At 65.8% G+C, this 54,836-nt stretch carries 54 protein-coding genes and 7 pseudogenes (2 of these 61 only partly in view); 30 read left to right on the top strand and 31 right to left on the bottom strand.

Features of this window, described 5'->3' with window-relative positions:
- On the bottom strand, positions 1-490 hold the 5' end (the start) of the coding sequence (locus NATPE_RS12170; protein ID WP_006181776.1) for an Mrp/NBP35 family ATP-binding protein. Its footprint begins 587 nt before the window's first position; 490 of the gene's 1,077 nt are visible here — the first part of the coding sequence; its start codon is at positions 488-490; the stop codon falls past the left edge of the window.
- A gap of 177 nt (positions 491-667) precedes the next feature.
- Positions 668-991, bottom strand: a complete 324-nt coding sequence (locus NATPE_RS12165) for a hypothetical protein (protein WP_006181775.1) — start codon at positions 989-991, stop codon at positions 668-670.
- Positions 992-1,084: 93 nt separating this feature from the next.
- Between NATPE_RS12165 and NATPE_RS12160 the strand changes: the two genes are divergently transcribed.
- The 3 genes from NATPE_RS12160 to NATPE_RS12150 all read left to right on the top strand — a co-directional run bounded on the left by NATPE_RS12160 (position 1,085) and on the right by NATPE_RS12150 (position 3,725).
- The gene (locus NATPE_RS12160; RefSeq protein WP_006181774.1) at positions 1,085-1,408 is read left to right on the top strand and encodes a DUF5783 family protein; all 324 of its coding nucleotides are present in this window, start codon (positions 1,085-1,087) and stop codon (positions 1,406-1,408) included.
- 67 nt (positions 1,409-1,475) lie between these two features.
- Positions 1,476-2,327: a translation initiation factor eIF-2B gene (locus tag NATPE_RS12155; RefSeq protein WP_006181773.1), complete on the top strand. Its 852-nt coding sequence runs from the start codon at positions 1,476-1,478 to the stop codon at positions 2,325-2,327.
- 105 nt (positions 2,328-2,432) lie between these two features.
- Positions 2,433-3,725: a TIGR00341 family protein gene (locus NATPE_RS12150; RefSeq protein WP_006181772.1), complete on the top strand. Its 1,293-nt coding sequence runs from the start codon at positions 2,433-2,435 to the stop codon at positions 3,723-3,725.
- Between the two features lie 5 nt (positions 3,726-3,730).
- On the opposite strand, the gene NATPE_RS12145 is transcribed toward NATPE_RS12150, so the two are convergent.
- The gene (locus NATPE_RS12145; RefSeq protein ID WP_006181771.1) at positions 3,731-4,426 is read right to left on the bottom strand and encodes a ThuA domain-containing protein; all 696 of its coding nucleotides are present in this window, start codon (positions 4,424-4,426) and stop codon (positions 3,731-3,733) included.
- A gap of 277 nt (positions 4,427-4,703) precedes the next feature.
- Here NATPE_RS12145 and NATPE_RS12140 point away from each other — a divergent pair, with 277 nt between their 5' ends.
- Positions 4,704-5,828 (top strand): Gfo/Idh/MocA family protein, encoded by a 1,125-nt coding sequence (locus NATPE_RS12140; protein ID WP_006181770.1) that lies wholly within the window; start codon positions 4,704-4,706, stop codon positions 5,826-5,828.
- A 188-nt stretch (positions 5,829-6,016) separates the two neighbouring features.
- Here NATPE_RS12140 and psmB read toward each other — a convergent pair whose 3' ends face one another.
- The 4 genes from psmB to NATPE_RS22715 all read right to left on the bottom strand — a co-directional run bounded on the left by psmB (position 6,017) and on the right by NATPE_RS22715 (position 8,054).
- Positions 6,017-6,748, bottom strand: a complete 732-nt coding sequence (gene psmB, locus NATPE_RS12135) for an archaeal proteasome endopeptidase complex subunit beta (protein WP_006181769.1) — start codon at positions 6,746-6,748, stop codon at positions 6,017-6,019.
- A gap of 177 nt (positions 6,749-6,925) precedes the next feature.
- Positions 6,926-7,318: an HVO_A0114 family putative DNA-binding protein gene (locus NATPE_RS12130; RefSeq protein ID WP_006181767.1), complete on the bottom strand. Its 393-nt coding sequence runs from the start codon at positions 7,316-7,318 to the stop codon at positions 6,926-6,928.
- A gap of 20 nt (positions 7,319-7,338) precedes the next feature.
- Positions 7,339-7,635: a toxin-antitoxin system TumE family protein gene (locus NATPE_RS12125; protein WP_006181766.1), complete on the bottom strand. Its 297-nt coding sequence runs from the start codon at positions 7,633-7,635 to the stop codon at positions 7,339-7,341.
- 248 nt (positions 7,636-7,883) lie between these two features.
- Positions 7,884-8,054, bottom strand: coding sequence for a hypothetical protein (locus NATPE_RS22715; RefSeq protein ID WP_006181765.1), 171 nt, complete (start codon positions 8,052-8,054; stop codon positions 7,884-7,886).
- A 362-nt stretch (positions 8,055-8,416) separates the two neighbouring features.
- Here NATPE_RS22715 and NATPE_RS12120 point away from each other — a divergent pair, with 362 nt between their 5' ends.
- The 4 genes from NATPE_RS12120 to NATPE_RS12105 all read left to right on the top strand — a co-directional run bounded on the left by NATPE_RS12120 (position 8,417) and on the right by NATPE_RS12105 (position 10,713).
- The gene (locus tag NATPE_RS12120) at positions 8,417-8,773 is read left to right on the top strand and encodes a DUF555 domain-containing protein (RefSeq protein WP_006181764.1); all 357 of its coding nucleotides are present in this window, start codon (positions 8,417-8,419) and stop codon (positions 8,771-8,773) included.
- A gap of 63 nt (positions 8,774-8,836) precedes the next feature.
- The gene (locus NATPE_RS12115) at positions 8,837-9,376 is read left to right on the top strand and encodes a CBS domain-containing protein (RefSeq protein WP_006181763.1); all 540 of its coding nucleotides are present in this window, start codon (positions 8,837-8,839) and stop codon (positions 9,374-9,376) included.
- A 139-nt stretch (positions 9,377-9,515) separates the two neighbouring features.
- Entirely contained in the window at positions 9,516-9,758 is a 243-nt protein-coding gene (locus NATPE_RS12110; protein ID WP_006181762.1) for a hypothetical protein, read from the top strand.
- A gap of 58 nt (positions 9,759-9,816) precedes the next feature.
- Complete coding sequence (locus tag NATPE_RS12105; RefSeq protein ID WP_006181761.1) at positions 9,817-10,713, top strand: universal stress protein; 897 nt, start codon at positions 9,817-9,819, stop codon at positions 10,711-10,713.
- A 59-nt stretch (positions 10,714-10,772) separates the two neighbouring features.
- Here NATPE_RS12105 and NATPE_RS12100 read toward each other — a convergent pair whose 3' ends face one another.
- Entirely contained in the window at positions 10,773-11,429 is a 657-nt protein-coding gene (locus NATPE_RS12100) for a helix-turn-helix domain-containing protein (protein WP_006181760.1), read from the bottom strand.
- 135 nt (positions 11,430-11,564) lie between these two features.
- On the opposite strand from NATPE_RS12100, the gene NATPE_RS12095 reads away from it, so the two are divergent.
- Positions 11,565-11,789, top strand: coding sequence for a YgaP family membrane protein (locus tag NATPE_RS12095; protein ID WP_006181759.1), 225 nt, complete (start codon positions 11,565-11,567; stop codon positions 11,787-11,789).
- A gap of 48 nt (positions 11,790-11,837) precedes the next feature.
- Here NATPE_RS12095 and NATPE_RS12090 read toward each other — a convergent pair whose 3' ends face one another.
- The 5 genes and pseudogenes from NATPE_RS12090 to NATPE_RS12070 form a co-directional block, all read right to left on the bottom strand.
- Positions 11,838-12,812, bottom strand: a complete 975-nt coding sequence (locus tag NATPE_RS12090; RefSeq protein ID WP_006181758.1) for an aldo/keto reductase — start codon at positions 12,810-12,812, stop codon at positions 11,838-11,840.
- Positions 12,813-12,904: 92 nt separating this feature from the next.
- Positions 12,905-14,776, bottom strand: coding sequence for a formate/nitrite transporter family protein (locus NATPE_RS12085; RefSeq protein WP_006181757.1), 1,872 nt, complete (start codon positions 14,774-14,776; stop codon positions 12,905-12,907).
- A gap of 81 nt (positions 14,777-14,857) precedes the next feature.
- Positions 14,858-15,757: pseudogene (locus NATPE_RS12080) on the bottom strand (ABC transporter permease); the annotation flags it as partial.
- 5 nt (positions 15,758-15,762) lie between these two features.
- Positions 15,763-17,019, bottom strand: a pseudogene (locus NATPE_RS12075) (ABC transporter permease); the annotation flags it as partial.
- A complete protein-coding gene (locus tag NATPE_RS12070; protein ID WP_006181753.1) occupies positions 17,016-17,933 on the bottom strand; it encodes an ABC transporter ATP-binding protein in 918 nt (305 codons plus the stop codon). The pseudogene NATPE_RS12075 and the gene NATPE_RS12070, both read right to left, overlap by 4 nt.
- A gap of 119 nt (positions 17,934-18,052) precedes the next feature.
- Here NATPE_RS12070 and NATPE_RS12065 point away from each other — a divergent pair, with 119 nt between their 5' ends.
- On the top strand, positions 18,053-18,472 hold the full coding sequence (locus NATPE_RS12065) for an SRPBCC family protein (RefSeq protein ID WP_006181752.1): 420 nt from the start codon (positions 18,053-18,055) through the stop codon (positions 18,470-18,472).
- A 41-nt stretch (positions 18,473-18,513) separates the two neighbouring features.
- On the opposite strand, the gene NATPE_RS12060 is transcribed toward NATPE_RS12065, so the two are convergent.
- A complete protein-coding gene (locus NATPE_RS12060; protein WP_015299082.1) occupies positions 18,514-19,143 on the bottom strand; it encodes a flavin reductase family protein in 630 nt (209 codons plus the stop codon).
- 123 nt (positions 19,144-19,266) lie between these two features.
- Between NATPE_RS12060 and NATPE_RS12055 the strand changes: the two genes are divergently transcribed.
- Positions 19,267-19,617, top strand: coding sequence for a winged helix-turn-helix transcriptional regulator (locus tag NATPE_RS12055; protein WP_006181750.1), 351 nt, complete (start codon positions 19,267-19,269; stop codon positions 19,615-19,617).
- A 40-nt stretch (positions 19,618-19,657) separates the two neighbouring features.
- Here NATPE_RS12055 and NATPE_RS12050 read toward each other — a convergent pair whose 3' ends face one another.
- Positions 19,658-20,104: a UPF0179 family protein gene (locus NATPE_RS12050; RefSeq protein ID WP_006181749.1), complete on the bottom strand. Its 447-nt coding sequence runs from the start codon at positions 20,102-20,104 to the stop codon at positions 19,658-19,660.
- A gap of 79 nt (positions 20,105-20,183) precedes the next feature.
- Positions 20,184-20,615, bottom strand: a complete 432-nt coding sequence (locus NATPE_RS12045) for a DUF5820 family protein (RefSeq protein WP_006181748.1) — start codon at positions 20,613-20,615, stop codon at positions 20,184-20,186.
- Positions 20,616-21,200: 585 nt separating this feature from the next.
- On the opposite strand from NATPE_RS12045, the gene NATPE_RS12035 reads away from it, so the two are divergent.
- The 8 genes and pseudogenes from NATPE_RS12035 (at position 21,201) to NATPE_RS12010 (ending at position 31,688) form a co-directional block, all read left to right on the top strand.
- Positions 21,201-23,273, top strand: a complete 2,073-nt coding sequence (locus tag NATPE_RS12035) for a PrkA family serine protein kinase (RefSeq protein ID WP_006181746.1) — start codon at positions 21,201-21,203, stop codon at positions 23,271-23,273.
- 1 nt (position 23,274) lies between these two features.
- Positions 23,275-25,566: a PrkA family serine protein kinase gene (locus tag NATPE_RS12030; protein ID WP_006181745.1), complete on the top strand. Its 2,292-nt coding sequence runs from the start codon at positions 23,275-23,277 to the stop codon at positions 25,564-25,566.
- Positions 25,557-26,885, top strand: a complete 1,329-nt coding sequence (locus NATPE_RS12025) for a YeaH/YhbH family protein (RefSeq protein ID WP_006648917.1) — start codon at positions 25,557-25,559, stop codon at positions 26,883-26,885. Before NATPE_RS12030 ends, NATPE_RS12025 begins: the two co-directional genes overlap by 10 nt.
- Positions 26,878-27,786: pseudogene (locus NATPE_RS23490) on the top strand (SpoVR family protein); the annotation flags it as partial. The gene NATPE_RS12025 and the pseudogene NATPE_RS23490, both read left to right, overlap by 8 nt.
- Positions 27,769-28,782, top strand: a pseudogene (locus NATPE_RS23485) (LAGLIDADG family homing endonuclease); the annotation flags it as partial. The pseudogenes NATPE_RS23490 and NATPE_RS23485, both read left to right, overlap by 18 nt.
- Positions 28,783-28,836: 54 nt before the next feature.
- Positions 28,837-30,090, top strand: a pseudogene (locus NATPE_RS23480) (SpoVR family protein); the annotation flags it as partial.
- 135 nt (positions 30,091-30,225) lie between these two features.
- A complete protein-coding gene (locus NATPE_RS12015) occupies positions 30,226-31,248 on the top strand; it encodes a HEAT repeat domain-containing protein (protein WP_006181741.1) in 1,023 nt (340 codons plus the stop codon).
- A gap of 50 nt (positions 31,249-31,298) precedes the next feature.
- Positions 31,299-31,688, top strand: coding sequence for a secondary thiamine-phosphate synthase enzyme YjbQ (locus tag NATPE_RS12010; protein WP_015299081.1), 390 nt, complete (start codon positions 31,299-31,301; stop codon positions 31,686-31,688).
- A 30-nt stretch (positions 31,689-31,718) separates the two neighbouring features.
- Here the strand turns inward: NATPE_RS12010 and NATPE_RS12005 are convergent, their stop codons facing one another.
- Complete coding sequence (locus NATPE_RS12005; RefSeq protein ID WP_006181739.1) at positions 31,719-32,384, bottom strand: glycerophosphodiester phosphodiesterase; 666 nt, start codon at positions 32,382-32,384, stop codon at positions 31,719-31,721.
- A gap of 182 nt (positions 32,385-32,566) precedes the next feature.
- Between NATPE_RS12005 and NATPE_RS12000 the strand changes: the two genes are divergently transcribed.
- Together NATPE_RS12000 and NATPE_RS11995 are read left to right on the top strand one after the other, a co-directional pair.
- Complete coding sequence (locus NATPE_RS12000; RefSeq protein ID WP_006181738.1) at positions 32,567-33,010, top strand: response regulator; 444 nt, start codon at positions 32,567-32,569, stop codon at positions 33,008-33,010.
- A 259-nt stretch (positions 33,011-33,269) separates the two neighbouring features.
- Complete coding sequence (locus NATPE_RS11995) at positions 33,270-34,004, top strand: SDR family oxidoreductase (protein ID WP_006181737.1); 735 nt, start codon at positions 33,270-33,272, stop codon at positions 34,002-34,004.
- Positions 34,005-34,215: 211 nt separating this feature from the next.
- Here NATPE_RS11995 and NATPE_RS11990 read toward each other — a convergent pair.
- Positions 34,216-35,271, bottom strand: a pseudogene (locus NATPE_RS11990) (sodium-dependent transporter); the annotation flags it as partial.
- 74 nt (positions 35,272-35,345) lie between these two features.
- Here NATPE_RS11990 and NATPE_RS11985 point away from each other — a divergent pair.
- Positions 35,346-36,680 (top strand): IS4-like element ISH32 family transposase, encoded by a 1,335-nt coding sequence (locus NATPE_RS11985; RefSeq protein WP_012289608.1) that lies wholly within the window; start codon positions 35,346-35,348, stop codon positions 36,678-36,680.
- Positions 36,681-36,897: 217 nt separating this feature from the next.
- On the opposite strand, the pseudogene NATPE_RS11980 reads toward NATPE_RS11985, so the two are convergent.
- Positions 36,898-37,203, bottom strand: a pseudogene (locus tag NATPE_RS11980) (sodium-dependent transporter); the annotation flags it as partial.
- Positions 37,204-37,552: 349 nt separating this feature from the next.
- Between NATPE_RS11980 and NATPE_RS11975 the strand changes: the two are divergent.
- The gene (locus NATPE_RS11975) at positions 37,553-39,097 is read left to right on the top strand and encodes an acyl-CoA carboxylase subunit beta (protein WP_006181734.1); all 1,545 of its coding nucleotides are present in this window, start codon (positions 37,553-37,555) and stop codon (positions 39,095-39,097) included.
- A gap of 1 nt (position 39,098) precedes the next feature.
- The gene (locus NATPE_RS11970; RefSeq protein WP_006181733.1) at positions 39,099-39,452 is read left to right on the top strand and encodes a hypothetical protein; all 354 of its coding nucleotides are present in this window, start codon (positions 39,099-39,101) and stop codon (positions 39,450-39,452) included.
- Between the two features lie 73 nt (positions 39,453-39,525).
- Here the strand turns inward: NATPE_RS11970 and NATPE_RS11965 are convergent, their stop codons facing one another.
- Positions 39,526-40,680, bottom strand: a complete 1,155-nt coding sequence (locus tag NATPE_RS11965) for an SPFH domain-containing protein (protein WP_006181732.1) — start codon at positions 40,678-40,680, stop codon at positions 39,526-39,528.
- Positions 40,681-40,869: 189 nt separating this feature from the next.
- Between NATPE_RS11965 and NATPE_RS11960 the strand changes: the two genes are divergently transcribed.
- Positions 40,870-42,711, top strand: coding sequence for an acetyl-CoA carboxylase biotin carboxylase subunit (locus NATPE_RS11960; RefSeq protein WP_006181731.1), 1,842 nt, complete (start codon positions 40,870-40,872; stop codon positions 42,709-42,711).
- A 416-nt stretch (positions 42,712-43,127) separates the two neighbouring features.
- Here NATPE_RS11960 and NATPE_RS11955 read toward each other — a convergent pair whose 3' ends face one another.
- Positions 43,128-44,267 (bottom strand): TIGR04053 family radical SAM/SPASM domain-containing protein, encoded by a 1,140-nt coding sequence (locus NATPE_RS11955; protein ID WP_006181730.1) that lies wholly within the window; start codon positions 44,265-44,267, stop codon positions 43,128-43,130.
- Positions 44,268-44,414: 147 nt separating this feature from the next.
- Here NATPE_RS11955 and NATPE_RS11950 point away from each other — a divergent pair, with 147 nt between their 5' ends.
- Together NATPE_RS11950 and NATPE_RS11945 are read left to right on the top strand one after the other, a co-directional pair.
- On the top strand, positions 44,415-44,768 hold the full coding sequence (locus NATPE_RS11950; RefSeq protein ID WP_006181729.1) for an Htur_1727 family rSAM-partnered candidate RiPP: 354 nt from the start codon (positions 44,415-44,417) through the stop codon (positions 44,766-44,768).
- Positions 44,765-45,988: a TIGR04347 family pseudo-SAM/SPASM protein gene (locus NATPE_RS11945; RefSeq protein ID WP_006181728.1), complete on the top strand. Its 1,224-nt coding sequence runs from the start codon at positions 44,765-44,767 to the stop codon at positions 45,986-45,988. Before NATPE_RS11950 ends, NATPE_RS11945 begins: the two co-directional genes overlap by 4 nt.
- Here NATPE_RS11945 and NATPE_RS23570 read toward each other — a convergent pair.
- From NATPE_RS23570 to NATPE_RS11935, 3 genes are all read right to left on the bottom strand, one after another.
- Complete coding sequence (locus NATPE_RS23570; protein WP_449406623.1) at positions 45,916-46,167, bottom strand: DUF7577 domain-containing protein; 252 nt, start codon at positions 46,165-46,167, stop codon at positions 45,916-45,918. The genes NATPE_RS11945 and NATPE_RS23570 overlap by 73 nt on opposite strands.
- A gap of 70 nt (positions 46,168-46,237) precedes the next feature.
- Complete coding sequence (locus tag NATPE_RS11940; protein ID WP_006181727.1) at positions 46,238-46,543, bottom strand: CGCGG family putative rSAM-modified RiPP protein; 306 nt, start codon at positions 46,541-46,543, stop codon at positions 46,238-46,240.
- 95 nt (positions 46,544-46,638) lie between these two features.
- Positions 46,639-47,064, bottom strand: a complete 426-nt coding sequence (locus NATPE_RS11935; RefSeq protein WP_006181726.1) for a MoaD/ThiS family protein — start codon at positions 47,062-47,064, stop codon at positions 46,639-46,641.
- A gap of 88 nt (positions 47,065-47,152) precedes the next feature.
- Here NATPE_RS11935 and NATPE_RS11930 point away from each other — a divergent pair, with 88 nt between their 5' ends.
- Complete coding sequence (locus NATPE_RS11930) at positions 47,153-48,532, top strand: hypothetical protein (protein ID WP_015299078.1); 1,380 nt, start codon at positions 47,153-47,155, stop codon at positions 48,530-48,532.
- Positions 48,533-48,567: 35 nt separating this feature from the next.
- On the opposite strand, the gene NATPE_RS11925 is transcribed toward NATPE_RS11930, so the two are convergent.
- The gene (locus tag NATPE_RS11925) at positions 48,568-49,170 is read right to left on the bottom strand and encodes a hypothetical protein (protein WP_006181724.1); all 603 of its coding nucleotides are present in this window, start codon (positions 49,168-49,170) and stop codon (positions 48,568-48,570) included.
- Positions 49,171-49,264: 94 nt separating this feature from the next.
- Between NATPE_RS11925 and NATPE_RS11920 the strand changes: the two genes are divergently transcribed.
- The gene (locus NATPE_RS11920; protein ID WP_006181723.1) at positions 49,265-50,536 is read left to right on the top strand and encodes a cation:proton antiporter; all 1,272 of its coding nucleotides are present in this window, start codon (positions 49,265-49,267) and stop codon (positions 50,534-50,536) included.
- An 84-nt stretch (positions 50,537-50,620) separates the two neighbouring features.
- Here the strand turns inward: NATPE_RS11920 and NATPE_RS11915 are convergent, their stop codons facing one another.
- The 4 genes from NATPE_RS11915 to NATPE_RS11900 all read right to left on the bottom strand — a co-directional run bounded on the left by NATPE_RS11915 (position 50,621) and on the right by NATPE_RS11900 (position 53,668).
- On the bottom strand, positions 50,621-50,986 hold the full coding sequence (locus NATPE_RS11915) for a DUF7344 domain-containing protein (protein WP_006181722.1): 366 nt from the start codon (positions 50,984-50,986) through the stop codon (positions 50,621-50,623).
- Positions 50,987-51,045: 59 nt separating this feature from the next.
- A complete protein-coding gene (locus NATPE_RS11910) occupies positions 51,046-51,714 on the bottom strand; it encodes a helix-turn-helix domain-containing protein (protein ID WP_006181721.1) in 669 nt (222 codons plus the stop codon).
- Between the two features lie 100 nt (positions 51,715-51,814).
- The gene (locus NATPE_RS11905; protein WP_006181720.1) at positions 51,815-53,035 is read right to left on the bottom strand and encodes a hypothetical protein; all 1,221 of its coding nucleotides are present in this window, start codon (positions 53,033-53,035) and stop codon (positions 51,815-51,817) included.
- A gap of 6 nt (positions 53,036-53,041) precedes the next feature.
- Complete coding sequence (locus tag NATPE_RS11900) at positions 53,042-53,668, bottom strand: hypothetical protein (protein ID WP_006181719.1); 627 nt, start codon at positions 53,666-53,668, stop codon at positions 53,042-53,044.
- Between the two features lie 251 nt (positions 53,669-53,919).
- Here NATPE_RS11900 and NATPE_RS11895 point away from each other — a divergent pair, with 251 nt between their 5' ends.
- A complete protein-coding gene (locus tag NATPE_RS11895; RefSeq protein WP_006181718.1) occupies positions 53,920-54,213 on the top strand; it encodes a HalOD1 output domain-containing protein in 294 nt (97 codons plus the stop codon).
- A gap of 4 nt (positions 54,214-54,217) precedes the next feature.
- Here NATPE_RS11895 and NATPE_RS11890 read toward each other — a convergent pair whose 3' ends face one another.
- Positions 54,218-54,616, bottom strand: a complete 399-nt coding sequence (locus tag NATPE_RS11890; RefSeq protein WP_006181717.1) for an acyl-CoA thioesterase — start codon at positions 54,614-54,616, stop codon at positions 54,218-54,220.
- A gap of 84 nt (positions 54,617-54,700) precedes the next feature.
- On the bottom strand, positions 54,701-54,836 hold the final stretch of the coding sequence (locus NATPE_RS11885) for a ribonuclease H-like domain-containing protein (protein ID WP_006181716.1). Its footprint extends 617 nt past the window's final position; 136 of the gene's 753 nt are visible here — the last part of the coding sequence; the start codon falls outside the window, past its right edge — the gene reads right to left on this strand; it ends in the stop codon at positions 54,701-54,703.

Raw genomic sequence — 54,836 nt, 5'->3', positions numbered from 1 at the left:
TCACGCCGTACTTCTCGGGCGGGACCAGCGTCTCGTCCTCGGTGGCCATCGGCGGCTCGTCGGCGTCGACCATCCGCGGCACGTTCGGTCCGTAGACGTCGGCGTCGAAGAGGCCAACTCGAGCGCCGAGTTGCGAGAGTCCGGCCGCGAGGTTGACCGCGACGGTCGACTTGCCGACGCCACCTTTCCCGGAGGCGACGGCGATGACGTTTTTGACGTTCGGCAGCACCTGGTCCTCGCTCGTGAGGTCGTCACGGTCCGGGACGCTGGCGGTCAGGTCCGGCTCGAGGTCCTCGGCGGTCAGGGTCTCGCGTACCTCGGCGGCGATGTCGCTCTCGCTCGGGGAGTAGGGAGCGCCGAGTGCGAGATCGATCGCGACCTCGTCGCCGTCGACCGTGATGTCGTTAACCAGTCCAAGCGACACGATATCGTCGCCGAGTTCCGGATCCTCGACCGTCCGGAGGCGGTCGCGAACGGCGGCTTCGTCCATGTCAGTACCTACTGCCGGGCGTCGAAAAGGGTTGTGTTCCCACCTTTTTACAGGTGGTTCTCGATCGCGTCGCTCACTCGAACCACTGCAAAAATCTGGACCAAAAAGGCCGCTCGCTCCCGCTGGTCGCTCGCGGGTGCATCGCTTGCACTCCAACTGCCACGGACATCAGCGGTTCTACGCGTTGAAATCGAACCGCGGCCCACCGTAGGTCGGCGGCTCGGGCTCGAGTTCGACCCCCTGCTCGTAGCGGACGAAATTGAGGTAGAACGGGCGGCCACAGCCCTCGACCGGCTCGCCCTCGAGGTCGGTGACGGGGCCGTCCTCGCCACAGACGAATTCGATCCCGTCGGCCGATTCGCGGTCGGGATCGTCCGGGCTCGCGTACTCCCAGCCCGGCTGGCGGACTTTGGTGACCGACCGGTCGGCCAGATCCGGCGGCCGCTCGAGGCTGACCATGGCGTTACAGTGGGGACAGGTGTAGCGGACGGTGACGGTCATGGGGCGGGCTAGGGGCTGCGGCAACCTATACCGTTCGCCGGTGGCCGATGTCGGTTCCGAACGGTTTCCCCGCTCGCGCTCTGATGTTCTGCTATGACCGAGTTCGACACCGAGAAGTTCGAGGAAAAGTACGTCTACTACTTCGAGGAACTCGAGACGGCCTACTCAGAGGCCTACCAACAGCTCCACGGCCGGTACGATTCGACGATCCTCAAAGCGATCGATCGACAGGTGTTGAGCGAGAGCGAACCGTTCTACCAGGGAGACGGTAAATTCCGCGTCGAACTCCCCGAGAACCCGCGGGAGCGAGTGGGTTCGGTTTCCGAACACGAGCAGTTCGACACCGTCCTCGAGACACTCGTCGATCGGATCGAAGCCGAGCTGCGGAAGCAGTTCGAGTTCGACGAGACCGAGTGACGGCAGGGCGAGCATCCATCTGAGAGTACCCGGAACACCTTTGCCGCTCACGGAAAACCGTGTAGGTATGATCGACGAGACGGCCGAGGAGATCCGGGAGATGCAGACCCACAGTTCCTCGGTGGTTGCGGTCCGTGCCGCCCAGGCCCTAGCAGAGTTGACCGAGCGCGAATTCGCCACCGTCGAGGAGTACGTCCGCGCCCTCGAGCGCAACGGCTCCGTGCTGCGGGGGGCAAACCCCTCCCACGCCTCCCTGCAAAACGCCGTTCGGGACGTCGTCGACGCCGTGACCGACGCCGACCCGGACGACGTCGCGGCGGCCCAGCGCCTCACCAGCGAGCGGATCGACGCGGTCGTCTCGCGGATCGAGTCCGGCAAGCAACTGGCCGCCGAAAACGCCGTCGACGTCCTCGAAGACGGCACGACGCTTTTGGTCCACGACTACTCCTCGACGGTCCAGGCGGCCCTCGAGCAAGCGACCGACGCGGGCAAGACCGTCGAGGTGTACGTCACCGAGGCCCGGCCCCGGTATCTCGGCCGCAAGACCGCACGGGAACTGGCCGCCATGGACGGCGTCGACGCGACGCTGATCACCGACGGCGCACACGGGATCTACCTCGAGGAGTGTGACCGGGTCGTCGTCGGCATGGACTGTATCGTCGACGAGACGCTGTATAACCGGGTCGGGACCTTCCCGATCGCGTCGACGGCCGACCGGCTCGACGTGCCGGTTACCGTCCTCGGGGCGTCCTCGAAGATCGTCGCCGAGGGGTTCGTTTTCGAGAACGAACACCGGCCCGGCAGCGAGGTAATGGCCGAACCAGCCGACGGGTTCGCCGTCGAGAACCCCGCCTACGATGCCACTCCGGTGGACCTGCTCGAGAGCGTCGTCACTGACGAGGGTCGCCAGGAGTTGTGAGCCGCCTCGACCTGCGCTATCCGTAGCTCGGATCGAACCGTCAACACGGTCGACAGTCGTCGCCGCATGACGACAGCCTATACCACTCTTTGACGTACTGTCCGTATGCGTCTCGTACAGGTATTCGTCCCCCGAGGCGAGCTGGACCTCGTCCTCGAGACGGCGGACGAAGCCGGTGTCGATTACAGCGTCTCCCGGGATACGGACCGCGGCGAGTTCGAGGCCGTCGTCTCGATTCCGCTTTCGCCGTCAGGTGTCGAACCACTGCTGTCCGATCTCCGAGACGCGGGCCTCGACGAACGGTCGTACACGGTCGTCACGGCGGCCGAGGCGATCGTCTCGAGTCGAACCGACGCCGTCTCCGGGTCGGCTTCCGGGACGCGGATCTCCCGGGAAGAACTCCGGGCACGAGCGGCCGACCTCGCGCCCGCGGCGTCGACGTACTTCAGCCTGCTCGTCGTGAGTACGGCGATCGCGACGGCGGGACTGTTGCTGGACTCGGCGGCGACGATCATCGGCGCAATGGTCGTCGCCCCGCTGATGGGGCCCGCACTCGCGGCGAGCGTCGGCGTGATCGTCGACGACGAGTCGCTCGCGACGCGCGGCGTCGTCCTGCAGGGGGCCGGGCTGGTCGTCGCGATCGCGACGGCGGCGCTGATCGGGTGGGCGCTCAGGGGGACGGTGTTGCTTCCGCCGGGGCTCGACATTACGACGGTGCCCCAGATCCACGAGCGGATCACGCCGGATGTCCTCGCGTTGTTTCTCGCGCTGGGCTCGGGCGTGGCCGCCGTCGTCAGCCTCACTCGGAACGTCGGATCGGTCCTCGTCGGCGTTGCGATCGCCGTCGCGCTCGTTCCTCCCGCCGCCACTGCGGGGCTCGGAATCGCCTGGGGGAACCCGGAAGTCGTCGTCACCGCCGGAACGCTCGTTCTCGTGAACATGCTCTCGATCAACCTCACGGCGCTGTTGCTGCTGTGGGCGTCCGGCTACCGACCGAACCGGGCCGCGAACATCGAGCGCGTCTACGGTCGTCTTCGCTCCCGAATCGTCGTCCTCCTCGTGGCGATCGTCGTTCTCTCCGTCGTCCTCGGCGGCGTCACGTACGGGACGTACCGTACTGCCGCGGTCGAACACGATGCGAAGACCGAACTCGAGGCGATGAGCGACGAGGAGTGGGCTAGCGAAGCCGGACTGACTTTCCGGGAGAGCGACGTCGACTACGAACTCATCGACGTCTACACCGGCGATCGGCCCGTCATCACCGTTCTCGTCGAACGACCGCCTGGCGAGCAGTTCCCGGGCGATTTCGCCGACGACGTCCGCGACCGGCTGGAGGCGGCGGTCGGCGTCGATCTCGAGGTCGTCGTCGAACTGGTCGATACGCAGCGAAGCGGCTGACAGGCCTACTCGCGCTCCCCGAACGTCCGCGGCGAGCCTTCGGTCGGGGCCGCCCATGCGACGGCGTTGCGTAGGACGCGCTGAACCGCCTCGTTCTCGTAGATCGGATACGTCTCGTGGCCCGGTCGGAAGTAGAAGATCCGCCCGCTCCCGCGCCGGTAACAGCAGCCGCTGCGAAACACCTCCCCGCCGGCGAACCAGCTGACGAACACCAGCCGGTCGGGTTCGGGGACGTCGAACGGCTCGCCGTACATCTCCGTCTCGGGGAGGGCGATCGATTCCGCGAGGCCGTCGGCGATCGGGTGGCCGGGATCGACGACCCAGAGCCGCTCCGTCTCGCCGTCCTCCCGGTACTGTAAGCTACACGAAGTTCCCATGAGCCGTGTGAACGGCTTCGAGTAGTGAGCCGAGTGCAGCGGAACGAACCCCATCCCCTCGAGGACCTGGTCCCGGACCCGCTCGGCGACGCCGTCCGCGACTTCATCGTGGGCCTCGTGGCCCCACCACAGGAGGACGTCCGTCGTCTCGAGGACGTCCGCGGTGAGCCCGTGGTCGGGGTCGTCGAGCGTCGCGGTCCGGACATCGTGGTCGACGGCGAGGGCCTCGGCGATCGTCTCGTGGATGCCGTCGGGGTAGACCGCCGCGGCGTCGCTGTCCTCCCGTTCGTGGCGGTACTCGTTCCAGACGGTGACTGCGACCATGACCGGGCGGTCAGGGCTCGAGTCCTTAGCACGCTCGGTCAGTGCGCTGACTGGTCATCCGAAAGATATTATTTATTCACCGAATGGGGAAATTCACGCAAAAATAGTATAGTAAAACTCGAAGTGCAAAACGTCCACACGCATTAATCGGTCATAACCCTTATTTTGGTCGCCGACCGCTTCTGCCTATGGAACGGGATCGAACACAAGCGACATCGAAACGGCACCTTTCTCACTGCGAGCCGTTCGGCGATGCGACGGGATCGGGGGTCGGACGATGATCGGCGGCGGAATCGGGGTTGGCGTCGTCGGTCTCGGCGGGATGGGGACCCTCCACGCGCGCAGCGTCCGCGACCTCGGTGCTGAGGTCGTCGCCGGCGCGGACCTCGTCCCCGAGCAGCGCGACCGCTTCGCCGAGGAGTTCGGCGCGCGGACCTACGAGACCCACGACGACCTCCTCGAGGACGACGCGGTCGACGCCGTCATCGTGACGACGCCCAACCGGTTTCACGAACCCATCGCCGTCTCGGCCCTCGAGGCCAGCTGCGACGTCCTCGTCGAGAAACCGCTCGCACACACCCTCGAGAGCGCGGAACGGATCGCCGAGACGGCAGCCCGCGCGGACGGGATCTGTATGGTCGGCTTTCACAACCGCCACGCCGCATCGATGGCCATGTTCGACGAACAACACGCCCGCGGCCGGTTCGGCGATCTGACCCACGTCGAGGCCGACTACGTCCGCCGGCGTGGCGTCCCCGGTCCCGGCTCGTGGTTTACCGATTCCGAACTCGCCGGCGGCGGTGCCCTCCTCGATATCGGCGTTCACGCGCTCGATCTGGCGCTCTACGCGCTCGATTTCCCCGAGATCGCCGAGGTCAGCGGCGTCACCCGGACCACGTTCGGGACCAGCGAGGAGTACGCCGACCCCGAGGGCTTCGGCGACAACTGGGACGCCGAGGCCGAGACCTACGAGGTCGACGACTCCGTCAGCGCCTTCATCCGGACCGACGACGGGCGAACCATCTCGCTCGAGGCCGCGTGGGCGACCAACCGCGAGGAGAGCATGGACTTCAAAGTCCGCGGCACGGCGGCGGGAGCCCAGTTCGACATCGGCGACACGAACCTGCGGATCTTCGAGTCCGGTACCGCCGGCTCCGACCACTACACCGACGTGGAGATGACCGGCGACACCGCGATGACCGGCTACGCCGAACAGGACGAGCAGTTCCTCGAGGCCGTCGCCGCCGGGACGACGCCGGAGTCGAACACGGTCGAGGAGGCCCTGACCGTCCAGCGGGTCATCGACGCGATCTATCGCTCGAGCGAGTCCGGACGGTCGGTGACGCTTGCGGAGTCGACGCTGACGGACGCTAAGATCGAGCGGGCAACGCGCCTGGAGTGATCGGTTCGATCGTTCTGCGGTCCGATTTCGGCGGGTAGAATCGTCCGTCAGTCGGACGCTTGTTTCGAGAGGCGACGGCAGCCGCGTCGCGAAACGACGCCGGTCTTCGAACGGCCCGCGAGACGAGTCGCTCGAGAGCTAACGCTCCGCGCCGGTAAAAACAGGAAAACCGCCCGTTTCGCCCGCGATTACAGAACGTCGTCGAAGTCGTGGTGACCGTGGATGTCGACGCCCTCGTCGGTGATCTCACAGAGGAAGACGCCGTTGCCGGAGCCGGTGTCGCGCTCGACGGCGGACTTGATGCCGCGGGCAGCGACGGTCTTGGCTTCCTCGGTGGACATGTCCGGTTCGTAGGCCTGCTCTAAGTGCCCGTAGGCGAGTTGCATCCCGCTCCCGGTGACGGTGTAGTCGTCTTCCATGACGCCGCCGGCGGGGTCGATGCTGTAGACGTGACTGCCTTCGTCGTCGACGCCGCCCAGGATCGGGTGGATGGCGAAGAACGGGCCGCCGCGAGCGAAGTTGCCCGCAAGCGTCGCCAGCGCCTCGATGCTCATGTTCTCGCCGCGGCGGGCCTCGTAGAGGTTGACCTCGGCCCGAAGCGTCGAGATAAAGGACTGGGCACCGCCGACGGAGCCGACCAGGGTTAACGCGCCGGTCGGGTGGATCTGTTCGACCTTCTGGACGTTCTTGTTCGAGACGAATCGCCCGCCGAGGCTGGCGCGCATGTCCGTCGCGATGACGACGCCGTCGGCGGTCGAGATACCGATGGTCGTCGTTCCCGTCTTGTTGACGTTCTCGAGGTCGGCCTGCGTGAGATCGTTCTCGGGGAGGGAGCCGACCTCGGGCTCGTAGGGGTTCGGATCGTCGGCCAGCTGCTCGACCGTCCGGGAGAAATCGGAGTCGTTCGTGGGCGTATGCATTGACCGACATCTACGGCCGGGACGATATAAAACACCGGCGGTCACAACCGTCGTTTCCGCTTCCGACGACGGGTCGAGCCGACGCGTGTCGGACGCCGGCGACGGGCTCCGCTCGAAGACGGACGTCATGATCGTCGCGGTCGTCTACGACAGCTGGAACTGTCAGATCGACGTGCGTCACGCCGGCGCGATATCGGGCGAGTGCTGGCCGATCGGGATGTCGACATCGATCTCGTCGTACCAGACGACCGGCCGCTTTGCGCGCCCGTTCTCCTCGAGGTCGACGAGGCCGTAGTCGGCGAGTTCGGTGACGTTGTCGGTCACCTCCGGCGGGTGACGGTCGACGATCCGGGCGAGTTCACGGATGCTCTCGGGTTCGTGATCGGCGATCGCCTCGAGCAGTTCGAGGTTCGTCGGTCGGAAGATCCGGCCGAACGTCTCGAGATCCTCGACAGAGAGCGTCGACGGCTTCGGGTCGACACTCTCGCCGGCATCGAGTGCTGCAAGCGTATCCTCGAGGTCGCTACGATCGGACGACGAGTTGATTCGGACGTGGAGTGTTCGGGTCATGGGTTTAGGGGTTAGGTCGGTCACCAGTCGGTTCGCTTGTCGAACGGAAGTGCTGCACGCCAGGCTCGATACAGCGTCTGTAGTCCCGGGTAGTCGGTCTCGAATACCCGTGATCCGAGATGCAGTTCGTGGACGCCGTGGTGGTTGTCGAACCGGATGATCGGGTCGTCAGCACCGGCGTCATCGTAGTGGAAGGCATATTTGATGCCGTCCGGGAACTGCTCCGACTCAGGGACCGCGAGTATGCGGACGCGGGCGACAGTACCGTCCGCGTAGGCTTCGACCTCGTCGCGAACGACAGTAACGTCCTCGCTCATCCCTGTATGTTAGTATGGATCCTTACACAATAAGTGTTAGGTTGGGAACTAACACAGCCTTGGCCCTCCGAGCCGACGACGTTCACCGCCCCGTGAACTTCGGAATTGTAAGTTAGTTCAAAAGGGGTAGCGCCCGTCACCTCTATAGTCGAGGCTGCTCTCCTCGACACGCGAGCGGCCAGTCAGGGGCCGATACCGACTGTTCTGCGTCGGAGGGTCCGCGAAAACGAGCGACTCGAGTCGGGTCCTTAGCGTTGCGTCGATTCGTAGGCCCCCTCGACGGTCTCGATGAGGCGGTGGATCGGGAGGGTGAGGCCGGCCTGGCGGGCGGCGATCGCGAGCGGCATCGCGACGATGCCGATCACGATACAGAGCTGGTACAGTGCGAACAACGTCGCATGGTACGCGCGGGATATCATCAGCGTTCGTCCGTCCCCAGACGGAGCCCATATATAAGCCTTTGTGAAAATAGGAAACCATAACGATAGTAAATCGTCGATCGGGTCGACGCAGGCTTGCGATTCAACTACATTTTCTACGCGTCCAACTCGAGGCGTACTCGGATCGATCTACGGGTATGTCGGGGGGAATCGATCGGGGGATTTCCCGTAACTTATGCGAATAATGCGATTCACGTGCGCACGTCCGGCCGAAGCCAAGCGGCAGCCGTCGACGCTCGCCCTCGCCCCGGGTGAGTCGCCCGCCGACCCCCTCCGAACGGCCGCGGATACCGACGCCGACGAACCGCAAGACAGGAAACCCCCCGGAACGACCACCACGTATGGGCAATTATCTCGTCGCGATGGAAGCGGCATGGCTCGTTCGTGACGTCGAGCAGATCGACGACGCGATCGGCGTCGCCGTCAGCGAAGCCGGGAAGCGACTCAACAGCGAAGACATGGACTACGTCGAGGTCGAGGTCGGCGCGACGGGCTGTCCCGCCTGTGGCGAACCCTTCGACTCGGCCTTTATCGCGGCCGACACCGCCTTGGTCGGACTCGCACTCGAGATGGAAGTGTTCAACGCCGACGGCGAGGAACACGCCTCCCGAATCGCGAAAAGCGAGGTCGGCGGCGCGCTGCGGGACGTGCCGCTGTCGGTCGTCGATATCGCCGAAGTCCCCGACGACGACGAGTAGCGACTCGCGACGCTGTGCCGAGGGACCCAAAGCTCTTTCTATAACCCGCAGTTATTGTTCCGTATGGAGCTTCCGACGCCCGCCGATCTGCGCCAACGTCGTACCGACCTCGGACTCACTCAGAGCGAACTCGCCGAGACGGCCGACGTCTCCCAGCCGCTGATCGCCCGCATCGAGGGCGGCGACGTCGACCCACGGCTGTCGACGCTCCGACGGATCGTCAACGCCTTGGAGACGGCCGAACACGACGTCATCCGCGCCGCGGACCTGATGAACGAGGCAGTCGTCAGCGTCTCGCCCGACGACCCGGTCAGTGAGGCCGCCCAGCGAATGGAGGAGGAGGCCTACTCCCAGCTGGCGGTCATTCAGGACGGGATTCCGGTCGGTTCGATCAGTCAGAGCGACCTCGTCCACCTCGATTCCGAGGATCGCGACGAACCGATCGAGGAACACATGAGCGAGAGCTTCCCGACCGTCTCGAAAGACGCCACGTTGGACGAGATCAGTAATCTGCTCGAGCATTACAAGGCCGTGATGATCACCGAGGCCGGCGAGACCGTCGGGATCATCACCGAGGCCGACGTCGCCGCTCGCCTCTCCTGACCACCTCGAGTCCATCTCGAGTTCCGTCCGATTGTAGTAAACACCGGTCTTCGGGACCTTCAGTCCCCGTCACGACTCCAGCCGGCTCGGAATCGACGTATTTCCTTTCCAGTCGGGTCCAGTACATCCACGTAGGAAGATGGATCACTACGATCGACTGCTCGTCGGCATGTTCGCGTCCCTGCTCCTCGGGGCCGTCCTCGGGCTGTATCTGGCCATCGACGTTCGGTACGGTCTCCTCGCGGGCGCGCTGCTGTCGACCGGGTTCCTCTGGGACGCGATCGTTCGTCGCCCGCCGGTACCGACGGCAGAGCCCAGATACACGGCGGCGATCGTCCTCTGGCACGGCGCCGTACTCGCCGCGCTCGTCGCCGGCGTGTAGTCCCGGCCCGCAGGATCGACGGGACCGATTTAAGCGACGCGGCCGCGTTTGCTGATTCATGTACGATTCCGTTCTCGTTCCGACCGACGGCAGCGATCACGCGGCTCGAGTCGCCGGTCACGCGCTGGGGCTCGCGCGGTGGTTCGACGCGACGGTCCACGTCGTCAGCGTCGTCGACGTGAGCGCTGCGGGCGGCGTCTTCGACGCCGGCGGCGTCAGCCCGGCGTTCGTCGAGCGCCTCGAGGACGAAGCGGCGGCCGCGATCGAACGAATCGAGACGATGACCGACACCGATCGGGTTCGGTCGGCGGTCCTGAAGGGCAGCCCGGCAGCGACGATCCTCGAGTACGCCGACGAGAACGACGTCGACCTCATCGCGATGGGGACTCACGGCCGAACCGGCGTGAACCGCTATCTCACCGGCAGCGTCACCGAACGCGTCGTCCGTCAGTCGGACGTGCCGGTGATGACCGCCCGCGTGACCGAGCGAAGCGAGTGGGCCGGGGGCTACGACGAGATACTGTTGCCGACCGACGGCAGCGAGCCGGCCGCCGCTGCGGTCGACCACGCGCTCGCGATCGCGACGCGGGCGGACGCGACGGTCCACGTCGTCAGCGTCGTCGACGTCAGCACCGTCGCGGGCAGGCCGACCATTGTGGCTCCCAACGATATCCTCGCCCAGTTCGAGTCCGACGCGGAAACCGCGGTCGAAACGGTCGCCGCGACGGTGCGGGATGCGGGACTCGACGTCGAGACACACGTTCGAAAGGACATCCCGTCGCAGGGCCTCCTCGAGTACGTCGATGACCACGACATCGACCTCGTCACGATGGGGACCCACGGTCGGACCGGCTTCGATCGGGTCCTCCTGGGGAGTACGACGGAACGGTTCGTCAGACGCGCGCCCGTCCCGGTCCTCGCGGTTCACCCCACTGCCGGTTCGGAACCGAACTGACCACGCCGCTAGCGCCCCGTTCAGACGGCCGGCGGCGACCGCGCCGGCCGTTTTCGTCCTCACGTTCCGAACAGGGACGCCATCACCGTCGACTCGGCCTTCTGGAGGTGTTCAGCCGCCGTCGCGGTCGCGCAGTCGAGTTCGTCGGCGACGGCTTCGGTCGTCACATCCCGCGGAACGTCGTAATAGCCCAGTTCGAGGGCCGTTTCGACCGCTTCACGCTGCCGGGGTGGTAGTCGGCCGACGACGCTGTCGGCGGCGACTCGCTTTCCGCCGACCTGCACGAGGGTCACGCCGACGCCCTCGGGGACGCCGTCGACCGCGGTCTGGATGTCGGTCTCCGTCCCGACGATGGTGAACGTGTTCGTCCCGTCGTCGTTGCACTCGATCGGCGGTACCGTCATGAGGCTCCCGCGAGTGAAGTTCTCGAACAGCGCCCGCGCGGCGACCGAGACCTCTCCCTCGAGAAAGCAGTAGCACGCCCGAGCCGTGATCGGCAGCACCTCGTAGTCCGAGACCATCGGACTCTCCGCGAGTTCGCCTTCAAAGCGCCGGTACTCGCCCTCGAGCCGGAACAGGAACCCCGTCGGCGGGGACGAGACGTTCCAGTTGATGATCAGGGTCCGCTCGAGGTAGTTCGCGCCGCCCGCGAGGCGTTCGTATATCGGCGGCGCGTACGCCCCTCGCGGATTGAGCGTGATACGAACGCGTTTCATGAGTCAGCCTTCGAACAAGACGCTGAAAACGATTGCCCCAGGGGCCACGATCGAACGCAGCGCCGGCCCGCAGGGATAAACGGGGCCGATATTTTCGGCCGAACCGATACGTCCTCGCAGCCCCTCCGCTCGTGTATGCAGCGAAACGTCGGCGGATTGGATCGAATCGTCAGGGCCGTCCTGGGTAGCTGGGTGCTTGCGGTTGCCGTCGCCGCGCTGGTCGCCGGCCGCCGCGCGACCGCGGCAGTACTGGCCGTCGGGGCGGCGGGCCTGCTGTTCAACGCGACGGCCCGCTTCTGTGGCGGCAACTACCTGTTAGGTATCGATACGACCGACGACGGCTCCTGTTCGCGGGAGTGATGGGGCACCCGAACCCGTCATCGGCGCGCCGTGTCGCACGGCACTCGCTTACTGGTGGCCGGACACCGGCACCGGCTCGTAGGGCTCCTCGAGGTAGGCCATGTCGGACTCCGAGAGGTCGATCTCGAGGGCTTCGACCGCCTGCTCCAGATGTTCGACGCTGGTGGTACCGACGATCGGTGCGTCAACCCAGTCCTTGTGGAGCAGCCACGCGAGGGCGATCTGGGCCATCGTCGCGCCCTTGTCGGCGGCGACCTCGGCGACCCGCTCGTTGATCTCTCGACCGCCGCCTTCGCGGTAGGGGTGTTCGTACAGGTACTCCTCGGTCTCGCCGCGGGCCGTTGCATCGATCTCCTCGTGGGGGCGGGTGAGATAGCCCCGAGCCATCGGCGACCACGGGATGACACCGACGTCTTCCTTGTCACACAGCGGTAGGGTCTCCCGCTCTTCCTCGCGGTAGACGAGGTTGTAGTGGTTCTGCATCGTCTGAAACCGCTCGAGGCCGAGCCGGTCGCTCGTCCCCAGCGACTCGGCGAACTGGTGGGCCCACATCGAGGAGGCACCGATGTAGCGGACGTGGCCCCGACGGACGGCATCGTCGAGCGCCCGCAGGGTCGTCTCGACGGGCGTGTCGTAATCCCAGCGGTGGGGCTGATAGAGGTCGATCGTCTCCATCCCGAGCCGGTCGCGGCTGGCTGCCAGTTCCTGTTCGATGGCCTTCCGCGAGAGCCCGCCCGAGTTCGGGTCGTCCTCGCGCATCCGGAAGAACCCCTTCGTGGCGACGACCGCCTCGTCGCGGCGGCCCTCGAGGGCCTCGCCGAGGATCCGCTCGGACTCGCCCCGGGAGTACATGTTCGCGGTGTCGAGGAAGTTGATCCCCAGATCGAGCGCCCGGTCGATGATCTCTTTGCTCGCGTCGTCCTCTAAGACCCACTCGCGCCAGTCGCTCGAGCCGAAGCTCATACAGCCCAGACAGATGCGGCTGACCTGCATGCCGGTCGACCCGAGGGTGGTGTATTCCATACCGGCGCTACGAGAACCGGCCGGAAAACGGTACGTGGTGCGTCAAACGATACCACATCACGAGGAAGCGGCGAGCGCGGCGTCGCCGTCAGCTACCAGTGCCCGAACAGCCGCTGGATGACGGTGCGGTCGCTTGGCCGTTCGGCCAACAGGACCGAGCTGTCGACCTCGTTGACGACGTCCATGTGCAGCGAGTCGCTCATCAGCCGCGAGATCACGCCCTCCTCGGTCGCACCGATGAGGATGAGCGTGTTGTCCCGGGACCGGCGACAGATCTCTCGCTCGACGTTGCCGGAGTCGTCGACGACGAGTTCGGCGTCCTCGAGGTCGCGTTCGGCGGCCCACTCGGCGAGGAACTGCTCGCCGCGCTCCCGGTCGTCGGGGCTGGCGACGACGTGTTGCAGCGTGATCTCGGCGTCCGAGTGGTCCCGGAGCGTACGCGCGACTTCGGCACTTAGATCCGAGTCCGGGCCGCCGGCGGTCGGGAGCAGAATCCGGGAGGTGTCCAGCTCTCGGTCCTTGAGAATGAGGAAGTCACAGGGCAGGTTGCTGGTCAGTTCGTTCATCCGGCCCTCGGCACGGCCCTGGCCCCAGGGCCGGTCGTCGCCCCAGCCGAGTACCACGAGATCGGCCCGTTCCCGCTCCGCGGTGTCGAAGACGTCCTCGAACGAGCGATGCGAGACGACCGTCGACGTCTCGAAGTCGACGTCGTAGGAGGCTGCGCGCTGCCGGACGGTCTCCATCCGATCTTCGGACTCGGAGACGATCCGTTCGGTCTGTCCCGCACCGTACCGCATTGACGACCGGCCGGGCATCTGAACGATGTGGACGGCATGAACCGTCGCGTTCTCGTGGCCGCTGGCGAGCCGGCAGGCCAGATCGACGATCGTCGACTCCGTGCGGGGGTTGGCGATCGGGACGAGGACCCGGTAATCGCCGTTCTCGCTCGCGTGGGCCTCCGCGGTGTCGATCAGCGGCACGTACGAGCGGCCGGCATAGCTGCCGAACAGCCACTCCCGAATCGAGAGTTGGCGGTCGGCCCCTTCGAACCGGGCCGACTCGAGGCGGTGTTCGCTGGTCTGGAAGTAGTTGACGACGGTGACGAGGACGATCCCGCCGATGGTGTTCCCGAGCAGGACCGGCAGGACGAACCCGTAGAGTCCGGTCAGGACGGCGAGTTCGCCGGCCAGGACCAGATAGACCATCTCGGTAAAGGAGACGACGACGTGGAACAGGTCGCCCAGCGGGATCGCGAGGAAGGCCATGTAGACGACGACCAGCCGCGAGATGGTGTCGCGAGAGGCATAGACGATCCAGACGACGCCGGCGACGATCAGGCCCGCGAAGGCCGCCTTGGAAAACAGCGTCCACCACGACGTCTCGACGCCGTGTCGTGCGAGGTCCATCGCCGCGGCCGCCGAGTCGTCGTCGAAGACGCCGCCGTAGGAGAGCGCGAGCGCGCCGAGCGCGCCGCCGGCGAAGTTGCCTGCGAGGACGATCGACCAGTGACGAAGCAGTGCGGGAATACTGGCCAACCGCTCCAAGGTGAGCGCGACCGGCGGCAGCGTGTTCTCGGTGTAGAGCTGGTAGCCGCCGATGATGATGTAGATGAACCCGAGGGGATAGAGGAGTTTGCTCAGTATGGGATGACCGTCGGTCGAGGCGGTCAGCGTCGCGTACAGCAGGAACGTGATCGTGATGGCGAAACCGGCCGCGAGGCCGCTGAAGAACAGTTCCCGACCCCCCGAGGTCACCTCCTCGTCGGCGGCCGCGACGATCCGCTGGAAGATCTCGTCCGAGGAAAACCGGTCGCGCACGACCGCGCCGACCGCCGGGGCCCCGCTTCTGGATCGTTCGACCGCTTCGCGGACCTGTTCTTGCTCCGTCGAGTCGTCGGTCCTGTAGCCCCCGCCGGGCGGCTCTCGGTTCGTCCGTTGCCGGTCGGGAGGATCCGAATCGCTCATTACCGCATACGCATTCGGGAAGCGACTAATCGTTTCGGATCTCCCCCGGTTCCGCCGGACGGCGCCGGCGACCGATCCCCGTCAGAGCGACTCCGGCTCGAGGCGGTCGATCCCGCGTTGCAGCGCGAGGAACGCGGCGATCGCGAGCAGGCAGTAGCCGGCGAGCAGCCCCCACGTGGTCGTCGTCGGGTTGCCGATCGCGAACTTCGCGACGGTGTTTGCGGGGTGTTCCGGCAGGACCGTCGCGACGACCAGCGCGCCGACGGTGGCCATGGAGTAGAGCAACTGCGCCTGCCGCCTGTCGGGGGCCCACAGCGCGACCGCGACGCCGCCGGTCACCACGAGCAGGGACAGCGCGGCGACCAGTGCGACGAGCGCGACCGGGCCGGCGATCGCCGTCCCGTTGACGGCGAGCAGCGCCAGCCAGGCGATCGCCTGGACCGGTGCCAGCGCCGCGATCGCCAGCAGCTTCGCGTCGACCACCTCGGCGAGCGACAGCGGCGCGACCCGGAGCAGCTCGAGGGTCCCCCGCTGGCGCTCTTCGATCAGCGAGTCGACGGCGATCGAGCCGCTGATGAACACCGGGAGGAAGCAAAGCAGCGGCACGAGGATCGTGTAGGTAAAGCCCACGTACGGACTGGCCTCGATCTCGCTCGGGACGGGGACCGGCGAGCGCTCGAGCCGCCCGGCGTCGGCGTTTCGCTGGCGCTCGACGCGTTCGACCTGCTGGAGGGTGTCCCGCAGCTGGACCACGAGCAGGGTCGTCCGGATCCCCTCCTCCGGAGCCGTCACCCTGACGCTGAGCCGACCGTCGTCGGTCCGGTTGGCATCGAGGACGGTCGAGACGGAGCCGGCATCGAACGCCTCGTAGGCCGCTCCGCGATCGTCGAATTGCCGGGCAGTGACGCCGTCGCGTTCGTTCGCGACCGACAGCAGGGTCTCGGTGTCGTCGCCGGTGACCGCGACGTCCAGCTCGTAGCCGTCGACGGCCCCGTCGAGAACAGGTACTCGCCGAGCCGAACCGACTCGTCCTGTAAGTCCATCACGATCAGCGTCAGCGGCGAGATCAGCGCGATCGGGTTCACGTCAGTGAAGATCGCCGGAATGAACGTGTACGTCGTCAGAAAGACGCTGATCGTGACCGTCACGAACGTGAGTTCCTTGAACGAGCGGGCGAACATCGCGCCGGTGAATGACGCTGCCAGGAAAAGCAGGGCGATCGGTACCGCGGCGGCGACCGCGAGCGGGCTCCCGCCGATACCGACCGCGATCGCGATGACGATCCCGACGAGTCCGAGCAGGTACGGGAGCGTCTTCCCCGCGACGATCTCGCGGCTCGAGGCCGGCGACACCAGCAGGAGTTCGCCGCGGCGGTTGAGCCGCTCGTCCATGATCGTACTCCCGTAGGCCTGAATCACGAAGTTCATCGGCACGACAAACAGAAAGGCCAACACGAGCGAGTCGAAGGGGAACGGCGGCGCGATCGAGCCGGGCGTGCCTGGCGCGCTCGAGGCCCCCGAGCCGCCGCCGACGTTCGGCACCTGCAGGCGGTCGTCGCCGCCGTCGTCCCCGCCCCCGCCGCCACCGGTCGCGGGTTCGTCACCGTCGCTGCCGGTCCCGCCGTCGGCGGTTCCGTCTCCGCCGTCGCTCGATTCGTCCGCGGTTCCGTCCCCATCGTCACTCGTCCCGTCGGCGGTCGTCCCCCCGAGGTCGCGGTCCTGATACTCGAGCGAGACGAGGACCGGGTAGGCCGCCGCCTGGTCCGACTCCCGATCCATCAGGTTCGCGTTGTACGTCTCCACTGCGCTCCGGAACTCGTCGTAGGCCGCCGCGCCGTTCGGGCCATCGTGGGCGATCCGCCCGTCGCGGGTCACCACGACGTCGATGTTTGCGTCATCCCGAAGCGCGATGGTGTCGGCGTTCCCGCTACCGGATTCGGCCACTACGTCTTCCAGTGGAACCGGGCGAAACTGCTCTGCTTCGACCGCGACGTCGTGGTACTGACTCTCCTCGGCGACCCCGACGACGTAGATCTCGCGCTCGAGGCCGAGCCCCTCGTCGGCGACGGAGAAACCGGCGGTCCCGGCCGCGAGGACCAACACCACGAGCGCGACCGCCGTCTTCCGGTCGACGGTCCCCGCGCTGGCGGTGACCTCCCAGCGGGCGATCCGGCTCGTGCGCGCGATGGACTCGCGGAACCGTCCGAGTCGGTCGGCGAGCGCACTGAGTCGGCCGTCGCTCACGCCTCCGTCTCCTCCGGTTCGCTGGCCACCTCGAGGAAGATCTCCTCGAGGCTGGGGGTCTTCGTCTGGATGTCGGTCACGCGGCCGCCGCCGGCCTCGACGGCCTCTCGAACGGCCTCGACGGCGGCCATGTCGGCGACGACGTGGCGGTACTGCCCGTTCTCCTCGGTGACCTCAAGCGGCGAGTCGGCGGCTGCCGGCCCGTCGCTGCCGTCGGTCGTCGCGTAGACGTGGTACTCGGTGCCGCCGTGGGCCTCGCGGATCGCCTCGAGCGTGCCGCGGGCGACGATCCGGCCGTCGTTCATGATGATGAGCCGGTCGCAGATACTCTCGACGTGAAAGAGGTTGTGCGCGCTGAAGACGATCGTCTTCCCCTCGTCGCTCAGCTCGCGGGTGAACTCGATAATGTAGTTGGTCGTCAGCGGGTCCAGCCCCGATGCCGGTTCGTCGAAGATCAACACGTCGGGGTCGTTGACCAGCGCCCGCGCGATCGCGACCTTCCGTTGCATCCCCTTGGACATGTTGCCGATCCGGCGCTCCCGGTGTTCGAGATCGAGGCGGTCCAGCGAGTCGTGGATCCGCTCGGTGGCCACGTCCGCGGGCACGTCGTAGAGGTCAGCGAAGAACTCGAGGTAGCTTACCGCGGTCATCTCCTCGTAGAGCGGGGATTCCTCGGGGAGGAAGCCGAGTCGGCGCTGCATCTCACGCTCACCCGGGGTGTGGCCGGCGACGACGGCGGTCCCGGCGGTGGGCTCGATCAGCCCGGCCAGCATCTTCAGCGTCGTCGTCTTGCCCGCACCGTTGGGGCCGACGACGCCGAAGACCTCGCCGCGTTCGATCTCGAAGGAGCTGCCCTCGACGGCGGTGAAGCCGCCGTACTCCTTCCGGAGGTCGTCCACTTCGAGTATCGCCATTCGATAGTCCGACGGAGGGAGCCACCCCAGTAAAGTCTAGTGGCTGACGACAGTCGGGTTCGGGACCAGATCGGCGAACCGCCCAAACCCCCATTGTCGAGGACGACGTAGGGCCACTGATGACTCGAGTTCGGACCGCGACGACCCCGGACGGCCGCCGCCTCGAGGTGTCGCACGTCCTCTCGGTTCCCGCGGCCGAGGCCTGGGACCTCCTGGTCGACACGACCCGCTGGCCGGAGTGGTCGCCGCTGATCAACGGCGTCGAGGCGACCGACCGGCGGCTTCGTCCCGACACGCGGGGACGGATCCGCGTGCCGGGCGCGTGGATCCCGTTCCGGATCACGTCGTGTACGGAACGGCGCTGGACCTGGCGCGTGACCGGGATCCCCGCAGCCGGCCACCGCGTCGACGACCTCGGCGAACGGCGGTGCCGGATTGCGTTCGAACTCCCCGTCCACGCCGCGGGTTCGGTCCCCGTCTATCTGCGGGCGCTGGAGAACCTCGAGACGCTGCTCGAGAGCGACCTGCCGGCGGAGTAGCGCCGGCCGCGACCCGCGTTCGCGACGGAGATGGTCGGGAGCTACGGCGGTCGCTCGAGCGAGAACCGATCCCCGGTTCGGGCGTACCGGCTCCCCGCGAGTCGACCGAGAGCGTCGATCTCGTCGACGTCGATCTTCCCGTCAGTCGTCACCGACTCCTTGATGTGGACGTGTTCGACTTCACCCAGCACGAGCGTCGACCCGCCGACGTCGACGAGGTCGTGGAGCGTACACTCGAAGGCGACCGTCGCGTCCGCTACGCGCGGCGGCGCGACCGCGGTTGAGGCGGCCCGCTCGAGACCGGCGTGGTCGAACTCGCTCTCGTCGGCCGACAGCGTGGCGCTGGTCTCGTTCATCGCTTCGGCGAGGTCCGCAGTGACGAGGTTGACGACGAACTCGCCGGTGTCGCGGGCGTTTCGCGGCGTGTCCTTGAGCCCGTCGGCCCCGTCGACCGGCGCGAACAGCAGGACCGGTGGGTCGACCGATGCCACGGTGAAGAAACTGTACGGCGCGAGGTTGTCGACGCCGTCCTCGCTCGTGGTACTCACCCACGCGATCGGCCGGGGGACGACCGCGCTCGAGAGGATCCGATAGAGCGAGCCGTCGTGGTCGGCGGCATCGATTTCGAGGGCGTCGGCCCCGTCCGTTCCGGCCGTTCCGCCGTCGGTCATCGCCGTCTCACCCGTCGGGTCGGCGTCGGCGCTGCCGGTCGCCGCGCACAATCTACTAACACGATGATACCCGGTTCGTATGCGAACTACTAAAACGGTTCGCGACGTAGGCGGCGGTACTCAATGGCATCCCAACGGCCCGAACCCCGCGAACAGGACGACAGTGCCTGTCCCGTGATCGCCTCCCTCGAGCAGATCGGCTCCAAGTGGCGACTGGCGGTCCTCCACGAGCTACTGGACGGCGAACAGCGCTTCAACGAACTCAAGCGCTCGACGGGCGCGAACGCCCGCACCCTCTCGCGGGTCCTCGACGACTTAGGCGAGATGGGCTTCGTCGAACGACGTATCGAGGAGGACGCCCCCGTCGCCACCTTCTACAGCCTCACCGACAAGGGCGAGTCCCTCGAGCCGGTTTTCGGCGAGATCGAGTGCTGGGCGGGCAGTTGGCTCGAGGAGAGCGCGCTCGAGGCGTAGCTCCGGACGGCGAGAACAGTGCCGGGGGTTTTCGATGTGATTACTCGTCGGTCTCGAGTTCGACCAGCTCGAGCGACCGATCGAGGTGACAGACCTCGTGTGGCGGCTCGCCGACGATCTCGGCGATGCGGTACTCCTCGTCGAAGGCGACGCCGTCGGGCTCGCAGTACTCGTGGCTCGGACATTCAACGTAGGGGCAGGGGCCGGGGAGGCTGGTCTTGCTGCCGGCGAAGGCACCCTTCGACGTGATGTTCGCGCGCACGGAGACCGGCTCGACCTCGACGGCCCGGACCCCGCCGTCGTGCATGGCACACTCGAGGGTTTGGGCGTTCTCGCGGATCGACGTGACCTGATACTTCGTGCCCGGCGAGAGATTGAGACACTGACTCCGGTACGGACAGCCGGCACAGGCGTCGGCTTCGCCCTCGTAGATGAACTCGGTCCCCGGTTCGGCCAGCCGGGACCCGACGAGCGTAACGGTCGACATGGGAACGGATACTCGCCACTGGCGGTTAAGGGTCACGTCACAGCGGCCGCGACGGTCCAGTCGATCACCGCTTCGGGAGTCAGTCCTCGCGGCCGTCGCCGGTGAGGTCGTCGAGTCGCTCGAAGTACGCCTCGCGGGGAACCTGATACAGGTCGCGGTAGTCGATCTCGCCGTCGTCGAACCGCCGAGCGAGTGCGATCGTTTCCTCGAGGGCGGCCTCCCGGGTCGGATATCGGAGCGTCTCGTTCAGCGAGACATCGGGCTCGAGATAGAGCGTGACGAACCAGTCCGCGGTGTCGGCGGTGTCGCCGGGGTGAACGCCGGGCCGTCGGGTTCGCTTGCCGTGGGTGAGATACAGCGTCGGCAGACAGGGAGCGGGAAAGTCCGCGGCGTCGAAGACGTCCGGTCGGTACGCGAGGACGAGCCGGCCGTCCTCGCCCCGACTCCAGACCTGCCAGGCCTCGGGGAGCCGCGAGTCGATACCCCCGTCGTCAGCGGTCGAGTCCGACATAGCCTCCGATAGATGCCCCGCGCCTAAATCCCCCTCGTCACGGTGGCCAGAGGGACGGGGGTAGTCCAGTGACTCGCCGCGACCACGAACTGGCGCGCGCGAGCCCACGCTGCCTGTGCAGGCTGGCAACTTATACCGTAGTCGCCCGAATGTGGGGTGTGATACCTAGGCCCAATATATGTTTCTAGCAGAATTCGTGTGGAAATAGTTTCTGACAAATACCTTTTGGGGCTAAGGTTAAGTAGCTGGATTACTCACTCATTAAATACTATCGGTATCCGATCGCCGGACCGATCCACTCCGCGCCCGTCCCCGGCGCACCGTTGCTCGACTCCCCACACGGTGTTGCGCAACGGAGAGTGGTGAAAGGTGACATATGACACGCTACCACGCCGCCCACGAACGGGTCACGCTCCCCGAGAGTGCCCTCGAGGAGCCCGACGAGTTCGACGCTCACGTCGGGTACAGCGAGGCGACGGATTCCGACGGTTCGGCCGCGAGACGCCTCGGCTGGTCGAAGACGTCCGCTTTCACTCCGTGCGATCACGGACGACCGCAAACGGGGGGAACCCACTCAACGATACCATGACCGGTGACATCGAGACACTCGAGCAGCTCAGTACCGATTACAAAGAGTCGATGCCCGCGGACCTGCGGGAGACCAAGTCCTTCGACTGGTACCTCGAGGAAGTATACGAGGACCCGAAGGTGGCCCGCAACGCCCACCAGCGCGTCGCGGACATGTTCGACTACTACGGCACCACCTACGACGAAACCGAGGGGATGGTCGAGTATCAACTCGCCAGCGAGGACCCGCTCGGTGACGGCGAGAACACCTTCTACGGGAAGGTGATCCACCAGTCGATCCACGAGTTCGTCAACAAGGTCAAATCGGGCGCTCGCCGGCTCGGGCCGGAACGGCGGATCAAGCTCCTGCTGGGGCCGGTCGGCTCCGGGAAGTCCCACTTCGACAAACAGGTCCGGCAGTACTTCGAGGACTACACGCTCCGCGAGGACGGCCGGATGTACACCTTCCGGTGGACGAACCTCTGTGACGTCATCCAGGACCAGGACCCGGCCGACGACACCGTCCGGTCCCCGATGAACCAGGACCCGCTCGTCCTCCTCCCCCTCGAGCAGCGCCAGCGGGTCATCGACGACCTCAACGAGAACCTCGATGCGCCCTACACCATCCAGAACGAGCAGGCGCTGGATCCGGAAAGCGAGTTCTACATGGACAAGCTGCTGGCCTATTACGAGGACGACCTCCAGCAGGTCCTCGAGAACCACGTCGAAATCGTCCGGTTCGTCGCCGACGAGAACAAGCGACAGGGCCTCGAGACCTTCGAGCCCAAGGACAAGAAGAACCAGGACGAGACCGAACTCACCGGCGACGTCAACTACTCGAAGATCGCCATCTACGGCGAGTCCGACCCGCGGGCGTTCGACTACTCCGGCGCGTTCTGTAACGCGAACCGGGGGATCTTCTCCGGCGAGGAACTGCTCAAACTCCAGCGGGAGTTCCTCTACGACTTCCTCCATGCGACTCAGGAGCAGACGATCAAGCCCAAGAACAACCCCCGGATCGACATCGACCAGGTGATCGTCGGCCGGACGAACATGCCCGAGTACAAGGACAAGAAGGGCGACGAGAAGATGGAGGCCTTCAACGACCGCACCAAGCGGATCGACTTCCCCTACGTCCTCTCCTACGAGGACGAGGCCAGCATCTACGAGAAGATGCTCAACAACGCCGACGTCCCCGACATCAACGTCGAGCCACACACCTTAGAGATGGCGGGGCTGTTCGGCGTCTTGACCCGCATCGAGGAGCCCGACACCGAGACCGTCGGGCTGCTCTCGAAGGCCAAAGCCTACAACGGCGAGATCGACGAGGGCGACGACATCGACACGAAAAAGCTCCGCGAGGAAGCCGAGGCGAAAGCCGAGATCGGCGAGGGCATGGTCGGGGTCTCACCGCGCTTTATCGGCGACGAGATCGCCGAGGCGATCATGGACTCCAAACACCGCCAGCGCGGGTTCCTCTCGCCGCTAACGGTCTTTAACTTCTTCGAGGAGAACCTCGAACACCACGGCTCCATCCCGGAGGACAACTTCGAGCAGTACTACCGTTACCTCGAGACGGTCCGCGAGGAATACAAGGAACGCGCCATCGAGGACGTCCGCCACGCCCTGGCCTACGACATTGACGAGATCCAGCGCCAGGGCGAGAAGTACATGGACCACGTGATGGCCTACATCGACGACGACACCATCGAGGACGAGTTGACGGGCCGCGAGCAAGAGCCCGACGAGACGTTCCTGCGCTCGGTCGAGGAGAAACTCGATATTCCCGAAGATCGGAAAGAAGACTTCCGACAGGAAGTCTCGAACTGGGTCTCCCGCCGCGCCCGCGAGGGCGAGGCGTTCAACCCGCAGGACAACGAACGCCTACGCCGCGCCCTGGAACGCAAGCTCTGGGAGGACAAGAAACACAACATCAACTTCTCCGCGCTGGTGTCGGCCAACGACTTCGACGACGACGAACGCTCCGCGTGGATCGACGCGCTGATCGAACAGGGCTACTCCGAGGGCGGCGCGAAGGAAGTACTCGAGTTCGCCGGCGCGGAGGTCGCCAAGACCGAGATGGAAGACTAACATGACCGGACACGACTACGTCACCGAGGCCGACCGCGCCCTCGAGGAGACCTACGAGGAGCCGATGAGCCTCGCGGCGTACGTCGATCGGCTCTTCGAGAACCCGTCGATCGCCTCCCACGCCTCGAAATATTTGCTCGAGGCGATCGAGGCCGCCGGCACCCGCACGGTCGTCGAAGAGGGCGAGGAGAAGGAGCGCTACCGCTTCTTCGACGATCCGCACAACGACGGCGAACACGCCATCTTGGGCAACACCGAGGTGCTGAACGGGTTCGTCGACGACCTGCGCTCGATCGCCGCGGGCCGGGCGAAAGACGAGAAGATCATCTGGTTCGAGGGTCCGACGGCGACGGGCAAGTCCGAACTCAAGCGGTGTCTGGTCAACGGGCTGCGCGAGTACTCGAAGACGCCCGAGGGCCGCCGGTACACCGTCGAGTGGAACATCTCGACCGCCGAGGGCGGCGAGCGCGGACTGAGCTACGGCGACGACGGCGGCACGAGCGCCGCCGACGAACAGAACTGGTACGAGAGCCCGGTCCAGGCCCATCCCCTGTCGGTGTTCCCCGACGCCGTCCGCGAGGACCTGCTCGCCGAGTTGAACGACGAACTCGACGATCACGTCCCGATTCAGGTCGACGCGGCGCTGGACCCCTTCTCGCGGGAGGCCTACGACTTCCTCGAGGAGCGCTATCGCCGACGGGGCGAGGACGACCTGTTCTCGGCGATCACCGACGACGACCACCTTCGCGTGAAAAACTACGTCGTCGACGTCGGACAGGGCGTCGGCGTCCTCCACTCCGAGGACGACGGCCGGCCCAAGGAACGGCTCGTCGGCTCGTGGATGCACGGGATGCTTCAGGAACTGGACTCGCGGGGCCGGAAGAACCCGCAGGCCTTTAGCTACGACGGCGTCCTGTCGCAGGGCAACGGCGTCCTCACTATCGTCGAGGACGCGGCCCAGCATGCCGATCTCCTCCAGAAGCTGCTGAACGTCCCCGACGAGCAGTCGGTGAAACTGGACAAGGGGATCGGGATGGACGTCGACAGCCAGATGCTGATCATCTCCAACCCCGATCTCGAGGCCCAGCTCAACCAGCACTCCGATCGAAACGGAATGGACCCGCTGAAGGCGCTGAAACGGCGCTTGGACAAACACCGTTTCGGCTACCTGACGAACCTGAGCCTCGAGACGGAGCTGATCCGGCGGGAACTGACCAACGAGACGGCGGTCTGGGAGGCCGAGAGCTACGACGAACTCGCCGACCGGATCCGCGCGCCAGTGGGAGTGACGATCAAGGACCGCGACGGCGAGACGCGGGTCCAGGAGTTCGCGCCCCACGCGATCGAGGCGGCCGCGCTGTATGCCGTCGTCACGCGACTGGACGAGGAAACCCTCCCGAACGGGCTCGATCTCGTCGACAAGGCACTGATCTACGATCAGGGCTACCTGCAGGAGGGCGACAGCCGCCGCGAGAAAGCGGAGTTCGACTTCGACGACGACGGGAACGACGGCGATCACGGCATCCCGGTGACGTACACGCGGGACACGCTCGCGGAACTGCTCCAGACCGACCGCGACCGCCACCACGCCGACCTCCCGGTCGAGGACGTCGTCATGCCCCGCGACGTTCTCAACGCGATGGTCGAGGGGTTGGTCGACGCGCCGGTGTTCTCGACGGGCGAGCGTTCCGAGTTCGAGAACCGCGTCGTCCCCGTGAAAAACTACGTCTACGACCAGCAGGAGAGCGACGTTATCGAGGCAATCATGTACGACAAGCGCGTCGACGAGGAGACCGTCGCCGAGTACGTCGAACACGTCTACGCGTGGGAGACCGAAGAGCCGCTGTACAACGACCGCGGTGAGCGGGTCGAGCCCGATCCGCTGAAGATGAAGCTGTTCGAGATCGAACACCTCGGCCGGTTCTCCGAGAGCGAGTACGACGGGAATCAGCCCCGCGAGAGCGTCCGGAACTTCCGCCGCGAGAAGGTCATCACGTCGTTGAACCGCCACGCGTGGGAACACCGCGACGAGGACTTCTCGGTCGAGGACGTCGATCTCACCGCGATCCCGGTGATCAAGACCGTCCTCGAGAGCCACGACTGGGACGACGTCGAGCGGACCTTCGAGGACTTCGATCCGCGACAGTGGAGCGATCCGCCGAGTGACACCCAGACCGCGGCGGTCAAGGAAGAGACGATCGAGACCATGGTCGACCTCTTCGGCTACTCGGCGGCGTCGGCCGAGCTAACCAGTAGACACGTCATGGGCCAGGTGAGTTACAGATGGGACTGAGAGACGACCTCGAGCGGTTCCGTGAGGTCGGCGAGGAACGGCGCGAGGATCTCGCCGACTTCATCCAGTACGGCGACCTCGCGGGGAGCGGCCCCGGCGAGATCAACATCCCGGTCAAGATCGTCTCGCTACCGGAGTTCGAGTACGATCAGCGCGATCAGGGTGGGGTCGGCCAAGGAGAGGACGGCACGCCGGACGCGGGCCAGCCGGTCGGCCAGCCACAGCCCCAGCCGGGCGACGACGACGGCGAAGACGGCGAGCCCGGCGAGGAGGGCGGCGACCACGAGTACTACGAGATGGACCCCGAGGAGTTCGCCGAGGAACTCGACGAGGAACTCGGGCTCGACCTCGACCCGAAGGGCAAGAAAGTCGTCGAGGAAAAGGAGGGACCGTTTACCGACCTCACCCGGACCGGCCCCAACAGCACGCTCGACTTCGAGCGGATGTTCAAGGAGGGACTCAAGCGCAAGCTCGCGATGGACTTCGACGAGGAGTTCCTGCGGGAACTCTGCAAGGTCGAGGGGATTTCGCCCCGCGAGGTCTTCGAGTGGGCCCGCGGCGAGAACCTCCCGGTGTCGATGGCCTGGATCGAAGAGGCCTACAAGGACATCCCGGACGAGGAGCGCGGGACATGGGACTCCATCGAGGCGGTCGAGGAAAACGTCGAGCGAGAGAGCGTCCAGCAAAAGATCCGCCGCGAGGGGATCCAACACGTCCCCTTCCGCCGCGAGGACGAGCGCTACCGCCACCCCGAGATCATCGAGGAAAAGGAGAAGAACGTCGTGGTCGTCAACATCCGCGACGTCTCCGGCTCGATGCGCGAGAAGAAACGCGAACTCGTCGAGCGGACCTTCACCCCGCTGGACTGGTACCTGCAGGGCAAGTACGACAACGCCGAGTTCGTCTACATCGCCCACGACGCCGACGCCTGGGCGGTCGAGCGCGACGAATTCTTCGGCATCCGCAGCGGCGGTGGGACGAAGATCTCGAGCGCGTACGAACTCGCCCAGCAGCTCTTAGAGGAGTATCCCTGGAGTGACTGGAACCGTTACGTCTTCGCGGCCGGAGACTCGGAAAACTCCTCGAACGACACCGAAGAACGCGTGATCCCGCTGATGGAGGAGATCCCGGCGAACCTCCACGCTTACGTGGAGACCCAGCCCAGCGGCAACGCGATCAACGCCACCCACGCCGAGGAACTCGAGCGCCACTTCGGGACCGACGCCGACGACGTGGCGGTGGCCTACGTCAACGACCAGTCGGACGTGACCGACGCGATCTACGACATCCTCTCGACGGAGGGCGAATCAGATGAGTAAACGCAACTCCAACGCGGACCGCTTCCGCAAACAGGCGATCGCGGGCGAACTCGAGGAGCCGGTCGAAGAGGCCCGCAATCTGGCCGAGACGCTCGGCCTCGAGCCCTACCCGGTTAAGTACTGGATCATCGACTACGACGAGATGAACGAACTCATCGCCTACGGCGGGTTCCAGTCTCGGTATCCCCACTGGCGGTGGGGCATGCAGTACGACAAGCAACAGAAACAGGGCCAGTACGGCGGCGGGAAGGCCTTCGAGATCGTCAACAACGACAACCCCGCCCACGCCTTCCTGCAGGAGTCGAACACGGTGGCCGACCAGAAGGCGGTCATCACGCACGTCGAGGCCCACTCGGACTTCTTCGCGAACAACGACTGGTTCGGCATGTTCACGGGCGGCCAGGCCGACGAGGATCAGGTCAACGCCGCCGCCATGCTCGAGCGCCACGCCAGAGCCATCGACGAGTACATGTCCGATCCCGACATCGACCGCGCCGAGGTCGAGAAGTGGATCGACCACTGTCTGAGCCTCGAGGACAACATCGACCAGCATCAGGTCTTCACCCGTCGGCTCGACGTCGACGGTCCCGCGGGCGAGATCGACGAGGATCTCGCCGAGAAGTTGGACGAACTCGACCTCTCCGACGAGATCAAAGGCGAGGTCTTCGACGCGGAGTGGGTCGAGAAACTCGAGGGCGAGGAGATCACCGGGAGCTTCCCGGAGGAGCCACAGAAGGACCTGCTGGCGTTCGTCCGCGAACACGGCAAGCAGTACGACGAGGCGGCCGGCCGCGGCGTCGAGATGGAAGAGTGGCAACGCGACATCCTCGATATGATGCGCGCGGAGGCCTACTACTTCGCCGCCCAGAAGATGACGAAGGTGATGAACGAGGGGTGGGCCTGTGTCGATCCGGACACGCCAATATTCACTGCCGACGGACTTGTCCCGATGCGTGAAGTGGTCGATAACCACATGACCGTCTCCGACGGAGAAACGCCCCGAGCGGTCTACGATTCGAACGTCATTCACGATCACGACACCGTGACGATCGAGACCCGTCGCGGCTTCGAACTGACCGGGTCGAACAATCACCGGATTCGGCTTCCGGACGGCTCGTGGTCGCGCCTTGACGATCTGTCGGTCGGCGACGAAATCGAAGTCTCGGGCGGGAACGAAACGTGGCCATCGACGTACGTTGATCTCGAGTGGCAGCCGCCCGAAAACGTCACGCTGAACGATGTCGCCGAGGAAGCTGGTGTTTCGGTCTGGACGGTCATGCGGTACCGACGAGTCGGCCGGGCACGAAAGGCCGAAGCCGTAGAGAACGCCTTGGGGGAGTACCAGGGGGGAGATCGAGGGCTGGCCCAGCGAGACCCGATCGCCGTTCCCGACACGATCGACGAGCAGTTCGGTCGGTTCTTGGGATTGCTCGTGGGTGACGGCCACATCTCTTCGGCTGCCGGGCACGTCGGGTTTACCAACGGGGAAAAACGCCACGCCGAGGAGTTCGCCGGGCTCGTCGACGAACTCTTCGGGATCGATCCAACTGTCGAGCAGCAAGGGAACCGATGGCGAGTATACGCGTATTCCCGTAATATGGTCGATTTACTGCAAGAAGAGATCGGCCTTCCGGACGGCAAGGCAGCGGACAGAAAGTCGGTTCCGGAACCGATCCGTCGCTCCCCACGAAGCGTCGTCGCCGAGTTCATCCGCGGGCTGTTCGACGCGGATGGCTACGCGGGCGATCAGGGTGCGATCCTGACCACGTCGAGCGAGGAACTGAGCGAAACAGTCCTGTTGCTCCTGACGAACTTCGATATCCTCGGTCGACGCCGGGAACAGACGGACGGGTGCTACCACATCCATCTCACTGGCAAATCGGCCCGCACGTTCGCCGACGAAATCGGGTTCGGGTACTCAGAGAAGGCCGATGCGCTTCGCGCGTATCTCGACGATCTCGCGTGGTTTGAGGAAGAAGAATGGAGTGATGAAGTTGTCTCGATAGAGGAGTCGACCGGGACTGTGTACGATATTTCGGTCGAAGAAACGCACCGATACGCGGGTGCTGGAGTTATCAACCACAACTCCTACTGGGAATCGACGATGATGACCGACGAGGCCTTCGCCGGTGACGACGAGTTCCTCAACTACGCCGACCACATGGCGAAAGTCCTGGCCTCGGGCGGGCTCAACCCCTACAGCCTCGGGATGGAACTCTGGGAGTACGTCGAGAACACCACCAACCGGCGGGAGGTCCTCGAGGCCCTGCTGCGCGTCGAGGGCGTCTCCTGGCGCAACCTCACCGACGTCGTCGACTTCGACGATGTCCTCGAGACGCTCGGGCCACCGGAAGCGATCGAGAATATTACCCCGGATACGCTCGAGCAACTCGATGACGTGCCCGACGAGTGGGTCGATCACGAGGCGCTCGAGCGGGCCCGCGAGGGCGAGATAGACGTCGAGAAGTACCCCTGGAAAGCCCTGACCTACGAGGGGCTTGCCCGCCGGCACTACTCGCTGGTCAAGCGCCAGCATCGGGGCTTCCTCAAGCGAGTCAGCCAGAACGACCTCGAGCGGATCGGCCGCTACCTCTTCGACGACGCACGGTACGAGTCGGTCGACGAAGCACTCGAGAACGTCGATTACACGGCCGGCTGGGACCGGCTGTTCGACGTCCGGGAGAGCCACAACGACGTGACCTTCCTCGACGAGTTCCTGACTCAGGAGTTCATTACGGAGAACAACTACTTCACCTACGAACACTCGCAAGCGACCGGCCAGTTCCACGTCGCCAGCGACGCCGCCGAAGACGTCAAGAAGAAACTGCTCTTGCAGTTTACCAACTTCGGGAAGCCGACCATCGCCGTCTACGACGGCAACTACAACAACGCCAACGAACTGTTGCTTGGTCACCAGTACAACGGCGTCATGCTCGATCTCGGGCAGGCCAAGGAGACGCTGAAGCGGATCTTCGAGCTGTGGGGCCGCCCGGTGAACCTGCTGACGATCGTCAAGGAAGTCGACGAACACGACATCGAGGTCGCAAAGCGGCGCAACCGCGAGCCCGACGCCGAAGAGCAGGGCAAACTGATCCGATACGACGGCCAGACGATGACGACCGAGGACGTCCCTTGGGAAGAGGTCGAACACCTCGCGGCCGACGACGTGGACTACGACACGAAGCCCGACGAGTGGCTGGCCTGAGCCGGTCCGCCGTCGGACGGCGTCGAACGGCCGCGCTCGAGCCGGCACCGGCCCCTGAGAGAGGTCCCGCCCGGCGACCGGGCGATCGCGTTGGCCAGAAGGCTTTTGCTGGTTTTGTTCGATTGGCGAGACACGATGGATGGGGATGGGGGCGAGGCCGTCGAGCCCCGGGGCCGGGGAGCCACCGGGATCGACCTGCCAGCAGTCCTGACGCGACTCGATGGGGAGCCGAGCGAACAACGAGCGGCGGTAAACCGGATTCGGACCGCGATCGACGAGCGGGACGGGGCGGCCGGCTGTGCCCCGACAGTCCCGAAACTCCGGTCGCTGCTCGAGCGGCCCGAGATCGACTTCCGGGAGACGGTCGCCGCCTGTCTCGCCGATCTGGCGGCCGAGGCACCGACCGACGTCGCGCCGTCGACCGGGTCGATCGTCGCCGTCGCCCGCGACGACCCCGATCGGCCGATGACCGGCGAGTTGCTTCGGTGTCTCGCGGCCGTCGCTGCCGAGCGACCCGACGTCGTCGTCGATCATACCGTGGCGATCGCCGACGTCCTCGAGCAGCGGTCGGGCTACGATACGGACGGCCTCGACGCGCTGGCGCACGTTTCTCGGGTCGATCCGACGGCACTCGAGCCGGCGGTATCCGTGTTGAAAGCGGCGCTGTCGGCTGCTCCGGCAGAGAACGGGCGGCCCGCACTGCGCGCGCTCGGGCGACTAGCGCGGTCGGAGGGGGATCTCGGCTCGCTCGCGTTCGTTTCCCACGCCGCGGCGCTCGTCGATCACGAAAACCCGGCCGTCCGACACGAGGCGATCGGCTGTCTCGGCGACGTGGCCCACCACGACCCAGCGGCGGTCGAATCGGTCACTGCGGAGTTGGGGACTGCGCTCTCCTGTGACGATCCCGATACCCGGGCCGCAGCCGCGGTGACGATCGCCCGCATCGCCGCCGGCACCGAAACCGCGGTCGACCCGGTCCGCCGCCAGTTGCTCTCGTTGCTCGCCGACGACCACGCACACGTTCGGGCGAACGCCTGCGTCGCGCTCGGACACGGCGGCGTCGAAGCTGCCGAACCGCGACTCGCCGACCTCGCGAATCGGGACCCGGCACCGAACGTCCGCGACCGCGCGTCGTGGGCCGCTGGTCGGTTGTCGTAGTCCGTGCCGGAACCGAAACCGAGCCCTTTCTCGCCGCCGTAGGCCAGCCCATGACGTTCACCGTCGAGACGGACGAGCGACTGACGACCGTCGACGTGACCGAGTCGATCGCCGCGGCGGTTCCGGACGACTGCGAGTCGGGTACCTGTACGGCCTTCGTCGAACACACGACGGCCGCGCTCGTCGTCCAGGAGAACGAGCCACGGCTCCGGGGCGACCTCGAGTCGTTCCTACGGGACCTCGTACCCGATTCGGGGCACGCACACGACGAACTGGACGGCAATGCGGACTCTCATCTGCGGGCCACACTACTGGGCCCCGACGTAACGGTCCCGGTCGCGGACGGCGAGCCGGCGCTGGGGACCTGGCAGTCGGTGTTGCTCGTCGAGTGCGACGGGCCGCGAACGCGGACCGTCTCGGTGACGACGACCGAGGCGTAGCCGAGACGGTCGGCGGTCGGTCCCCGCCAGCTACACATCGAGCGGCCGATCGGCCGAGACGTAGTCGACGCCCCGCCGCTCGAGCAGCCGCGCCGTCGCTGCCCGCTCGACCGTCCAGGCATGGACCTCGAGATCGACCGCCGTCGCCCGTGAGACGATCCCGGTTGCCAGGCACCGAACGCGGTTTGCGCCGAGGACGGCACAGTCGAGTTCGATCGCCGTCGTCACCGGCGTCTCGAGGCGGTGGCTGGCCAGCAGGCCGATCGGTTGGTTCGAATCACGCTCGCGGATCGTCCGCAGTTCGCCGGCCAGAAAGGAAGTGACGACGACCCGGTTGGGGAGGTCGGCTCGGTCGAGGATCGCGAGAACGTCGGCGGCGAGGCCGCGCTCTTTCAGTTCGATGTGGACTTCGACTGTCGGCGGGACGACCGCGAGCATGGCGGCGAGCGTCGGGATCCCCTCGCCGGTCCCGTGGACGGACCGGTCGGCGAGGGCCGCAAGCGACAGCGCCGCGACGGTGCCGGTCCCGTCGGTAACTCGGTCGATCGTCTCGTCGTGAACGACGACGAGTTCCCCGGTCCCACAGCGGCGCACGTCGAACTCGACGGCGTCAGCGCGGTCTGCCGCAGCGCGGACCGCGCCGATCGTGTTCTCGGGCGCGACCGCGGCGAACCCTCGGTGGGCGATACAGCGCATAGCGGTCGATCGTCGCCCAGCGGCTTCAGTCGGTCGGCGGGTCGCAGCCGTCGGATCCGCGGAAAGTCATCGGGACCGATCCAAAGCACTTAGCAAGTATTGTTAAAGGAACTGCCTGACTAGATGGGGACGACTGTTGCACCGGGCAGGACACCGACTGCCCGATCAGTTCTGATCCACGCATGAGAGGTCGATGTGACGACGCGGTCGATGTCCTCCTCGTCGCGGACGACGAGACGAGCAGTCGTATCGAAGCCGAGTTCGACGAGATCGCCGTCGAAACGTCGGTTCAGGTCGTGTCCGACGGGACCGAGGCGCTTCGGATCCTCACCGACGCGGCGACCGACTCGTCGGCCGGCCCCGATCTCGTCTTGCTGGACCGGGACCTGTCGCGAACCGACGGCCTCGAGTTGCTCGAGGCACTCGCCGACGAGGCGGTACTGGGACGGCGTCCCGTCCTCGTGCTGGCCCGACCGGGGGATTCGGAGGCGGTCCGCGAGAGCTACCGACTTGGCGCGAACGCCTCCCTCGAGAAGCCGACGGACGCCGAGGGGTACACCGAACTGGTCGAAGCGGTCGCGGAGTTCTGGTTCAGACGCGCGGCCCTGCCGGTGGGAGACGGCTAATACTGTTGACGGAACGACGTGACGATCGGTCGCTTCACTGCGGCCGTCGCTGGTATGGACGGCGGCGAATTCTCGATCGGCTTCGTATCGGCTGCTATCCGACAGTAGCACGCGTGGTGTGAAATGGACTGGTGTCCGTCGTACTCGGTACAACCGCGACCGTCCTGTGGCTGTCCCGGTCCGGCGTTACACGGCCCGTATGAGTCGACGCCGCTCGCAGCCCCGCCTTTGATGCGACAGGGACACACACCACACCCGTATGTCACCCGATACCGACTTCGAGGTCGACTTCGAGGGGACTGTCGCAGTGATCACCGGCGCGAGCGGCGCGCTCGGCAGCGCCGCCGTCGATCGCTTCCGCGAGGCCGGCGCGACCGTCTGTGCGGTCGACGTGATCGCACCCGACGACGAGGACAGCCTGCTCGAGCGCGACCCCGCCGACGAGTCCGCCCTCGCCTTCTACGAGGCGGACCTGACCGACGAAGACGAGGTCGCGGGACTGATGGACACGATCGTCGACGACCACGGTCGGATCGATCACCTGCTGAATATCGCCGGCACGTGGCGCGGCGGCGACCACATCGAGGAGACCGACCTCGCGGAGTTCGACATGCTCGTCGACGTCAACCTGAAGACGGCCTTCCTCGCCGCGAAACACGCCCTGCCACACCTGCAGGAAACCGAGGGAGCGATCGTCGGGATCAGCGCCCGCTCCTCGCTTGAGGGCGGCGAGGGCGACGGCCCCTACCGAATCACGAAGGCCGGCATCCGGCTGCTGACGGAGACGTTGGCCGAGGAGAACCGCGGGACGGTGCGGGCCAACTGCGTCATGCCGAGCGTCATCGACACCCCGATGAACCGCGACATGATGCCCGACGCCGATCACGACGCGTGGGTCGATCCGCTCGAGATCGCCGACGTGATGGCGTTTCTCTGTAGCGACGCCGCGGCGGTGACGAGCGGCGCTGCGGTCCCGGTGTACGGCGAGGCCTGATCTCGGCCGCACCCATCGTTTTCGGCGCCGGTCTTCGAGTCGCTGTTCGAGACGACATCGACGACTGCGATCGGCAGTCTCCGGGAGCGACAATACGACAGTGCGGTACGTGCCCTGGCGGCCGTAACGAGCAAGCACTGTTCGCTCTACGAGCCCGGTCGATCTCGAGTCGTGTCGAAAAAACGGCGGCTCGAAACGGCGTCCGTGCCGATCAGAAGTTCGCGCCCAGCCAGTCGGCGAAACCGCCGGTCAGGAACCCGTAGTAGTCCCACGCGTTCAGCGCGACCAGGGCGATCAGTGCGACGACGACGGGAACCCGGACGAACCAGAGCCACGCGAGGCCAAGCGACCCGGTATCTTTGATCCCCTTCCCGATCTCCTCGAGCGCCAGTTCGGGAACGACCCAGCCGACGAAGATCGAAAGTAGGAGGCCACCGAGCATGAGCAGGATGCTGTTCGCGAAGCCGTCGTAGAGGTCAACGAAGATGAGATCGAGCGCGGCCGGCGTCCCGACGAGGAAGATTGCGACGCCCAGCGCGACTGTGGCGGGAATCCGGTCGAACCCTTGTTCGTCGATCATATAGGCGACGACGACTTCCATGATACTGATCGCGCTCGAGAGCGCGGCGATGGCGACGGTCGCGAAGAATATCGCACCGAGGATGCCACCGAACGGTAGTTCGGCGAACGCCGCCGCGAGGCTGACGAAGATCAGCGACGGACCGGACGCACCCGGATCGATCCCCGCGGCGAACAGGACCGGGAACGCGATCAGTCCGGCGGTAAAGGCAATGAACGTGTCGAGCGAGGCAATGATACCGGCATCCGACGCAAGGTTCCGGTCCTCACCGAGATAGGACGCGTACGTGATCATCACGCCCATCCCCAGTGACAGTGTGAAGAACGCCTGTGCAGCGGCCGCCGGGAGAATCGTCGTCCACTCCGACGTGATCGTACTGAGTTCCGGCGAGAGGTAGTAGGCGTACGCGTCGGCGGCTCCCTCGAGCGTGAACGCGTAGGCCGCGAGGCCGATCGAAATGAGGATGATGGCCGGAACCATCACCTTCACGGAGAGTTCGATCCCGCGTTCGATACCGAGTGCGACGATTGCGATGACGGCCGCCATGAAGACCGCATGGAGGACGACGGCATCGAGCCCGGTCGCGACCTCACCGAACTGTGCGGGCGCACTGTCGGCAGTGTACTGGCCCTGCAGTCCGAGCAAGACGTACCGAACCGTCCAGCCGGCGACGACGCTGTAGTAGGACCATCCGTTCTAGGTTAGCAGAGTGTACCGTCGTCTGATTAGATATCGTTGTAACTACCAGTCAGAGAAATCCGGTGGATAGTGTGACTTACTCCCCACCGGATTCAGTGATTGTTGATCGGATTCAAAGAGCGTTTCCCTCCGATGAGTTGCGCGAGCGCGCTCGCGCAACGAATCTCGTCGAGCGTGAACGGAAATTCGACGCTGTTGCGCTGTTCTACACGCTTTCACTTGGCTTCGCTGCTGGGTCAGACCGATCTGTACAGGCTTTTCTCGAACGATTCGTCGAAATGTCCGACTGCGATGAACTCTCCTATGCAACCTTCCACGGGTGGTTCTCTCCACCGTTCGTTGCACTCCTTCGAGAGATTCTCGATGATGCCATCGAGAATCTCGATACCAGAAATGCCGACCTTAGCGGACGTCTCGAACGCTTTCGAGACGTCCTCATTGCCGATGGGAGCATTGTTTCTCTCTATCAAGACGCCGCGGATGTGTACGCTGCGACCGGTGACGATCAGGCCGGTCTGAAACTTCACCTAACAGAATCACTCTCAACTGGCCTTCCAACACGGTACCGAACAACTGACGCTAAAACCCAAGAACGGAGCCAGCTACCCACCGGCGAGTGGGTAGCTGGCGCACTTGTCTTGCTCGATCTCGGTTTCTACGACTTCTGGTTGTTCGACCGCATCGACCAGAATAACGGCTGGTTCGTCTCCCGTGTGAAAGACGACGCAAACTTCGAGATCGTCGAAGAGCTCCGGACGTGGCGGGGGAACAGTATCCCGCTCGAAGGAGAGTCGCTGCAGGACGTCCTTGACGACCTGCAGCGACAGGAAATCGATGTTCGCATCACCCTCTCGTTCGAGCGAAAGCGAGGGTCGTGCACCAGCACGACCCGAACGTTCCGACTGGTCGGTGTTTGGAACGAGGATACTGAAGAGTACCATCTCTATTTGACAAATCTCTCGAAAGACGACTATAGTGCGCCCGATATCGCACAGCTCTATCGGGCGCGCTGGGAAATAGAATTATTGTTCAAAGAACTGAAATCACGCTTCGGACTTGACGAAATCAACACGACCGATCCGTACATCATCGAAGCTCTGGTCATCATGGCCGCAATCTCACTGCTGATGAGCCGTGTTATCGTCGATGAACTCCGGAAACTGGACGTGAAACAACGGGAAAGCGCCGACGACGCCACAGCGTCGTCGCCGCAACTTCCTCGTCGACGATGTTCTCACGCTGTCGAACGCCATTCACACCTGATTCAGTTGTACGTGATGCTCGATTTAGGGTACGAACTTCCGGATTTAGATGAGTTGTTGCTGTGGGCTTCACGTGATCCAAATCCGCATCGACCGCGGTTACGTGAGCAGGTTGAGTCAGGCGAGTTCTGGTAACGAACTCGCCTGACGACCGGGGAAGCACCTGTGTCGATAGCGGCAGCGCTGGAACGGCGACGCACTCACGGCTGTGAGTGCGCCGCCTCGAAGGTATCACACAACAAATCAGCGACTGCCTGCTCCAGCGAACCCAGTCTCCTGAGCTAATCCGCCTCAATTCGGTATAGTCTCCGCTGAGATCCTGCTTCACTCCGTCACTAAACTAGAACAGATGGTAGTAGGACAGAATAATGAACCCAGCCGTGACGAAGACCCAGCCGATCTTCGTCCACGCCCCGGTTCCGATCCGTTTCAGTGCCCCGACGGGGTTTCGCTCCGTGTTTCGGCCGACAACGAACTCGACGAGGATGACCGGGAACCCGACCATCACGATCAACAGGAGATAGATGAACAGGAACGCCGCACCACCCTGTTCACCGACCTGATACGGGAACCGCCAGATGTTTCCTAATCCCACTGCACTCCCCACCGCAGCGAGGATGAAGCCTGTTCGTGTGGCCCATGATTCGCGTTCTGCCATGGTTTAACCCTTTCTCACCATCCCTTAAAACCTTACATTCGGCGACTATATTCAGTATTCCCCACCATCAGTGACATTTGTCGGTATTCGCCCCGGATTTGTTTATAAATCGAAACGTATGGGGCGTAATAGTCCATCTCATTGTGAATGTGTTTCACGCCTGGTAGCCATCGAACCGGCGTAACTGTACCGTCGCGTCCGAACGAAACCGCGGCCGGTCGGCTGCCTCCCCGTGTGATACGACAACACCCGAACCCTCATGGGAAATAATACGAGTTACAGAACGTTTTTTATTCCGGTGGCCGTTGCCACGGCCAATGAGTCGCCACGGGAGGGTTTCCCTATGACGATGGAAGACCGCATCGACGAACTCGAGGAACTTCGCGAAGAGGCACGCAAAGGCGGCGGCGAAGCGCGGATCGAGAAGCAACACGACAAGGGGAAGATGACCGCCCGCGAGCGGATCGACTACTTCCTCGACGACGGTACGTTCACGGAGTTCGACCAGCTCCGGACCCACCAAACGAGCCAGTTCGGGATGGAAGAGAAGAAGGTCCCGGGCGACGGCGTCGTCACTGGCTACGGCGAGGTCAACGGGCGGACCACGTTCGTCTTCGCCCACGACTTCACCGTCTTCGGTGGATCGCTCGGCGAGGTCTTCGCCGAGAAGGTCTGTAAGGTCATGGATATGGCGATGGAGGTCGGCGCGCCCGTCATCGGGCTCAACGACTCCGCCGGGGCCCGCATTCAGGAGGGTGTCAAGAGCCTCGCGGGCTACACCGAAATCTTCCGCCGGAATCAGGAAGCCAGCGGCGTCGTTCCCCAGATCTCCGCGACGATGGGGCCGTGTGCCGGCGGGGCCGTCTACTCCCCGGCGATCACCGACTTCATCTTCATGGTCAAAGACACCAGCCACATGTACATCACCGGCCCCGGTGTCACCAAGACCGTCACCGGCGAGGAGGTCTCCCACGAGGAACTCGGCGGTGCGATGACCCACGCCAACAAGACCGGCGTCGCCCAGTTCGCCTGCGAGAGCGAAGAGCAGGCCCTGGATGACATCAAGCGACTCCTCTCCTATCTCCCGCAGAACAACGTCGAGGACCCGCCCCGCGTCGAGCCGTGGGACGACCCCGACCGCCGCGACGAGGAACTCAAGAGCATCGTCCCCCCGAGTCCCCAGAAGCCCTACGACATGACCAACGTCATCGACTCGGTGGTCGACGAGGGGTCCTTCTTCGAAGTCGCGGACAACTTCGCCCAGAACATCGTCGTCGGCTTCGGCCGCCTCGACGGCCGTTCCGTCGGCCTCGTCGCCAACCAGCCACGAGTCAACGCCGGCACGCTGACCGTCGACGCCTCGATGAAGGCCTCGCGGTTCGTCCGCTTCTGTGACTCCTTTAATATCCCGATCGTCACCTTCGTCGACGTCCCCGGCTACATGCCCGGGACCGATCAGGAACACCGCGGGATCATCCGCCACGGCGCGAAACTGCTCTATGCCTACGCCGAGGCGACTGTTCCCCTGCTGACGGTCATCACGCGGAAGGCCTACGGCGGTGCCTACTGCGTCATGGCCTCCAAAAACCTCGGCGCGGACGTCAACTACGCCTGGCCGACCGCCGAAATCGCCGTCATGGGTCCCCAGGGCGCGGTCAACATCCTCTACCGCGAGGAACTCGAGGAGGCCGACAACCCCGACGAACTGCGGGACGAACTCATCGAGGAGTACCGCGAGGAGTTCGCCAACCCCTACACCGCGACGGACAAGGGCTTCCTCGACGACGTCATCGTCCCGACCGAAACCCGGCCGCGGCTGATCCGGGACCTCGAGATGCTCGAGACGAAACGCGAGTCGAACCCGGACAAGAAACACGGCAACATCCCGCTGTAACATGACCTCCCAGCAACAGCCGTCGGCCGACGACCGGGCCGCCGACGCGGGCGGCGCGGGGGACGACGATGCGTCGATGGGCCTCGAGGCGGTCCTGCCCGGCGACGTTTCGATCGAGTTACCCGACGACGCCGACGACGAGGAGGCCGCGGCCATCGCGGCCGCGATCGGTGCCCACCTCCACGACCACGCGCTCGCGGCCGCCGCGGCCGCCGCCGACGGTGAGGAGACGTGGGACGACAAGCGGTGGGCCTTTGCCGGCCGGGTTCGCGCACAGCAACACCGGACCGTCCGCGTGCCCCGCGGCGCGCCGACCGACGCGTGGTCGGCGGCGGGACGGACCGAGCAGTTCTAAGCGTCTGCTAGCCCGTTTTCGATCGGTTAGTCGGCGAGAAAGAGCGATCTTACACCGATGGAACCGGACGGCGCTATTCCGAGTCCGAGCCCAGTTCCGGTTCCGGTTCGTCGTCGGTCTCGGACATGGTGATCGGCTCGTCCGGGTCCATGCCTACGTCCTGCCCTTCCTTGATCGCCTGGGCCTGCTGTTCCATCGCCTCGACGTCCATCTCGGCCTGTTCGTCGATCTCGCCGATGATGTCCGCGATGTCGTCCAGCCCGATCAGTTCGCGCGTCTCGTCGTCGAACTCGAGACTGTCGAGTTCCGAGCCGTTTTTCTTCACGTCGCTGCCCGAGAGGTGCTTGCCGTAGCGGCCGACCAGCGAGGTGAGTTCCTGGGGCATGACGAAGGTCGTCGATTCGCCTTGCCCGATCTCGGCCAGCGTCTCCATCCCCTTGTCGATGACCGCGCGCTCGCCCATCGACTCGGCCGAACGCGCTCGGAGGACGGTCGAGATCGCGTCGCCCTGTGACTCGAGGATCTGGCTCTGCTTTTCACCCTGGGCGCGGATGATGTTCGACTGCTTGTCCCCTTCGGCTTTCTCGACGGCGCTGCGGCGTTCACCCTGTGCCTCGAGGATCATGGCGCGGCGGCGGCGCTCGGCGGAGGTCTGTTCCTCCATCGCGCCTTTGACGCCCGCGGAGGGCGTGACCTCGCGGACCTCGACGCTCTCGACGCGGATCCCCCACTCGTCGGTGGGCTCGTCGAGTTCGGTGCGGATGCGCTCGTTGATCATCTCCCGTCGGGAGAGGGTGTCGTCGAGTTCCATGTCGCCGATGACGGCCCGCAGCGTCGTCTGGGCCAGGTTCGAGACGGCGCGCTGGTAGTCGTCGACCTCGAGGAAGGCGCGTTTGGCGTTCATCACCCGGATGTAGACCACGGCATCGGCCGTCACCGGCGAGTTGTCCCGCGTGATGGCCTCCTGCTGGGGCACGTCCAACGTCTGGGTCCGCATGTCGAACGTGTAGATCCGGGAGACGAACGGTGGCACGATGTTCAGCCCCGGCTCGAGCAGTTTGCGATACTCGCCGAAGACGGTCAGTGCGGCCCGGTCGTAGGCGTCGACGATCTCGACCATCTGCCAGACCGTGATCACCACGAGCAACAGCCCCACGGCACCGATGAGCAAGAGGGGGTCCTCGAGTACCGACTGGGTCTGTAGCGGACCGGGTACGAACTCGGACATGCCTGATTCAGGGGCCGTGATCGGATAACGATTGCCCATAACTAGCATGGGCCCGGTCGGTGAGAGATTGCGGTCGCCGAGGCCGACTCGAATCGGCGGCGATTGGGGTCGTCAACTGGCAAAAACTGACGCGTTGTCGAACCCGTTGCGAAAAAGTAAGGTAGGGTCCTGCCGACGGTTCTCACAGGAATGTTCAGGAAGGTTCTCGTGGCGAACCGCGGGGAGATCGCCGTCCGCGTCATGCGGGCGTGTGAGGAGTTGAATATCGGGACCGTCGCCGTCTACTCCGAGGCGGACAAGGACTCGGGACACGTCCGCTACGCGGACGAAGCGTACAACGTGGGGCCGGCACGGGCCGCCGACTCCTATCTCGATCACGAGGGGGTCATCGAGGCCGCACGGAAGGCCGACGCCGACGCCATCCACCCCGGCTACGGTTTCCTCGCGGAGAACGCCGAGTTCGCGGGCAAGGTCGAGGACGCCGAGGGAATCACCTGGATCGGCCCGTCCAGCGATGCGATGGAGTCGCTTGGCGAGAAGACCAAGGCCCGGACGATCATGAACGAGGCCGACGTGCCGATCGTCCCCGGGACGACCGACCCCGTCACCGAGCCCGCGGAGGTCAAGGAGTTCGGCGAGAAACACGGCTACCCGATCGCCATCAAGGCCGAAGGTGGCGGCGGCGGTCGCGGAATGAAGGTCGTCTGGGACGAAAGCGAGGTCGAAGACCAACTCGAGAGCGCCCAGCGCGAGGGCGAGGCCTACTTCGATAACGACTCGGTCTACCTCGAGCGCTACCTCGAACAGCCCCGTCACATCGAGGTCCAGATCCTCGCGGACGAACACGGCAACGTCCGCCATCTGGGCGAGCGAGACTGTTCGCTCCAGCGACGTCATCAGAAGGTCATCGAGGAGGGACCGTCGGCAGCGCTCTCGGACGAACTCCGCGAGAAGATCGGCGAGGCAGCCCGTCGGGGCGTCGCCGCCGCGGACTACACCAACGCCGGCACCGTCGAGTTCCTCGTCGAGGAAGAGGACCGCGAGGCGGGCGAACTGCTCGGCCCCGACGCGAACTTCTTCTTCCTCGAGGTCAACACCCGCATTCAGGTCGAACACACGGTCACCGAGCAGATCACCGGCCTCGACATCGTCAAGCGACAGATCGAGGTCGCCGCCGGCGAGGAAATCGACTTCGAGCAGGACGAGGTCGATATCGACGGTCACGCGATGGAGTTCCGTATCAACGCCGAGAACGCCGCGAACGACTTCGCGCCCGCGACCGGCGGGACCCTCGAGACCTACGACCCGCCGGGCGGGATCGGCGTCCGACTCGACGACGCCCTGCGACAGGGCGACGAACTCGTCACCGACTACGACTCGATGATCGCCAAGCTCGTGGTCTGGGGCGAGGACCGCGACGAGTGTATCGAGCGCTCGCTGCGCGCGCTCCGGGAGTACGAGATCGAGGGCATCCCGACGATCATCCCGTTCCACCGATTGATGCTCACCGACGAGGAGTTCGTCCGGAGTACGCACACGACGAAGTATCTGGACGAGGAACTCGACGAGAGCCGTATCGAGGAGGCCCAGGAACAGTGGGGCGGCGACACCGGCTCCGGCGGGAGCGAGGACGACGAGGAGTCCACCGAGCGCGAGTTCACCGTCGAGGTCAACGGCAAGCGCTTCGAGGTCGAACTCGAGGAACACGGCGCGCCCGCCATCCCGACGGGCGACGTCGAGGCCGGCGGCGGTGCCAGCCGACCGGAGCCGGCGGGCGGTTCCGGCGGCGACGACGGCGGTGCCGAACTCGAGGGCGACGGCGAGACCGTCGACGCCGAGATGCAGGGAACGATCCTCGACGTCGAGGTCGAGGAAGGCGACGAGGTCGCGGCCGGCGACGTGCTGGTCGTCCTCGAGGCCATGAAGATGGAAAACGACATCGTCGCCTCTCGCGGCGGCACCGTCACCCAGATCGCCGTCGAGGAAGGCGAGAGCGTCGACATGGGCGACACGTTAGTCGTTCTCGAGTAACGCTCGCCCGCGGACGAACGTCTTCGCCCGAACGGCGAAGGGGGTCCCTACCCAACGATCGATCGCACGCGACGTCGGCGAGACCCTGCGGGCGGTCGACCGGGAGCGGAGAGCGACCCCGGTGACCGCCACCCACCATCCATACTCGACGCCGCGTGCCCGCGAATACGATCGGTAACGCGACCGGTATGTCGATGTGTGGCAGCACCGAGCCATCGTCACGGACGACGGTCGCGCCGCGTCGAACGATCGACGCGTCACCGTGGTCGTTCGGTCAGCCAGGGTCGCCAGTTTCGTGGCGGCGATACCGCGGCCGCGACCGTCCCCGACTCGCTTCTCTCGACCCCTGTTCTCTGTAGTCGCCGGTAGCGGTCCTCGAGTAGGGGACAGTCCGCGTCGCGGAGAACGAGTGTCGATCAGTCGCCGGTTGAGACGCCTCGAGCGTCGCCTTCGGTGTCGTCCCAGGGGAGCGGGCCGTCGTAGCCCTCGGGAACGAACGGACAGAGCGGGTCGCTGGCGAGCGGGTCGCCGGTGTGGGCGAACGCGCGCGAGCGGCTGCCGCCACAGACGTGGCGGTAGGGACAGGCCCCGCACTTGCCCGAGAGGTTGTCCCGGTCCCGGAGCGAGCGGAACAGCTCGGAATCGCGATACAGCTCCGTGACCGGTCGGTCGCGGACGTTGCCGGCCGACTCCGGCAGGAATCCCGAGGGGAACACCTCGCCGATGTGGCTGACGAAGGCGAAGCCATCGCCCGCGACGATCCCCGTCCGTCGTTCGATCCCGTCGCCCGGGCCGGGTCGGCCGCCGCTTTGACCGCCCTCGTCTTCGTCGGCTCGTCGCTGCATCGCGACCCGCCGGTACTGCGGGGCTTCGGTCGTCTTGACGCCGAAGGGTTCGGTGTCGCTGACCTCGTGGAGCCACTCCATGACCGCGTCGGCCCGATCGGGCGCGATCGGCTCGAGGACCCGCCCACGACCGACGGGGACGAGGAAGAAGACGCTCCACATGACGGCCCCGATCTCGGTCAGCAGGTCCCGAATCGCGGGGAGTTCCGCGACCGTCTGCTGGCAGACGGTGGTGTTGACCTGGACGGGAAGCCCGGCCTCGCGGGCGTCCTCGACGGCCCTGATCGTCTCCTCGAAGCTGCCGTCCTCGCCGCGGAAGGCGTCGTGGGCCTCCGGCGAGGCCCCGTCGAGGCTGACGGCCATCCGTTTGAGCCCCGCGTCGGCCATCTCCTCGATCCGGTCGGCGGTCAGCGAGCCGGTCCCGCTGGGGGTGATCGTCATCCGCAGGCCGAGGTCGTCACCGTGGGCGATCAGTTCCGGGACGTCGTCGCGAACGAGCGGGTCGCCGCCCGAGAGGACGACCAACTGGCCGTCGCCGAACTCGGCCGCGTCCTCGAGCAGCGCTTTCCCCTCGGCGGTCGAGAGTTCGTCGGGGTGGCGCTGGGGCTTGGCGTCGGCCCGACAGTGGTCACAGGCGAGGCCACAGGCCTGGGTGAGTTCCCAGATGAGGACGAACGGCCGTTCGGACGTGTCGAGATTGCCGGGGCGCATGGCGGAGTCTCGGAACCGTCGAACCGAAAACGCCGCTCCTGTTCCCGCGGGTCGGGAAGACCGGAAGATGTTCGGGCCGGCCGAGGGGAATTCCCGCGTGTTGGGAGGTCGCGCAACGGCCTTCGTTTTCGTCCCGAAGACACTGACATGGTCGAGAAAGCACGCCGCGCCCCGGTCGACAGCGACGAACGCGGGAACCCGACGCCACAGTGGGAGGTCTTCGTCCGCAACGAGGCGGGCGATCCGATGCGCCACGTCGGCAGCGTCGCCGCGGCCAGCGCGACGGAAGCCCACGAACACGCCGGTCGGTTGTTCGGCTGGTACGCCGTCGATCTGTGGGTCTGTCCGGCGGAGTCGGTCGAACGGTTCTCGACGCGCGGATTGGCCGCCGACGCCGAGGAGCGGCCGGACGAGGAGGCCAACGACGATGACGACGACGGGAGCGACGAACCCCGCGTCTACAAGGAAACGGCCGGCGCGTCGGAGGTGAACAGTCTGTGATCTCGATCAGCAAACTGCTCTGCGATCTCGACGCCGAGGGTGACGGGCTGCGCTACGACGCGGCCGACGAGTCGAAAAAGCCCCAGATCACCGACGAAAAACAGCATCGACCGGTCGTCGTCTGGAACACCACCCGCCGGTGTAACCTCTACTGTTCGCACTGCTATGCCGGCGCGGAGAACCAGGCGGCGACCGGCGAGTTCTCCACGGCCGAGGCGAAGACGTTCATCGACCAGCTCGCCGACTTCGGCGCGCCCGTCCTGCTGTTCTCCGGCGGCGAGCCGCTGGTTCGCGAGGACCTGATCGAACTCGTCAGCTACGCTGCCGACCGGGGCGTTCGCCCAGTACTATCCTCGAACGGGACGTTGCTGACCCGCGAGAAGGCCATGGCCCTGAAAGACGCCGGGCTCCAGTACGCCGGCATCTCCGTCGACGGACTCCCCGAGCGCAACGACCGGTTCCGCGGCGAAGAAGGGGCGTTCGACGCCGCCGTCCGCGGCATCGAGAACTGCCTCGAGGTCGGACTCAAGACCGGCCTGCGCTATACGATCACCGAGGCCAACGCACCCGACCTCGAGGGCGTCGTCGACCTGCTGGCCGAGAAAGGACTCGACCGGTTCTGTTTCTACCATCTGGACTACGGCGGTCGCGGGGCCGAGATCGTCGACGCCGACCTCTCCCCCGCGGAGAAACGCGAGGCGGTCAAGCAGGTCGCTGACCTCACGCTCGAGTACCACGATCGCGGCGAGGAAATCGAGACGCTGCTCGTGGGCAACTACGCCGACGCGGCCTATCTCGTCGAGTACGCCCGCGAGGAGTTCGGCGAGGCCAAGGCCCAGGCGGTCTACGACTACCTCGAGCGAAACGGTGGCGACCCGACCGGCGAGCGGATCGCCGACGTCGACTACCAGGGCAACGTCCACCTCACCCAGTTCTGGCAGGGGTACAGCCTCGGGAACGTCCGCGACCGGCCCTTCGGCGAGATCTGGACCGACGAGTCCAACCCGCTGCTCGCGGCCCTGCGGAACCGCGAGGAGCGCCTGAACGGCAAGTGCGCGGACTGCCAGTACAAGTCGATCTGTCGCGGTGCGTCGCGGCTGCGGGCGCTGGCGACGACGGGCGATCTGTTCGCGCCGGACCCGCAGTGTTACCTCACCGACGAAGAGGTCGCGGGTACGGGGTCGGCCGTCGGCGGCGCGGCCGGGGCTGGAGCTGACTGACGGGGAATCGGACGACGCGAACGATCGGGAGGGCGTTCAGTCCGGACCGCCGGCTCGGCGTCGGGCCGCGCCGGCAGGTGGCCAGTACAGCGGCGACAGTACGTGTACAGGTGTTCGTTTTCCGTACCGCAGTGCCGACAGGTGACCGGGTCGTCGATCGAGGTCGTGCGAGAACGCATCGGCGACGCTACGAAACGGGAGCGAATAGCCGCCGGGCCCACGTTTGCAAGGCCGTCGCCGTCGGTCGGTCTACTCCTCGAGGACGTGCGCGCGGGTGACGTGGCCGCCACAGCCACACTGATCGACGTACTCGAGCCGGAGGCCGTCGAAGGCCGCCTCGAGTTCGTCCCAGAGGTAGGTCTCGGGGTGGCCGTGGTCGCCGTGGGTGACGAGGTTGACGTGGTAGCCGGCGGTCGTCGCCACGATCGCGTCTTTCGCCTGTTCGACGATGAGGTCCCGGTCCATCGCGTGTTCGGGCCCCTCGAGGTTCGCCGACCAGGACGCGTCGTGTTCGCCGCGGGTCACGGGTTCGACGCCGGAGACGTCTTCGGTCATAGTCGTCACTCGGCCGCCGACGGGGGTAAGGCCTGAGCCGAACGTCTTCGCCCATGGTCCCGGTTCCCGTCGAGGGTCGCGGCCCCACTCCCGTCTCAACAGCAGAACATGAACGGGTAGATCAGGGCGACGCGGTCGTCCTCGTCGAGTTCCGTCTCGAATCCGCCGAGGTGTTCGTTGAAGCGGCCATTGACACAGACGCGAGCGTAGGGCCGGGTCTGGTCGCCCTCGGGGTTCTTGCGCCAGGTCCCGGGCAGATCGTCGGGCACCGGGGCCCAGCCGCTGTGGGTCGCGTCCGCCTCGGTTTCGGCGATGAGCATGTCCTCGAGGTCGTACTCGGCGAAGAAGTCCTCGAGGAAGTCCCGTAGGCGGTCGCCCTCGAAGGTGAACTCGAGTTCGTGAGTCCCGACGGCGGTCCGGACGTGGCCGGTACAGCGGACGGTCACGGTCGTCGTCTCGATGTCTCGGTCGGCTGTCGTGGCCGGTCGCGTCTCACCGGTGGTCGCTTGGTCCGTTCGCATGGGGACGGATACGGGGCGAGCGGCCAAACAGTACCCTCCGAACGTGTTCGGGAAGAAGGGGACGGCGATCCGGGCCGAACCTCGAGACATGAACGGGATACCGGGCGGGTTACGGACCGATCAGCAGCCCCCGATGGCGATCCCGCTGCGACACTTCGTTCTCGCCTTGGGCTTTCTGGTCGTCGGGGTCGGCGGTGGACTCGTCATGGCCGTCGCGTCGCTTCCCGGACTGTCGGGACTCGCCCACCTGCATACGCTGCTGGTGGGCTGGGTCGCGGTGACGATCATGGGCGCGATGACCCAGTTCGTCCCCGTCTGGTCCGGCGTGACGATCCACTCGCGGCGGCTCGCGGTCGCACAGCTGTGGCTGCTCGTCGTCGGCGTGGCCGGCTTCGCGACGGCGCTGCTCGCGGGCTCGTACGCCGCGTTGCCGGTTCCCGCCGCCCTGATGCTGGCGGGTATCTGGACGTTCGTCTACAACGTCGGCCGGACGCTCGCCCGCGCGCGCCCGTTCGATTTCACCGAGCGACACTTCGCGTTCGCACTCGCCGCGTTCGCCCTCGTTGCGCCCTTCGGAATCCTGCTGGCGGTCGGGTTCACGCGACCGGTGTTCGACTCGGTCGGCGTCGCACGGTTCGAAGTACATCTCGCACACGCGACGCTCGCGCTGTTCGGTGCCCTACTGGCGACCGTCGTCGGCGCACTCTACCAGCTCGGAAAGATGTTCACGCAGGCCGATCCCGACCGGCTCGATCAGTGGCTGCTCCGGCTCGAGCAGATCGCGTTCCCCGCGGGGCTGCTCGCCCTCGCGCTCGGCCGCGGGCTCACCCTCGAACCGCTGGCCCGTTCCGGCGCGGTCGCACTGCTGGTCGGTTTGGCCGCGTTTACGGTCGTTATCGCCCGACTGCTGGTCGGTGCGACCGTCGAGCGGTCGCCGATGCTCGCCCGCTACTGGGTCGTCGTCGCGGCGCTGTTCGCCTGGATCGCGCTGGCCGCGCCGATCTGGTGGGCCGATCCGCTCGCCTACGACGCGCTCTTTGGCCACCCCGATGGGCGGAACCTCCTGCTGTTTGGCGTCTTTGGCTTCGTCGTCATCGGCTCGCTGTATCACATCGTCCCCTTCATCATCTGGATCGAACGCTACAGCGACCTGCTGGGCTTCGAACAGGTCCCGATGATCGACGACCTCTACGACGACCGCCTCGAGCGGGCCGACTTCTGGGCCACGCTCGTCGGGTTCGCCGGCCTCGCGGCCGCGCCGCTGCTCGACCTCCCGGGGGCCGCCGTCGCCGTCAGCAGCGCCCTCGCCACCGTCGGCGTCGGCCTGTTCGTCGCGAACATGCTGTGGACGATCCACCGCCACGGCCCCGACGGACTCGCGGGCGTCCTCTCGAGTGCGCTCGAGTCCGGCGAGGAGTCGCCCGCGGCGGGCGGCGAGCCCGACGTCGACGTTCCGCCGGACCAGTAGCCGGCGACGGGTGGGTGAGGCAAAACCGACGGACGCTATTTCTCGGGCGAGACGGCCACGTCGGGTTCGTAGCGCTGTGACTCGATCGTCGAGACCACCAGTTCGCCGTACTCGGCCGCGGTCAGCTCGCCCGCGTTGTACTCTTCGGCGTGGGGCGTCTCGACCGTCGCCGATCCGTACGATGCCGGCGCGTCGTCGAGGATCGTCGCCCCCAGCGCGACGGCGTCGTACCCCGTCTCGATCAGCGCGGCGTACCCGCCTGCGAGCAACGCGACGTCGTGGATATTGCCCTCGTCGTGTCGGTCCGTATTGACGTACTCGAGGGTCACCACGTCGCGCTCGCGTTCGATCGACTCGACGGCCATGTCGTATTCCTCGAGGGCCGATCCGAGCCCCTCGGGGTCGGCGATGTCCGCGCTTGCGAGTTCCGGGATCCGCTCCTCGAGGATCGCACTCCGTTCCGTGACGGGCAGCGAGGGGAGGTACGACGCCGTCGGCCACTTCTCGTTTTCGGGGAACTCCGCCCCCATCTCCTCGATACAGCCAGCGAGGGCGGCGGTCGTGGCGACGGCCCCCGCTTGCAGGAACCGCCGCCGCGTCCGCGTTCGACCCCCGGTTTTCGGCGCGTTCCGATCCATACCCCGTTCTCGCTGTCGCGGGGCAAATGGGTTCGTTCTGCAAGCGCCGGCAGCGGGGTAAAGGGGCGATTTCTCGTAGGTTCGCTCACCCCGGATGGCCCTCGAGCTGTACACCGTCGGCCTCGTCGTGATCGGGATCGCGCTGTTCGGCGTCGCGGTCCTCCCGCGGTTCGTCTCCGATCGAGCGATCTCCTTGCCGATCTTCTTCGTCGCGTTCGGGATGCTCGCCTTCGGGCTGCCGATCGGACTGCCCGCACCGGACCCCCTCGAGCAGGGGACGACGACCGAACACCTCGCGGAGATCGGCGTCATCGTCGCCCTGATGGGCGTCGGCCTGAAGATCGACCGCGTCCCCGGGCTACGCGAGTGGGCCTCGACCTGGCGGTTACTGGCGATCACGATGCCGCTGTCGATCACCGGTGCGGCGCTGCTCGGCCGGTGGCTCGGCTTCGTCGTTCCGACCGCGATCCTGTTGGGGGCCTGTATCGCCCCGACGGATCCCGTGTTGGCCTCCGAGGTGCAGGTCCGCGGACCGGGGATGGGCACCGAGGCGGAGTCGGCCGACGAAAAGGCGGGGATGGAAGACGAGGTCCGGTTCGCACTCACCTCCGAAGCCGGGCTGAACGACGGGCTCGCTTTCCCCTTCACGAACCTCGCGATCGCCGTCGCGCTGGTCGGGCTCACGCCCGGCAACTGGATCGGCGAGTGGCTGCTCGTCGACCTCGGCTACCGGATCGTCGTCGGCGTCGTCGTCGGGATCGTCCTCGGCGCTCTGACTGCTCGCCTCGTCTTCGCCACCGAGCCCGACACGCCGGTCGCCGAATCGGTACAGGGCCTCGAGGCGATCGCGGGCACCCTGGCGGTCTACGGCGCGACCGAACTCGTCGGCGGCTACGGCTTCATCGCCGTTTTCGTGGCCGCCTTGATGGTCCGCCACTACGAGCGCTCCCACGACTACAACCGGTCGCTCCACGAGGTCAGCGAGTTCGCCGAACAGGTGATGATGGCGCTGATCATGCTCTTTTTCGGCGGCGCGATCGTCGGCGGATTGCTGGAACCGCTTACCCTCGAGGCGGTCGTTGCGGTCGTCGCGATCGTCTTTCTCGTCCGGCCGTTGGCGGGGCTGATCGGCTTCCTCGGGTTCGATCGCGACCCGGCCGAGCGGGCGACGATCGCCTTCTTCGGCGTCCGCGGGATCGGCTCCTTTTACTACCTCGCCTACGCGCTGAACCACGCCGCCTTTCCCGACGCCGACCGCCTGTGGGCGCTCGTCGGGGCCGTCGTTCTCGTCTCGATCGTCGTCCACGGGATCACCGCGACGCCGGCGGTCCGCTGGCTCGAGGCGCGGGTCGAAGCACGAACGTAACGATCCTCGACGACGGCCCGCCGTTCGAAACGACGGTGAAACCGAGCCGCGAGAGACGCCGATCGCGGGCGGCGAACCAACCGTTCACGTCCGCAGTTCGATCCGCCCCTCGAGTTCGGGATCGGCGTCGAGGACGGCGGACAGCTGGGGCTGTAGCCGGTCGAACCGGTCCGTCGGTCGCACGAGCGTTCGCTCCGGGTCGTACTCGATCACGCCTGCCGACTCCAACTTCGGAATGTGCGTGTGACGGAGCGAGAGTCGGATCTCCGTTAGCACGTCGTCGGAAGCGTCGGTGACTGCGGTCCGGTGGAGGGAGGTGAGGACCGTCCGCCTGAGATCGTTCACCGTCAACGGCCGCCGCTCCGCGTCGAGTACCGCGAGGACGACGCGACGGCGCCGGCTCCGACAGAGGTCGAGTACCGTTTCGAACGCGATCGGGTTCTCGCTCATTACGCGTGTTTCAGCATGCCTTCGGGCTTCACGCTCACTTTTTAGTATTCAAATCCCTTTTACCGATCCGCTCGGCGATCGACCGAGACGTCGGAGAGCGTATCGCCGAGAACGTGGTTGATGCCTCGCCGGAGCCGGGACGCGACGGCCTGCTGTGTGATCCCGAGTTCGTCGCCGATCTCCGCCATCGTCACTTCGCGCGGCGATTCGAAATAGCCCCGCTCGTAGGCGAGTTCCAGCGCCTCCTGTTGGGTCTCGGTCACGGCCGCTTCGGTGGCCGTTTCAACCGGGGTGAGGGCGCTCAACGTCGTCAACGTGATCGGGATGCCTAACTCCGTACAGCGGGACTGAAACGCCGCGATGTCGCTCCGGTCGTCGCCCCGAATGTCGAACGTCCACCGTTCGTTCGTTCCGACGGCCTCGATGAGCGCGATCTCCGTTTCTGTCAGGACCGTCAACACGTCGTCGTAATCCACCGCCCATTCGACGCGCAACAGATACTCGTCCTCGACTGAGTCGACGGACCGAATCCGCTCTACGCCCGGATGGTCCGTGAACGCGCTCTCGATGTCGTCGATCTCCGTGCCGCGAACCCAGAAGTAGGGGATCACGACGTCTCGAGCGGGGATGATCCGCTCGAGTTCGACTGTCGCCTCCGGCAGCCGTTCGAACACCGTCCCCAGCGGGAACTCGTCGGAGGGGACGGTAAAGGAAGCCTCGGTAGCCATCGTCCGATACGTCTCGTCCGGGACCTAAAACGTCACGGCGCGATGCGACCGAGCTGCGACCCGACTCAATCCCCTCGTTCGATACCGCACGACTGTCCCGTCAGCCAGTCAGCGCGGACCGCTCGAGGAAGATCGTCCAACAGACCGCGGCGTAGAGGGCCGCCCCGACGACCGAGAGCCAGCGGCCGGGACCGACCAGCGCGGGGAGCGATGCGAGCAGCCCCGCGACCTCGAGTATGAGGCCGCCGAGCAGGGCCACGATCGAGGCCCGTGCAGTGCGGTCGCCGATCCAGGACAGCGAGGCGACCGCGGGCGGATAGAAGCGGTAGCTGACGCCGACGATCGTCAGCGCGAGGAAGCCGCCGACGGCGAGCCGATAGTGAGCGGTGTATGCGGTCGCCGGCAGGAGCCCAGCGGACGCGAACGCGAATCCAAGCCCCAGTAGGGCAACGGCCCCGGCACAGCCGGCGGCCCCCAGCAGCGCACGGCTTCCGACGCGGTCGCGGTCGCTCTGTCGGGAGAGATCGGTGACGGCGGCCGCGAAGCCGATCAGCGCGACCGCCTCGAGGCCGGCCCCGAGCGAGAAGACCGGTCCGCCACGGAAGTCGACGGCGAGCAGTACGGGGCCGACGACGCCGCTAGTCAAGACGACGGCCGCGAGCGCCGGACGGACGTCGGCGACCAGCAGCCGCGGCAGCAAGCGAAACCCGATCGCAAACACGAGGAGAGCAGCCGTTCCGGCCGCGAACAGGTGGGTCGTTGCCGGGCCGGCAGCGGGGGCGATCGTCGGCTCGAGACCGAACGCCCGCGCCACCTCCAGCGCCGACCCGGCGAGCAGATAGGCGACGACGACGGGGACGGCGGCGTTCGCGAACCGGTCGACCCGCCGGCGGTGGGCATCGGTGTCGCCGGTTCCGGTCTCCCGTCCCGTCGGGTTGTCGCGGACGGTCCAGCCGATCGCGGTGACGAAGACGATCACGCCGGCGAACCAGCAGATCGCGGCCGCGGGACCGACCGTAGCCGGCCCGCGTCCGGCACCGGCGGTGAACGACCCGAGCGTGCCAAGCAGTGCGAACGGCAGGTGGATCGCGGGTGCCAGCGGGACTGCCAACTCCCGTGCGAAATAGGACGGGACGAGGGTGTAAGCCTTCCCGAAGACGACGTGGAAGACGAACCCGTACACGCCGAGCGGGACCGTCGCCGCCCTCGGGAGACCGGCTGCGACGGCGACCTGCCACGCGAGAAAGAAGCCGACGCCGACCGCAACGAACGTCCGCGACCACCGCGTGACCGTCGCCGCCGCGGTCCCGGACGCGGCCATCGATCCTCAGAAGGGCGACTGGACGCTCGAGTCGTCCTCGTCCCCGTCGGCGGTGGTCGGACTCGGTACGGCCGGCCCATCGGGTTCGCTGGGCATCTCGCCCGACTCGAGGTAGGTATCCTCGAGGGTGGCCAGCGCGTCGTTCAGGGTACCGGACTGGTGGTGGCTCTCGCGGACGCGCACCCGGACGAGGTCGTACTCGTGGCGCTCGCTGAGGCCGTTCCACGCGCGGAACGACCCCTTGACGAGGGCGTCGGCCTGGGGACAGAACTCCGTGGTCGGGCTGAACTCCGCCCGCAGGACCGTCGGATCGTCGGCGTCGACCGCGTACCGGTAGCCGGCGTCGGGATGGCGCTGGTCGAGGTTGAGCCGCGCGAGGTTGTAGCCGAACGTCGCGTCGTAGACGCCCCGTTCCTCGAACAGTTCCCGCGAGATATCGTGGAAGGCGACGTGATCCTCTCCGTCGAGGAGGTCGTGACCCTCGAGGAACCGTCCCGGTTCCGGGAGGTGTTCCGGAACGAACTCCTCGGGGTCGTCGAACCCGTCGCCGTCGTCCGCCGATCGCCCGCTCGAGAAGGGATTCATCGTACTCGTTCCTACTGCCCGAACCACCCAGTACGGTTTCCCGAACATGTCCCCCCCTCGATTCGTCGTCGGCCGTCCGTTTTCACTGAGTTACCGTTATAGGTGGCGTAACCGGTTATTTCCCCGTTACTGTCGACCCTTGAATAGTTTTAGATTTGTTGAGTATAGTAGAATCATCTATAAACTAGTTCCCAATAAATACACCAGAGTACTGGATTGGCTGCTATTGAACTGATCTGTCTATTCAATTCAAGCTCGGGCCAGAGGATTTATATCCGATCGAAGTAAGAGTCCGGCCAATGCTACTCTCAGTCGATCGCTCCGACGCGACAGCCGGTCAATCAGTTTGTTTCGACATTATCGCCGCTGTCGCCGAGCGGGAAGGCATCGATCCGGTAGATCTCGAACCGCCCGAGTACGAGGCACTCTACGATGTCGTCAACCCGGAGGCGCTCGATGCACTGTTTGCGACCCGCTCGAACGGCACACAGCGGCCGACCGGCCGCGTCGAATTCCCCTTCTGTGGCTATCACGTGGTCGTCGGCAGCGACGGCGAAATAGAAGTCTCCGACCCCGAGACGGACCTCGAGTAACGGCTCACTCCCGCTGACTCTCGATCCGTCGACGCCACTCTCCCGGAATCGGCCGCGAGCCGTCTCCGTCCGGATCGGCCAGTACCTGTACGGTCCGGGCCGTCGCTGCCCGCTCCCCGTCGGCGCGGACCTCGTAGGTCATCGGCAGGCTCGCCTCGCCAAGTTCCGACACGGAAAGCGCGACGGTGACCGTCTCGTCGGCCTCGATCGGTCGCTCGTACTCGATCTCGAGGCTCACGAGGACGGTCGTCGTTTCCTCGAGCGAGATATCGAGGACGTCCCGGAAGTAGGCCTCCCGGGCCTGCTCGAGGTAGGTCGCGTAGACTGCATTGTTGACGTGGCCCATGAAGTCGATGTCGCGGAGCCGGACGTCGATCTCGGTCTCGTAGCTGTAGTTGGCCATCGGCGAACGCGTAGGAGCGGGGGTACCGTATAGCTGGTCACTCACAGCTGGCGGCCTCGAGATGCGGGCGGACCGCGATCGCAGTCAGTCGCCGGCCGTTGCCGCCTCGAAGACGTCCTCGTGGAGCCGGTCGGCGACGTGTTCCATCAGCGGTTCCATGTTGCGGGTGTCGGCCCGGTTGTACTCGACGAGCATCTCGAGGGACCCCTCGTCGCCACTT

Origin of the sequence: Natrinema pellirubrum DSM 15624, assembly GCF_000230735.2 — an archaeon.
GTDB lineage: Archaea > Halobacteriota > Halobacteria > Halobacteriales > Natrialbaceae > Natrinema > Natrinema pellirubrum.
The sequence above is the reverse complement of the archived record's forward strand: the minus strand, read 5'-3'. Positions and strand labels throughout refer to the sequence as shown.

Coding starts and splice junctions, on each gene's coding strand:
- NATPE_RS12165 (WP_006181775.1), bottom strand. CDS start 991: ATGACCGTCACCGTCCGCTACACCTGTCCCCACTGTAACGCCATGGTC.
- NATPE_RS12160 (WP_006181774.1), top strand. CDS start 1,085: ATGACCGAGTTCGACACCGAGAAGTTCGAGGAAAAGTACGTCTACTAC.
- NATPE_RS12155 (WP_006181773.1), top strand. CDS start 1,476: ATGATCGACGAGACGGCCGAGGAGATCCGGGAGATGCAGACCCACAGT.
- NATPE_RS12150 (WP_006181772.1), top strand. CDS start 2,433: ATGCGTCTCGTACAGGTATTCGTCCCCCGAGGCGAGCTGGACCTCGTC.
- NATPE_RS12145 (WP_006181771.1), bottom strand. CDS start 4,426: ATGGTCGCAGTCACCGTCTGGAACGAGTACCGCCACGAACGGGAGGAC.
- NATPE_RS12140 (WP_006181770.1), top strand. CDS start 4,704: ATGATCGGCGGCGGAATCGGGGTTGGCGTCGTCGGTCTCGGCGGGATG.
- psmB (WP_006181769.1), bottom strand. CDS start 6,748: ATGCATACGCCCACGAACGACTCCGATTTCTCCCGGACGGTCGAGCAG.
- NATPE_RS12130 (WP_006181767.1), bottom strand. CDS start 7,318: ATGACCCGAACACTCCACGTCCGAATCAACTCGTCGTCCGATCGTAGC.
- NATPE_RS12125 (WP_006181766.1), bottom strand. CDS start 7,635: ATGAGCGAGGACGTTACTGTCGTTCGCGACGAGGTCGAAGCCTACGCG.
- NATPE_RS22715 (WP_006181765.1), bottom strand. CDS start 8,054: ATGATATCCCGCGCGTACCATGCGACGTTGTTCGCACTGTACCAGCTC.
- NATPE_RS12120 (WP_006181764.1), top strand. CDS start 8,417: ATGGGCAATTATCTCGTCGCGATGGAAGCGGCATGGCTCGTTCGTGAC.
- NATPE_RS12115 (WP_006181763.1), top strand. CDS start 8,837: ATGGAGCTTCCGACGCCCGCCGATCTGCGCCAACGTCGTACCGACCTC.
- NATPE_RS12110 (WP_006181762.1), top strand. CDS start 9,516: ATGGATCACTACGATCGACTGCTCGTCGGCATGTTCGCGTCCCTGCTC.
- NATPE_RS12105 (WP_006181761.1), top strand. CDS start 9,817: ATGTACGATTCCGTTCTCGTTCCGACCGACGGCAGCGATCACGCGGCT.
- NATPE_RS12100 (WP_006181760.1), bottom strand. CDS start 11,429: ATGAAACGCGTTCGTATCACGCTCAATCCGCGAGGGGCGTACGCGCCG.
- NATPE_RS12095 (WP_006181759.1), top strand. CDS start 11,565: ATGCAGCGAAACGTCGGCGGATTGGATCGAATCGTCAGGGCCGTCCTG.
- NATPE_RS12090 (WP_006181758.1), bottom strand. CDS start 12,812: ATGGAATACACCACCCTCGGGTCGACCGGCATGCAGGTCAGCCGCATC.
- NATPE_RS12085 (WP_006181757.1), bottom strand. CDS start 14,776: ATGAGCGATTCGGATCCTCCCGACCGGCAACGGACGAACCGAGAGCCG.
- NATPE_RS12070 (WP_006181753.1), bottom strand. CDS start 17,933: ATGGCGATACTCGAAGTGGACGACCTCCGGAAGGAGTACGGCGGCTTC.
- NATPE_RS12065 (WP_006181752.1), top strand. CDS start 18,053: ATGACTCGAGTTCGGACCGCGACGACCCCGGACGGCCGCCGCCTCGAG.
- NATPE_RS12060 (WP_015299082.1), bottom strand. CDS start 19,143: ATGACCGACGGCGGAACGGCCGGAACGGACGGGGCCGACGCCCTCGAA.
- NATPE_RS12055 (WP_006181750.1), top strand. CDS start 19,267: ATGGCATCCCAACGGCCCGAACCCCGCGAACAGGACGACAGTGCCTGT.
- NATPE_RS12050 (WP_006181749.1), bottom strand. CDS start 20,104: ATGTCGACCGTTACGCTCGTCGGGTCCCGGCTGGCCGAACCGGGGACC.
- NATPE_RS12045 (WP_006181748.1), bottom strand. CDS start 20,615: ATGTCGGACTCGACCGCTGACGACGGGGGTATCGACTCGCGGCTCCCC.
- NATPE_RS12035 (WP_006181746.1), top strand. CDS start 21,201: ATGACCGGTGACATCGAGACACTCGAGCAGCTCAGTACCGATTACAAA.
- NATPE_RS12030 (WP_006181745.1), top strand. CDS start 23,275: ATGACCGGACACGACTACGTCACCGAGGCCGACCGCGCCCTCGAGGAG.
- NATPE_RS12025 (WP_006648917.1), top strand. CDS start 25,557: ATGGGACTGAGAGACGACCTCGAGCGGTTCCGTGAGGTCGGCGAGGAA.
- NATPE_RS12015 (WP_006181741.1), top strand. CDS start 30,226: ATGGATGGGGATGGGGGCGAGGCCGTCGAGCCCCGGGGCCGGGGAGCC.
- NATPE_RS12010 (WP_015299081.1), top strand. CDS start 31,299: ATGACGTTCACCGTCGAGACGGACGAGCGACTGACGACCGTCGACGTG.
- NATPE_RS12005 (WP_006181739.1), bottom strand. CDS start 32,384: ATGCGCTGTATCGCCCACCGAGGGTTCGCCGCGGTCGCGCCCGAGAAC.
- NATPE_RS12000 (WP_006181738.1), top strand. CDS start 32,567: ATGAGAGGTCGATGTGACGACGCGGTCGATGTCCTCCTCGTCGCGGAC.
- NATPE_RS11995 (WP_006181737.1), top strand. CDS start 33,270: ATGTCACCCGATACCGACTTCGAGGTCGACTTCGAGGGGACTGTCGCA.
- NATPE_RS11975 (WP_006181734.1), top strand. CDS start 37,553: ATGGAAGACCGCATCGACGAACTCGAGGAACTTCGCGAAGAGGCACGC.
- NATPE_RS11970 (WP_006181733.1), top strand. CDS start 39,099: ATGACCTCCCAGCAACAGCCGTCGGCCGACGACCGGGCCGCCGACGCG.
- NATPE_RS11965 (WP_006181732.1), bottom strand. CDS start 40,680: ATGTCCGAGTTCGTACCCGGTCCGCTACAGACCCAGTCGGTACTCGAG.
- NATPE_RS11960 (WP_006181731.1), top strand. CDS start 40,870: ATGTTCAGGAAGGTTCTCGTGGCGAACCGCGGGGAGATCGCCGTCCGC.
- NATPE_RS11955 (WP_006181730.1), bottom strand. CDS start 44,267: ATGCGCCCCGGCAATCTCGACACGTCCGAACGGCCGTTCGTCCTCATC.
- NATPE_RS11950 (WP_006181729.1), top strand. CDS start 44,415: ATGGTCGAGAAAGCACGCCGCGCCCCGGTCGACAGCGACGAACGCGGG.
- NATPE_RS23570 (WP_449406623.1), bottom strand. CDS start 46,167: ATGCGTTCTCGCACGACCTCGATCGACGACCCGGTCACCTGTCGGCAC.
- NATPE_RS11940 (WP_006181727.1), bottom strand. CDS start 46,543: ATGACCGAAGACGTCTCCGGCGTCGAACCCGTGACCCGCGGCGAACAC.
- NATPE_RS11935 (WP_006181726.1), bottom strand. CDS start 47,064: ATGCGAACGGACCAAGCGACCACCGGTGAGACGCGACCGGCCACGACA.
- NATPE_RS11930 (WP_015299078.1), top strand. CDS start 47,153: ATGAACGGGATACCGGGCGGGTTACGGACCGATCAGCAGCCCCCGATG.
- NATPE_RS11925 (WP_006181724.1), bottom strand. CDS start 49,170: ATGGATCGGAACGCGCCGAAAACCGGGGGTCGAACGCGGACGCGGCGG.
- NATPE_RS11920 (WP_006181723.1), top strand. CDS start 49,265: ATGGCCCTCGAGCTGTACACCGTCGGCCTCGTCGTGATCGGGATCGCG.
- NATPE_RS11915 (WP_006181722.1), bottom strand. CDS start 50,986: ATGAGCGAGAACCCGATCGCGTTCGAAACGGTACTCGACCTCTGTCGG.
- NATPE_RS11910 (WP_006181721.1), bottom strand. CDS start 51,714: ATGGCTACCGAGGCTTCCTTTACCGTCCCCTCCGACGAGTTCCCGCTG.
- NATPE_RS11905 (WP_006181720.1), bottom strand. CDS start 53,035: ATGGCCGCGTCCGGGACCGCGGCGGCGACGGTCACGCGGTGGTCGCGG.
- NATPE_RS11900 (WP_006181719.1), bottom strand. CDS start 53,668: ATGTTCGGGAAACCGTACTGGGTGGTTCGGGCAGTAGGAACGAGTACG.
- NATPE_RS11895 (WP_006181718.1), top strand. CDS start 53,920: ATGCTACTCTCAGTCGATCGCTCCGACGCGACAGCCGGTCAATCAGTT.
- NATPE_RS11890 (WP_006181717.1), bottom strand. CDS start 54,616: ATGGCCAACTACAGCTACGAGACCGAGATCGACGTCCGGCTCCGCGAC.